At 52.0% G+C, this 57671-nt stretch carries 46 protein-coding genes, 1 tRNA gene, 1 rRNA gene and 1 pseudogene; 20 read left to right on the top strand and 29 right to left on the bottom strand.

What is annotated here, in order from left to right:
• Positions 1-105 precede the first annotated feature (105 nt).
• Genes FE845_RS13630 through FE845_RS13615 form a run of 4 tightly spaced genes read left to right on the top strand, consistent with a single transcriptional unit; the run spans position 106 to position 3871 of the window.
• On the top strand, positions 106-1017 hold the full coding sequence (locus FE845_RS13630) for an ABC transporter substrate-binding protein (RefSeq protein ID WP_200365909.1): 912 nt from the start codon (positions 106-108) through the stop codon (positions 1015-1017).
• Between the two features lie 3 nt (positions 1018-1020).
• Entirely contained in the window at positions 1021-2181 is a 1161-nt protein-coding gene (locus FE845_RS13625; RefSeq protein WP_320159696.1) for an ABC transporter permease, read from the top strand.
• Positions 2178-3125, top strand: coding sequence for an ABC transporter ATP-binding protein (locus FE845_RS13620; RefSeq protein ID WP_200365564.1), 948 nt, complete (start codon positions 2178-2180; stop codon positions 3123-3125). Before FE845_RS13625 ends, FE845_RS13620 begins: the two co-directional genes overlap by 4 nt.
• A complete protein-coding gene (locus FE845_RS13615) occupies positions 3125-3871 on the top strand; it encodes an ABC transporter permease (RefSeq protein WP_200365562.1) in 747 nt (248 codons plus the stop codon). Before FE845_RS13620 ends, FE845_RS13615 begins: the two co-directional genes overlap by 1 nt.
• 149 nt (positions 3872-4020) lie before the next feature.
• Here FE845_RS13615 and FE845_RS13610 read toward each other — a convergent pair whose 3' ends face one another.
• Both FE845_RS13610 and FE845_RS13605 read right to left on the bottom strand, forming a co-directional pair.
• Positions 4021-4650 carry a DUF642 domain-containing protein gene (locus tag FE845_RS13610; RefSeq protein WP_200365559.1) on the bottom strand — a complete coding sequence of 210 codons (630 nt, stop codon included), beginning with the start codon at positions 4648-4650 and terminating at the stop codon, positions 4021-4023.
• Between the two features lie 145 nt (positions 4651-4795).
• Positions 4796-5170 (bottom strand): MerR family transcriptional regulator, encoded by a 375-nt coding sequence (locus tag FE845_RS13605; RefSeq protein ID WP_200365557.1) that lies wholly within the window; start codon positions 5168-5170, stop codon positions 4796-4798.
• A gap of 81 nt (positions 5171-5251) precedes the next feature.
• On the opposite strand from FE845_RS13605, the gene FE845_RS13600 reads away from it, so the two are divergent.
• On the top strand, positions 5252-6307 hold the full coding sequence (locus tag FE845_RS13600) for an SDR family oxidoreductase (RefSeq protein WP_200365555.1): 1056 nt from the start codon (positions 5252-5254) through the stop codon (positions 6305-6307).
• A gap of 203 nt (positions 6308-6510) precedes the next feature.
• On the opposite strand, the gene FE845_RS13595 is transcribed toward FE845_RS13600, so the two are convergent.
• From FE845_RS13595 to FE845_RS13560, 7 genes and pseudogenes are all read right to left on the bottom strand, one after another.
• Positions 6511-7575: a macro domain-containing protein gene (locus FE845_RS13595; protein ID WP_200365553.1), complete on the bottom strand. Its 1065-nt coding sequence runs from the start codon at positions 7573-7575 to the stop codon at positions 6511-6513.
• Positions 7575-8221 (bottom strand): annotated as a pseudogene (locus FE845_RS13585) (DUF4433 domain-containing protein). The gene FE845_RS13595 and the pseudogene FE845_RS13585 overlap by 1 nt, the downstream one beginning before the upstream one ends.
• A gap of 524 nt (positions 8222-8745) precedes the next feature.
• Positions 8746-9267 carry a hypothetical protein gene (locus FE845_RS13580; RefSeq protein ID WP_200365549.1) on the bottom strand — a complete coding sequence of 174 codons (522 nt, stop codon included), beginning with the start codon at positions 9265-9267 and terminating at the stop codon, positions 8746-8748.
• A gap of 29 nt (positions 9268-9296) precedes the next feature.
• Positions 9297-9896 (bottom strand): DUF4236 domain-containing protein, encoded by a 600-nt coding sequence (locus tag FE845_RS19015; protein WP_200365905.1) that lies wholly within the window; start codon positions 9894-9896, stop codon positions 9297-9299.
• Between the two features lie 27 nt (positions 9897-9923).
• Positions 9924-10688, bottom strand: a complete 765-nt coding sequence (locus tag FE845_RS13570) for an ion transporter (protein ID WP_200365547.1) — start codon at positions 10686-10688, stop codon at positions 9924-9926.
• Positions 10689-10718: 30 nt separating this feature from the next.
• Positions 10719-15977 carry a DUF4011 domain-containing protein gene (locus FE845_RS13565; RefSeq protein WP_200365545.1) on the bottom strand — a complete coding sequence of 1753 codons (5259 nt, stop codon included), beginning with the start codon at positions 15975-15977 and terminating at the stop codon, positions 10719-10721.
• Positions 15978-16176: 199 nt separating this feature from the next.
• Positions 16177-16253, bottom strand: a tRNA-Arg gene (locus FE845_RS13560).
• An 86-nt stretch (positions 16254-16339) separates the two neighbouring features.
• Here FE845_RS13560 and FE845_RS13555 point away from each other — a divergent pair.
• The gene (locus tag FE845_RS13555) at positions 16340-17059 is read left to right on the top strand and encodes a TIGR04283 family arsenosugar biosynthesis glycosyltransferase (protein ID WP_200365543.1); all 720 of its coding nucleotides are present in this window, start codon (positions 16340-16342) and stop codon (positions 17057-17059) included.
• Positions 17046-17681 carry a TIGR04282 family arsenosugar biosynthesis glycosyltransferase gene (locus FE845_RS13550; RefSeq protein WP_200365540.1) on the top strand — a complete coding sequence of 212 codons (636 nt, stop codon included), beginning with the start codon at positions 17046-17048 and terminating at the stop codon, positions 17679-17681. Before FE845_RS13555 ends, FE845_RS13550 begins: the two co-directional genes overlap by 14 nt.
• Here the strand turns inward: FE845_RS13550 and FE845_RS13545 are convergent.
• Together FE845_RS13545 and FE845_RS13540 are read right to left on the bottom strand one after the other, a co-directional pair.
• Entirely contained in the window at positions 17668-20520 is a 2853-nt protein-coding gene (locus FE845_RS13545) for an insulinase family protein (protein WP_200365538.1), read from the bottom strand. The two genes, FE845_RS13550 and FE845_RS13545, sit on opposite strands and share 14 nt — an antisense overlap.
• A 58-nt stretch (positions 20521-20578) precedes the next feature.
• Positions 20579-20878 (bottom strand): hypothetical protein, encoded by a 300-nt coding sequence (locus FE845_RS13540; RefSeq protein ID WP_200365536.1) that lies wholly within the window; start codon positions 20876-20878, stop codon positions 20579-20581.
• Positions 20879-21258: 380 nt separating this feature from the next.
• Between FE845_RS13540 and FE845_RS13535 the strand changes: the two genes are divergently transcribed.
• Positions 21259-23244, top strand: a complete 1986-nt coding sequence (locus FE845_RS13535; RefSeq protein WP_200365534.1) for an SDR family oxidoreductase — start codon at positions 21259-21261, stop codon at positions 23242-23244.
• Between the two features lie 71 nt (positions 23245-23315).
• Here the strand turns inward: FE845_RS13535 and rnt are convergent, their stop codons facing one another.
• The gene (gene rnt / locus FE845_RS13530; RefSeq protein ID WP_200365532.1) at positions 23316-23975 is read right to left on the bottom strand and encodes a ribonuclease T; all 660 of its coding nucleotides are present in this window, start codon (positions 23973-23975) and stop codon (positions 23316-23318) included.
• Positions 23976-24016: 41 nt separating this feature from the next.
• The gene (pyrC, locus tag FE845_RS13525) at positions 24017-25048 is read right to left on the bottom strand and encodes a dihydroorotase (protein ID WP_200365530.1); all 1032 of its coding nucleotides are present in this window, start codon (positions 25046-25048) and stop codon (positions 24017-24019) included.
• 209 nt (positions 25049-25257) lie between these two features.
• Between pyrC and FE845_RS13520 the strand changes: the two genes are divergently transcribed.
• A complete protein-coding gene (locus FE845_RS13520; protein WP_200365903.1) occupies positions 25258-26175 on the top strand; it encodes a flagellar protein MotY in 918 nt (305 codons plus the stop codon).
• A gap of 35 nt (positions 26176-26210) precedes the next feature.
• Here the strand turns inward: FE845_RS13520 and FE845_RS13515 are convergent, their stop codons facing one another.
• Positions 26211-27137: a histone deacetylase family protein gene (locus FE845_RS13515; RefSeq protein ID WP_200365528.1), complete on the bottom strand. Its 927-nt coding sequence runs from the start codon at positions 27135-27137 to the stop codon at positions 26211-26213.
• 158 nt (positions 27138-27295) lie between these two features.
• On the opposite strand from FE845_RS13515, the gene FE845_RS13510 reads away from it, so the two are divergent.
• The gene (locus tag FE845_RS13510; RefSeq protein ID WP_200365526.1) at positions 27296-30040 is read left to right on the top strand and encodes a GNAT family N-acetyltransferase; all 2745 of its coding nucleotides are present in this window, start codon (positions 27296-27298) and stop codon (positions 30038-30040) included.
• 44 nt (positions 30041-30084) lie between these two features.
• Here the strand turns inward: FE845_RS13510 and rdgC are convergent, their stop codons facing one another.
• From rdgC to FE845_RS13470, 8 genes are all read right to left on the bottom strand, one after another.
• Positions 30085-31011, bottom strand: coding sequence for a recombination-associated protein RdgC (gene rdgC / locus FE845_RS13505; protein ID WP_200365524.1), 927 nt, complete (start codon positions 31009-31011; stop codon positions 30085-30087).
• A gap of 19 nt (positions 31012-31030) precedes the next feature.
• Entirely contained in the window at positions 31031-31231 is a 201-nt protein-coding gene (locus FE845_RS13500; RefSeq protein ID WP_200365522.1) for a DUF2788 domain-containing protein, read from the bottom strand.
• A gap of 41 nt (positions 31232-31272) precedes the next feature.
• A complete protein-coding gene (yaaA, locus tag FE845_RS13495) occupies positions 31273-32043 on the bottom strand; it encodes a peroxide stress protein YaaA (RefSeq protein WP_200365520.1) in 771 nt (256 codons plus the stop codon).
• A 13-nt stretch (positions 32044-32056) separates the two neighbouring features.
• Complete coding sequence (locus FE845_RS13490) at positions 32057-32290, bottom strand: glutaredoxin family protein (protein ID WP_200365518.1); 234 nt, start codon at positions 32288-32290, stop codon at positions 32057-32059.
• Positions 32290-33039 carry a YciK family oxidoreductase gene (locus tag FE845_RS13485; RefSeq protein WP_200365515.1) on the bottom strand — a complete coding sequence of 250 codons (750 nt, stop codon included), beginning with the start codon at positions 33037-33039 and terminating at the stop codon, positions 32290-32292. The genes FE845_RS13490 and FE845_RS13485 overlap by 1 nt, the downstream gene beginning before the upstream one ends.
• Before the next feature lie 65 nt (positions 33040-33104).
• Complete coding sequence (locus tag FE845_RS13480) at positions 33105-33767, bottom strand: HAD family hydrolase (protein WP_200365513.1); 663 nt, start codon at positions 33765-33767, stop codon at positions 33105-33107.
• Positions 33757-34473, bottom strand: a complete 717-nt coding sequence (gene ubiG / locus FE845_RS13475) for a bifunctional 2-polyprenyl-6-hydroxyphenol methylase/3-demethylubiquinol 3-O-methyltransferase UbiG (protein WP_200365511.1) — start codon at positions 34471-34473, stop codon at positions 33757-33759. The genes FE845_RS13480 and ubiG overlap by 11 nt, the downstream gene beginning before the upstream one ends.
• A gap of 35 nt (positions 34474-34508) precedes the next feature.
• Positions 34509-35849 (bottom strand): TRZ/ATZ family hydrolase, encoded by a 1341-nt coding sequence (locus FE845_RS13470; protein ID WP_200365509.1) that lies wholly within the window; start codon positions 35847-35849, stop codon positions 34509-34511.
• Between the two features lie 138 nt (positions 35850-35987).
• Here FE845_RS13470 and mtnA point away from each other — a divergent pair, with 138 nt between their 5' ends.
• Complete coding sequence (gene mtnA / locus FE845_RS13465; protein WP_200365507.1) at positions 35988-37091, top strand: S-methyl-5-thioribose-1-phosphate isomerase; 1104 nt, start codon at positions 35988-35990, stop codon at positions 37089-37091.
• Here the strand turns inward: mtnA and FE845_RS13460 are convergent.
• From FE845_RS13460 to FE845_RS13445, 4 genes are all read right to left on the bottom strand, one after another.
• Entirely contained in the window at positions 37080-37868 is a 789-nt protein-coding gene (locus FE845_RS13460) for a helix-turn-helix domain-containing protein (RefSeq protein WP_200365505.1), read from the bottom strand. The genes mtnA and FE845_RS13460 overlap by 12 nt on opposite strands.
• Positions 37868-40039, bottom strand: a complete 2172-nt coding sequence (locus FE845_RS13455) for a carboxy terminal-processing peptidase (RefSeq protein ID WP_200365503.1) — start codon at positions 40037-40039, stop codon at positions 37868-37870. The genes FE845_RS13460 and FE845_RS13455 overlap by 1 nt, the downstream gene beginning before the upstream one ends.
• Positions 40040-40313: 274 nt before the next feature.
• A complete protein-coding gene (locus FE845_RS13450; protein ID WP_200365501.1) occupies positions 40314-42464 on the bottom strand; it encodes a 3-hydroxyacyl-CoA dehydrogenase NAD-binding domain-containing protein in 2151 nt (716 codons plus the stop codon).
• A gap of 33 nt (positions 42465-42497) precedes the next feature.
• The gene (locus FE845_RS13445; protein ID WP_200365499.1) at positions 42498-43706 is read right to left on the bottom strand and encodes an acetyl-CoA C-acetyltransferase; all 1209 of its coding nucleotides are present in this window, start codon (positions 43704-43706) and stop codon (positions 42498-42500) included.
• A 212-nt stretch (positions 43707-43918) separates the two neighbouring features.
• Between FE845_RS13445 and FE845_RS13440 the strand changes: the two genes are divergently transcribed.
• On the top strand, positions 43919-44182 hold the full coding sequence (locus tag FE845_RS13440) for a late competence development ComFB family protein (protein WP_200365497.1): 264 nt from the start codon (positions 43919-43921) through the stop codon (positions 44180-44182).
• A 12-nt stretch (positions 44183-44194) separates the two neighbouring features.
• On the opposite strand, the gene FE845_RS13435 is transcribed toward FE845_RS13440, so the two are convergent.
• Complete coding sequence (locus tag FE845_RS13435; protein WP_200365495.1) at positions 44195-46654, bottom strand: DUF349 domain-containing protein; 2460 nt, start codon at positions 46652-46654, stop codon at positions 44195-44197.
• Positions 46655-46864: 210 nt separating this feature from the next.
• On the opposite strand from FE845_RS13435, the gene FE845_RS13430 reads away from it, so the two are divergent.
• Positions 46865-47362, top strand: a complete 498-nt coding sequence (locus FE845_RS13430; RefSeq protein ID WP_200365493.1) for a regulatory protein RecX — start codon at positions 46865-46867, stop codon at positions 47360-47362.
• On the opposite strand, the gene mltF is transcribed toward FE845_RS13430, so the two are convergent.
• On the bottom strand, positions 47359-48816 hold the full coding sequence (gene mltF / locus FE845_RS13425; RefSeq protein ID WP_200365901.1) for a membrane-bound lytic murein transglycosylase MltF: 1458 nt from the start codon (positions 48814-48816) through the stop codon (positions 47359-47361). The two genes, FE845_RS13430 and mltF, sit on opposite strands and share 4 nt — an antisense overlap.
• A gap of 346 nt (positions 48817-49162) precedes the next feature.
• Between mltF and purL the strand changes: the two genes are divergently transcribed.
• A complete protein-coding gene (gene purL / locus FE845_RS13420) occupies positions 49163-53068 on the top strand; it encodes a phosphoribosylformylglycinamidine synthase (RefSeq protein WP_200365491.1) in 3906 nt (1301 codons plus the stop codon).
• A gap of 417 nt (positions 53069-53485) precedes the next feature.
• On the top strand, positions 53486-53797 hold the full coding sequence (locus FE845_RS13415) for a YqfO family protein (RefSeq protein WP_200365488.1): 312 nt from the start codon (positions 53486-53488) through the stop codon (positions 53795-53797).
• Here the strand turns inward: FE845_RS13415 and FE845_RS13410 are convergent.
• Positions 53792-54355: an NUDIX hydrolase gene (locus FE845_RS13410; RefSeq protein WP_200365486.1), complete on the bottom strand. Its 564-nt coding sequence runs from the start codon at positions 54353-54355 to the stop codon at positions 53792-53794. The two genes, FE845_RS13415 and FE845_RS13410, sit on opposite strands and share 6 nt — an antisense overlap.
• Positions 54356-54451: 96 nt before the next feature.
• On the opposite strand from FE845_RS13410, the gene FE845_RS13405 reads away from it, so the two are divergent.
• From FE845_RS13405 to FE845_RS13385, 5 genes are all read left to right on the top strand, one after another.
• Positions 54452-55033 (top strand): NUDIX hydrolase, encoded by a 582-nt coding sequence (locus FE845_RS13405; RefSeq protein WP_200365484.1) that lies wholly within the window; start codon positions 54452-54454, stop codon positions 55031-55033.
• Between the two features lie 13 nt (positions 55034-55046).
• Positions 55047-55574, top strand: coding sequence for a gamma carbonic anhydrase family protein (locus tag FE845_RS13400; protein ID WP_200365482.1), 528 nt, complete (start codon positions 55047-55049; stop codon positions 55572-55574).
• Positions 55575-55585: 11 nt separating this feature from the next.
• Complete coding sequence (locus tag FE845_RS13395; protein WP_200365480.1) at positions 55586-55768, top strand: DUF1289 domain-containing protein; 183 nt, start codon at positions 55586-55588, stop codon at positions 55766-55768.
• Between the two features lie 12 nt (positions 55769-55780).
• The gene (gene purT / locus FE845_RS13390; RefSeq protein WP_200365478.1) at positions 55781-57016 is read left to right on the top strand and encodes a formate-dependent phosphoribosylglycinamide formyltransferase; all 1236 of its coding nucleotides are present in this window, start codon (positions 55781-55783) and stop codon (positions 57014-57016) included.
• Between the two features lie 542 nt (positions 57017-57558).
• Positions 57559-57671, top strand: a 16S ribosomal RNA gene (locus FE845_RS13385); the annotation flags it as partial.

Below are 57671 nucleotides of genomic sequence, written 5' to 3'. Positions count from 1 at the left end.
AGAGGAATACCTGTGACCCTCGCAGATATCAAAGCACGTCTAGCAAGTCTACCCCATGAAACCCTGCCCCATGGAACTCTGGCCTTAAACAAGGTGCATCGGCGCATGTCGAAATCGCTGTTTCGGTGTGTGGCATTTGCATTGATGTGTGTAACGGGCGCAGTTGCAGCGCAGGACTCGGTGGTCGTTTCTTCAAAGATCGACACGGAGGGTGGTGTGCTTGGTCAGATGATTCTGCAGCGTTTGGAGAGCGGCGGTATTCCCGTAGAAAACCGGTTACAGCTTGGCAGTACCAGCATAGTGCGTAGCGCTATTAAAGCAGGCGAAATTGACCTGTACCCTGAGTATACCGGCAATGCTGCGTTCTTTTACGATAAGGCAGATAGCCCGGTTTGGAAGGATGCTGCGAAGGCATACGACATGGCGGCGGAGCTTGACCGCACCGCTGAAGACATTATTTGGCTAACGCCTGCGAATGCCAATAATACGTGGGCCATGAGTGTGCGCGGTGATTTGGCGCAGAAGAACAACCTAAACACACTGGAGGATTTGGCAGACTATATCAACGCTGGCAAACCGTTTAAATTTGCCGCAAGCGCTGAGTTTGTTGAGTCTGCCAGTGCCTTACCTGCGTTCCAGAAGGCTTACGGATTCGAGCTGACCTCTGACCAGCTTCTGATCCTCTCCGGTGGTAATACCGCAGCGACTCTAAGGGCAGCGGCCATTAACTCCAATGACGTAAATGGCGCTATGGCATATGGTACCGACGGAGGCCTCAACGCTTTGGGTCTAAAAGTGATGCAAGACACCAAAGGCGTGCAGCCGGTTTATCAGCCAACACCCATAATCCGCGCCAGCGTATTAAAGGAATACCCCAACATACGCCCGCTATTAAAGCCGGTGTTTGAATCGCTTGATCTGGAAACACTGCAAGAACTGAATGCAAAAGTAGCCGTTGAAGGCGCCCCTGCTGCAGCGGTGGCGAAGGACTATCTGGAAAGCCTTAGCCTGGACTAACCAGTGTCTTCATCGACTGGGCTGCCGAACCGCGTCATACCCGTATTAGCACTTGCTGCGTTCGTTTCGGTGTGGCTGCTGAATCTTGGTGTGGTGCAGCCTAATCGCATTGTGGCTGGCACAGGCTATGGTCTGTTTGGTGCCACAGGTTGGCTCGGGGCTGGCATTGTTTCGTCACTGCTATGTGTTGTGGTTGTGCTCGCAGCAAAGCCTATTCGCAACCGTTTTTGGGTGCTGGCGCTGTTGCTGACGGCTGCACTCATGAGCCTGCCCCTGCTGCTTGAAGTATTCGCGCTGCGCAAGCTACCAGCGGATTCCGCTTACGCCCGAATCGGCATAGGTGCCGGATTTTGGTGTTTGGCTTTTTTTCTCGCTCTAATGCTCTTAGAAACCTTAAGTCAGCTCAAAGCTTCTCGTCGCCTTCAGTTATCAGTAGTGCTGTTGGTTGCTGCCGGTTGGTGGCTTTGCGCCGCCCGTGAAGGGCTTTCTAGCCTATCGCTGATCCGCGAATACGCCAACCGGGCAGACCAATTCTCACAAGCGCTAACCGTACATTTGTCTCTGTCAATAGGCGCAGTTGCTATTAGCGCGGTACTGGCTTTTGGCTTGGCGCTGGCCATGGTGAGGCGGGAGCGACTGCGTCGCCCCCTACTGGGGCTGGTGAGTTTCATGCAAACCATTCCCAGTCTGGCGCTTTTCGGGCTGTTGATTGCGCCTTTGGGGGCATTGTCGGCAGCCTTTCCCGCTCTGCAGGCCTTGGGAATACGAGGCATCGGTTGGGCGCCTGCTTTATTGGCGTTGATTGCCTATAGCTTGTTGCCAATGGTGCGCAACACCTACGTTGCCCTCATGGAAGTGCCCGAGCCTGTCGTAGACGCTGGCCGAGGTATGGGGATGAGCGAGCGACAGGTTTTTCTGCAAGTGAAGCTGCCCCTCGCTTTGCCGGTCATTATGGAAGGCGTGCGCATTACTACCATTCAAGCGATCGGCCTAACCGCCGTCGCGGCACTGATTGGCGCTGGGGGCTTTGGCACGTTTATTTTTCAGGGGCTGGGCCAAGCCGCTATGGATCTTGTGCTGTTGGGTGCCTTGCCCACCGTCTTTTTGGCATTGGCGGCGGATGCCATCTTGTCTGCATTGAAATTTCAGGAGACACCAAGTTGATTGAGCTGAAAGCCGTCACTCGACGGTTCGGTGAAGCCGTGGCTGTTGATAATATCGACCTGACCATCGAAACCGGCGAGGTCTGCGTGCTTGTGGGCAGTTCCGGATGCGGAAAATCCACCACGCTCCGGATGATCAACCGTCTTTTGCCTCGCACCAGCGGCGAAATTCTTGTGGATGGCGAGGATATCAACAAAGCGGATCCTGAGGCGCTGCGGTTGAATATGGGCTATGCCATACAAAGCACCGGCTTGTTCCCCCACTGGACGGTCGCTCGCAACATCGGCGTGGTGCCCACCCTGCTTAAATGGCCTGTTCAAAAACGTGATGAACGGGTAACCGAACTCTTGGCTCTTTTGGGGCTGGACCCGGAAACCGATGCTAGAAAATACCCCCATCAGCTTTCCGGTGGTCAGGCCCAGCGCGTGGGTGTGGCGCGGGCACTGGCGGGCGATCCGAATATTCTTTTGATGGACGAGCCATTTGGAGCACTGGATGCCATCACCCGAGAAAACCTGCAGCAGGAAATGCTGCGAATCCAACGGCAGCTGAATAAAACCACGGTGTTTGTCACCCACGATATCGATGAGGCGCTGAAACTGGCCTCACGTATTGCCGTGATGGATCAAGGGCGGATTATTCAACACGACACGCCCGAAGCAATTCTTCGGCGGCCGGCATCCGCCTTTGTGGAGAACCTGATCGGGAAGGGCGATCGTGGGTTGAAGCTTCTGGCTTTGCGCACCGTAAGCGACCTGATGGAGCGGCATCCTGAGCCCCGATATTCCGAACCAGGTTCCGATAGCCTGAATGAATCAGACAGCTTGCGCATTGCATTATCCATGATGCTCTGGACCAACACAGAAAGACTCGCGGTTCTAGATGCGACAGGGGCAGAGGTGGGCATAATAAACCGAGAGCAACTGCTGAAGGTGGGCGCCTGATGCGCTTGTGGCTCACACCGGTTATCTGGATTGCATTCTTGTGCGCTCTAGCAGCCTTGCTCCCCACAATGGCGCCACTATTTTCATGGGTGGAAAGCGGTACAGGTAACCTGATTTATACCAGAGACAGCTTTTACACCTTGCTACAAAGCCACATTTGGCTTGTGTTGGCGTCAGCCACCATGGGCACCTTGGTGGCAGTATCTGCAGGTATTTTCGTGACACGCCCTGCAGGCCGTGACTTTATGCCGTTGGTCAGCCAAATGGCCTCAATTGGTCAAACCGTGCCGCCGGTGGCGGTTTTGGCTCTGGCCGTACCCGCGATGGGTTTTGGTGAGAAGCCTACGCTGTTTGCATTGGTACTCTATGGCTTACTGCCGATACTTAGGAATACTCTGGCAGGGCTAGGTGGCATTAACCCAGCGGTGCTCGATTCCGCTAAAGGGATGGGCATGTCCTCCGTGCAAGTGCTGTTTAAGGTAGAGCTTCCTCTGGCTGGGCGAGTGATACTGGCGGGAATCCGCACGTCCGTCACCATCAACATTGCCACTGCAGCGATAGGATCCACCATCGGCGCTCGCACACTGGGCGACCCGGTGATTGCGGGATTGGTTAACGGCAATACTGCCTACGTACTGCAAGGCGCTATCTTGATCGGCTTGCTGGCACTGGCGACTGATAGTGTGTTTGAAGCCATAGAGCGGACATGGGCTAGCGCATTTTCTGCAAGGACGCACAAAGCATAAGGCAGGCTGGCGATGAGACCATTGTCCCCAAATGTTCCGGTCAGTGAGCTGTAGTGATGGGCACCCCAGCAGGTGCTTTCGATAGCGTTCTGATATGAAAAAAGGCAGCGAATGCTGCCTTTTTTCGAAGTGCACTTCAGGTATTGCGATTAAGCGCGACGGCGACGGGCAGCCATCAAGCCGAGTAGGCCAGCGCCAAGCAAGCCAAGAGTGCCCGGTTCAGGCACTGTTGCGGTCACTCTTACGTCATCCAGAAAGTTGCCAACTGTGCCCGTCAAAGGATTCACAGAGGTGAACATGATAGTGGTTGTTGTGTCTGCAGCTACGAAAGAGCTCGAAAATATGCTCCAACCATTTGTTGTGTGGTCGTCTAGCAGCCAGCCCAAGGTATTTGTGCCGGAAATGACATCAAAAGAGAACTTTTCTTGGTTGTTAGCCCGTGCTCGATAGGCAAAGCTAATGTCGTAGGACTGGTTGGTTACGGTCGCAAACTCCTGAAAAATGCTGAACGCCGTACCTGAGCCTGGATGGGCATTCAGCTCGGCAAATTGGTTGCCCTCGGCAGCGGTTACGCCATTATAGTTGTTCCATATTTCGAATCGTTCATTATTGGCATTGGCTTCCCATCCGGCTATGTCAGTGAACGATTGCCAGCTATTTGCAGAGATAGGATCATCTTCAAAACTGCCATTCTGAATAAGATTGGCGCTGGCAGGAGCGGCAATGGCTAGCGATAGGCTTAAAGCACTGAAAGCGGCGATGCGGTTGAGTAAAGCCATGAGATTTTCCTTCACTGTGTTGTGTACTAGATTAAACTAGATCTAAGCAACATAAATGCCAGTATATTTTTGTCTATTTATTTCAATGTGCTGAGGGGTTTTGGTCACGGCTTTATAGAGAGGTATGTAAATTTATTCGACACATCTATTGATGCTGTAAGTCTTGCTCCTTGGCACTGCGTTCCAGCTGTTGCTGCTCTTCGGTTAGCAGTACCCTGAGCGCTTCCAATTCAGCAATTTTTGCGTCTACAACGGCGCGTTTTTGTGCCATCAACACAGCGCCTTGGGCGCAATCCATAGTGTCTTTTCTAAGCGCGTCGAGCACATCAAAGATTTCCCTGAGAGAAAATCCCAGATCTTTCAGTTGTCGCACCATGTTGACCCGCTTAACTGCCTGCTCAGGGTAGTCTCTGTAGTTGTTACCTCGCCGACTTACCTCCAATAACAAGCCCTGTTTTTCGTAGTAACGCAACGTATGACGGCTAACGCCGGTGCGTTGCTCAAGCTCGGAAATTTTCATAATTAAGTCGTCCTGACTCTTGACCTTCGAGTTCACTCTATACCTTAGAGTTATCGCGAACTCAAGCAAATGGAGCTTACTATGAATCTGTTAATTACTGGCGCCACAGGCTTTATTGGCCGTCATCTATGTGCTCACCTGACCGCTCAAGACCACACCATTGTTGCACTGATGCGTCGGCCTCATGAACTCCCAAACCTACAGGCAAACGTAAGTAACCTAGGTGGGAGAGGGGCGTTAATAAAAGCGATCTCTGGAGATTTGGCGGAGCCCAACTTAGGCATTTCTGAATCGTTACCGGACGTGGATGCCGTCATTCATCTTGGTGCTCGCTTTGCCTGGCAACTTGAGTATAAAAGCGCCTACACAACTAACGTAGAAGGTAGTCTGGCCATTGCAAAACTGGCTAAGGACCTTGGCTGCCGACTAGTATTTATTAGCGGGTTTATGCTTGAAAATTTGCAGCATTTGAATCAATTAGGCATTGACCCCGCTCAACCAGAGAGGACGAACTGGCGGAAGGTGTACCGGCATGCTGGCGCCTATGAAGCTAGCAAGCTAGAAGCCGCGTTGAAGGTTCGATCATTTGCGGCAAACACGGCGCTTGATCTGGTGGAAGTTCAGCCCGCGACAGTTGCAGGCCACAGCCAAACCGGCGAGTTGGATGCTGCACAACCGCTCTTCCAACTAATCGACAACTTGTCCCGAGGGCGCCTTGCACTGGTTCCCGGTACGAGTGAACATTGGCTGCCACTTACCACTGTGGATCATCTGGTTGCTTTGATCACCGCAGCCGCGATCGCGAAGAATGTGCCGGAGCGATTGTTGTGCTTGGACTCAGATACACCGACACTTCAGCAAATGCTAGCGTTGGTTGGTGGTTCGATAGGTGTTAAGCCGCCTCGTCGGTATGTCCCAATACCGGTGCTGAGAGCGCTGTTGTCTATTCCCGGATTTCCTAAACTCATGAATACCTATCCCGAAGCGCTGAACTTCATCCAAACAAAGCGTTTCGATACCTCTATTACGGATCAATTTCTTGAACACCAGAGGTTACTCCGGCCCGAGATAGGGTTGGCTATTAAGGCGAGTGCTCGGTGGTATCAACAAGTTGCACTTGAACAGCACAGAGCTTAAGGCACTACGCAAGCAGTTGTTCGATACCGGACAGATCCGGCGTGTGAAGGTGTTGGACCGAATGGGGCGAGCTTCAACTGAAAACTAAAAGATAGGTTTGCCTTTCGTGATAACTGCTTGCAGCCTAATTTTGGCGGATGTTGGGTACCTCCGGCAAGGCTCGATCGTCCAGACACAGGAAAAATCCGGTAAACAATTTCAGATTAAAACTGCTGAAGCCTAATGATCGCATTCTGCAGCATTGCATCACTGAACAACCCAACTTTGCGAGCTGCAGCCTGCTTTCCTGCAGGCCAATTAGCCAAGCCTTTTTTTATTCCGGCTACGTTCGGCTCACATCCTTCCCGCTCAACGAGCCAATCCACAGTAGACAAGAGCTCCATGCCCAGAGGTGACTGAAAACCATCAATAAGTTCAGAGACTTTATCCAGAGCTGGTGCGTAAGTCTCAGCTTCACCGGATTTGAGGTAAGCACTCACCGTGTCTTTCCGTGTTTGGTCAAACCAGATTATATCCTCCGGTTTGGCGTCGCCTAGGCGCTTGTCACACTGCAAGTAACTGCCGTCCAGTGAGTCCAGCAGGTGGCGCAGTCTGTCAGCATAGGGGCCGTATCGGAGTGCTTTAAATCGCAGGTCCATTGGCTCCGGCAGTCCGGATTTGGTGATTGCCCGCTCCATAAACCACGCTAGCTTCTGGATTTCGAGCATGGAGCATTCAATGCCCAACATCCAATACCGTCGAACCAGCTCGGCAATCAATGCTCTTGGGGGGGTAAGTTTTTCAACGCCGGCTCTGCGAGTCACATTCTGATACTGTGCGGTGGGCTCATAAATCACAATGCGCACATCAGGCAAGTCGCCCAAAGCGTCTTCAATCAACGGTTTAACGGTTGCCCATTCGAGGCCGCCGTTGCCGCTGCCAAGAGGGGGGATGGCAATCGACTTGATGTCGTTATCCAGAATAACCTGCCGAAGATCCTGAAGGCCTTCCACAATCCACTCAAGCTTCGACGGGGCGCGCCAATGTTGTTTGGTCGGAAAGTTGATGAGCCTCTTGGCCCCGACAAGATCTGACCGTTCGGTGACAAACATCTTGCCAGTCTGAACCCTGTTTTCCTTGCAGGCCTGCGCATACGCTTTATAGTTTTCCGGGAACGCATCCTTGAACATCAGGGCAATGCCTTTACCCATAACGCCCACGGTGTTGACGGTGTTCACCAAGGCATCCACGTCAGCTGCTAGCAAATTGCCTTTTGTGTATTCAATCATCAGAAAAACCAACTTGGTCTGCTGTATACGCCCAAATCAAGCTGTCGCTCATCGACCAGAGCCTGAATCTCGTCTATCACAGTATCATTGTAGGCTACTACGCCCAGGAGAGCATCTACCGGCAGATGCTTATGGATCAGCGCTTCCGCCTGATAGCGCTCGGATTTTCAGGGTCTTCAGCATCCCTTTTGAAATCCCGAGTTTGCAGCAAATCCCACCGAATCATGGTGGCGAGGTCATCTCTATTGCTGCTGAAATTGGCGTTTATCAGGTAGGCGTGTCGATCCGTAAACAAGTAAGGAATGGCAGCTTCTTCAACTTTCGCCAGAGAGCTGACGAGAATCACAATATCCGTTTTCTGCCGTTGCTGTACGTTTCTTCCGGTCACGATGTTAAGCAGCATGGGCGAATACGGCGTGAAGTAAAATGGAATATAGTCAGACAGCACGCCACCTGGTCCGGTTGCAATCTGACGGGTTGTTCGCCCCTCAATGAGATCCTGGTTGCCAATGGTTATGAACTTGCCATCTTTCGCATTGCTGGAAGGGCAGTGCAGACCATGGTCAAGCAGCCACGGTAAATTTCTCCGATGGGTTATGCGGAAAATCAGCGCCTTTTCAGGCCTCAGGTCTTTTTCAAGTCCCATCAGTTTCTCTGAAAGACATAATACTTCCGTGGGCACTATGTGTGACCGTTGAAATAGTGCACTCAAGTCTGCGGTTGTTCAACTGTGTATCTGTAACGCATCGAAGCGGTAGCCGTGCGAAGGAACTGATTGGTATCCTCGAAAGCGCCGCAAACTATAGCGGGTAACGCGGGTTTGGAGCGAACTTTTGTTTGTAAGTCTTTGGCAGACAGAAGGTAGTATGCGTTTGGAATAAGCAGGGCAGGGGCGGCCGGTACCCTCGGCAGGACTTGGTTTACTCTCCGGTCCTGCTTAACCTTCAGATATAAACGCGTTCACGGTGACTGTTTGATGTGAATGTATCACACTGTGTATGACAGTTTGTAACGCAAGTGAGCCCTTTCAGTCCTCAGGCCAAGATGGCAACAATCTCGTATTAGTGAATAATTCAGGAATCATTTTTGCCCCCCCCCTCCGGCCCCGATCTGAGTGGAGGACGTTGCGCTCATAACCCCCGTACCCCTCCATGAAGTACTGGGATAATCTTAAGCCCCGCTACGTTCTTCAAGGTCGCTGGGTGAAAAAGGTGAGATCTCTTTGAAAACCCCCGTCTTAGTCATTGATCGCGTAAGGATATGGCTTGTGACGACTTCTGTGGGGTCGATCTGCCGGAGCCTCGCGAAGTCTATAGAGGCCCATTGGTCCCGATGCATTATGGCGCTGATGATGTACTGGTCTTCTGAGTGACCATTCGATGAATTGATGACCTCTCGGTATCCCGAAATCAGCACATGCTCCACCGAGGGGAGGTGTGCGAAGATCTCTCCGGCGACTCTCATCATGATCGAGTGAATATAGTCCCGGTAGATTTGCTTCATTTTGGTTGCACTCACTTTCTTCGGGGTGAGCTTGTATTGGGTGGCCGGGACAGACCACTCTTTATCAGATATCTCGTCTTCATTAGGGAATTTGATGTCGAGAGCGAGGGTTGTGTTGTTATCGCCAATATCAAAATCAATGGCGGGCTCCGTGGGCCACTCTATACCTCCAAGATATGTGTCAAGCACGTGCTCCATGGCATCTATATCAGAGAGGACTAAGGTCTCTTCGAGAGTCTTGCGTTCTTGTTAACGTTTATCATGTGCAGCTTTGACACAGAGCCACTCATCGTGCACACCATCAAGCTTTCGGCGAAAAGGAGTGGAAATAAGCGCCCAGAGTTTGGCAAGCAGGCCGGGCGTTGGTCGGGTATCCGGAAAAGTGACGGGGTGTATTCGGGGTCTTTCGTGGGCTTCGGGATGTGATGATGGAAAGTGGTGATTGACCGGAGCATCTCATTGCGACGTTCACAGACCTCCTCCATGAACGCTCTGATTGCCCCGCCAGCCTGTCTTCTAACTGCTGAGGTCTCCCTGGTGCTGAGAGGCTCCCCGGAAGGGTGTAACAGGATCACTCGGCCATCATCATCAACGCTGATTTGTAAATTGCCATGTCCGCCTTGAGACCCTTTCATTTTAGTAGTGTTACTTTTCTGGCCCTTGTTCAGCTTCTCTCGGACGCTCAGTCCCGTGCCTGAGACACCCACGTTCCCATATACACCACGGCGACCCACGCTTACTGATGCACCTCTCGGCCCTGCAGAAAGACCGACCCCTCCTTTGCTGACGTTCAGGCGAATACCGAGGGCAGTTTTAATACGACGCTGAAATCAAAGCGCCATGAGTTACTCCTTGTTTTGATCTACGCCCTGTCGTGCTTGGAAAGCATCACTAAAAGCAGCAGCAAGTATCCCGGTCGGCATAGCCACAATACCGATACCTGAAATGGCTGTTAGGCTGGCAAAAAACTTACCGGCAGCAGTGATTGGTGTAACGTCTCCATACCCTACCGTTGTTAATGTGGCCACGCTCCACCATAGAGCCCTGGGGATGCTTCCAAAATCCTTCGGCTGCAGGTCAGCTTCGAACAGATAAAGAAAGGCGCTGGAGATTAGCAGCAAAATGAAGGCGATGGTTGCGCTCATGAGCAGTTCGAACTTGCGTCTGGCTGTAGCTGCCCAAAGCAAGTTCCAAGCCTGTGTGAAGCGTCCGAGTCGAGATACTCGAAGTATTCTGATAATGCGAGTCAGTCTGATATAGAAAGCCAAGGAGTTGGAGACAAACGGTGCGATGAACGATATTAATGCCAGTAAATCGAAAATGGCCCACCCGGATTTTATGTAGCGGAGCCGCCCGAACGCACCAGAGAATTTTGGGTTTTCCGGAGCGACGTAAACCCGGAGGCAATACTCAACGAAAAACAGTACGAAAAACAATTTCTCTGATAGAACGAAGAGTGCAGGGTAGGCGTCTCTGATCGGGCGTTCGGTCTCAATGACTGCGAGAAAGACTGACACAACGATGAGAATACATATTGCAAGGTTAAAGGGGGAGAGCCCTTTTTGGCCCCAAGCTGTTGCATCTACATACTTGTACAGACGCTTGCGCATGCTGTCTCCCGTGATCGGTACTGATTGGTTTTATTGGGAATCGTGACTCAAAGATTGGTCGTCATCTTCTGGAATAGAGTTCCTTTCCCGGTCTGTTTGGAGAAATAACTCCAGATTTTCATGGAGCTTTTTCATGGCATATTCCGAGTCCTGGAAGTAGTCCGTTGACCATAGACGAAGGATGCGCCAGCCCAAGTTCTCAAGAATTAACTGGCGAACACGATCGCGATCCCTGGCTGAAGGAGAGCTATGGTAAGTCGCACCGTCACATTCGATACCGGCAAGATATTCGCCCGGTTTATCGGGATGTACGATTCCAAGATCAACGCGGAACTTTGATACGCCGACCTGAGTCTGGACTTTCCAGCCTTTCTCACGGAGATTCATAGCAACAGCGTGTTCAAAATCGGAGTCAAACTGGTCAATCCCATAATTTGCGGTACTAAACTCGGCCAGAGCGATGGGGCCACGTTCCGCGAATTCCAGGTAGTTCTTGAGATGTTCAACCGCTGTTGCTTTGGTTCTGGAAAGATCCACCATTGATGAATCGAAACTTGAGAAAACCAGCACTTCGGTGGTAGCCCGAGTCACGGCGACGTTTAAGCGACGCTCACCACCTTGTTTATTCAGTGGCCCGAAGTTCATGCTCATGGTGCGCCCACCGGGCTCCGTTGGGCCATAAGTCAACGAAAGCACGATTATATCCCGCTCGTCTCCTTGCACGGACTCGAGATTCTTCACGAAAACGGGGTCAAATGTATCAGTCGCAGTAAAGAACGGCTCTAGGGCGGGGTTTTCCCGCCGAGCTTCGTCGAGAAAGTCCTCGACCATACGCTGCTGCTGGGAGTTAATCGTGACGATACCTAAGGATTTCGTTTGCTCCACACCGATGAGCATGCGCTCCAGTCGACGAACAACCTCTCCCACAACGGCCTGAGCCTCAATTGAGTTGGTTTGTCCGCGCCCCTTTGCATAGACCCCATTTACACGATGCAGGGTTACAGCGCTCTGTTTCGTTTCGGCCGAGGGGAAGGTGGTTAATTGATTCTCGTAGTAGTGAGAATTCGAGAACGCAATTAGCGTTTCATGGCGGCTGCGGTAGTGTCCGGTTAACCGAAGATGCGGCAAACGTGCCGCGAGTGCTTGGTCAAGGATGGATTCAAGATCGCCTTCATCGGAATCCTCTTCTTCCTTGCGCCCAAAGGTGTTGCTGGGCGGCATCTGTTTGGGATCTCCTACTATAATTACGTTCTTTCCACGGGCAATCGCGCCCACAGCGTCCCATGTCGTAATTTGAGATGCCTCGTCGAATACAACAAGATCAAACAGCGCAAAATCTGCAGGTAGGAATTGGGCCACCGACAGTGGTGACATCATAAAACAGGGCACAAGATCTGTGAGGCTGCTGCCCATTTCGTTGACCAGCGCCCTGACTGGCTTGTGTCGTGATTTTTTCGTTAGCTCCCGCGCCAAAACGCCGTACTCTGGTGGTGCGTTTGGTGCATTGCGATCCGGCACGCTCCCGGCTGTTTTTGCAAAGATATACTCAGCGGTTGTTTCAGATACGTCGGCATCCAACTCCCTGAATCGCTCGATCATCGACTCATGAGAGGCACCCGCAAACTGTACAAGGGCTGGACTCTGGTCAATTAGCTTGGGGGCTAACCAGACGCACAACGCCGTCATCGCATTATTTTCACAATCGTTCGGGGAGATTGCTCGACTCTCGAGCGCAGCCGACAGAGGCTCGAGTTCGTAGCGTGCAGCTGCCTTTTTCATTGCCAGCCACCGGCTCCACCGATTTAACCGCTGGCCTTGCTCTCCAATGGCTCTGAAATCGGCGGCAACCTTGGCCAGCTCACAAGCTATATCGACGGTGACACTGAGTTTTTCTGCTTTACCTATCAAGGATGCAAATGTCTGGTAGTCTTCATGCAAGCTATTTGCTGCACGGACGATCTGAGAGCCCTCGGATAGGAAGTCTCGCCCATCAACGAGCTGTTTTCGGAGTGCGATGACAGCACCGGCCGGATCTGAAAAAGCGCCAACAAATCTTTTTAATAGTGCGATTGTCCTTTCGCCCTTTTCGAGTGTCAGGGCGAGCTTATCCGCATCTGCATCCACTCCTGGCCAAGCCGGCGTGCCGTCGATATCTGACACGGCCGATTTCAATTTTTTGAGCGTTTCTCGTGCTTCAAGCCCGAGATCAAGGGCTGAAAGATCAATGATTTTGTCCAGTCCAACTTTTCTGATGGTTTTGCGCAGGCTATACCGTTTAAAGAAGCCGAATAGTCCAGTCGCTTCATTTCGTCGCGCAATCCATATCTCCCAATCAAGTTCCTCCAGCATTGTCCACTTGAGATTATGTCCGAAAGCAGCAATCTGCTCATGGAGCTGCCGATGCAATACAACACCTTCTGTCAGGGCCTTGACCCGGCTTGGGCCGCCACTCTGTAATGCGAAATCCACCTCTCCCGTCATAGCTAAATCACAAAGTGCTTTTAGGCTCGCTAACTGGGAAACCGTGCGAGCTGAAATGTGATCCACTTGCGAGCCTGTTGTCGAGAGCAATACCTCGGCACTCGAACGCGCCCGTTTGGCCGCGATTTCCAATCGGTTGGCGAGTGAAACGACATTTGTTTGCCACTGATTTGAGAATTCGATTTGAGTGACAGGAGCGAAGCTATTCGGATCGAGGCTTTCGATATCTTCAAAGGCAATACCAAGATCACGGGCGGCTTCTAAATACCCGTCGAGATCCGCGCGTGATTTGACGGGGGCTTGCGATAGATCCGAACTCCATGAGAGCCGTAGCGGGTGCTCATGTTGAAAGCGAACAACGCGCGCCATTGCGTCACGAGCAGAAATGCCAAGCGAGTGCTGACGGTGGAGCTCAGCGACATACTTGTTCAAACCCTCGCGAACATCCTCAAGCTTTTGCGCTTTACTTATCCAATCGGTCTGGGTTTCTGATTCACGATGAGACCAAGCAGCTCCCAGTTGGTCCAGAACGGATTTTTTATTGGCTTTATTGGAGTGTAACTCCAAGCAAAGGTGTGCCAACCCGACCTTTTCCATCCTGCGATAGACGACCTGTAACGCAGCCATCTTCTCAGCCACGAACAGCACCTTTCGTCCCAGCGCGAGGTTGTGACAAATGATATTAGCAATCGTCTCCGATTTGCCGGTTCCGGGTGGTCCTTCAAGCACAAAATCTTGCGGGTGGCTTGAAGCTTCTACAGCAACCATCTGAGATGAATCACAATTGAGTGGCGCGTAGAAAGATACCGGTTTTATCTTCTCATCAACCTGATCGCGCTCGATGAAATGAGTTTCTTGTTGATAAGCTGCAGAAGGGCGGTCAACCAAGTGTTCGACAAATGGGCTCTGCTTGAGAAGTTCAGTGCGATCTCTGAGATCCTTCCACATCAAGTACTTTGCAAATGAGAAGGAGCCAAGAACAATCTCCTCCACCACAATGAACCCAGGCTGCTCTTTAATGGCAGCGCGAACAATATTCCAAATGCCTGCAACATCCACTCCAGATTCATCTTCAGGAAGACCGTGGCGCAAAGAATCCAAATTGATATCGTAGTCTGTCTGTAGCATCTCGATGAGCGTAAGGTTGAAAATGGGCTCTTCACCCTGTAGCTGGCGCATCTTGACGGGGGCTTGGGCGCTGCGGCGTTCCAGTTTTACCGGCAGCAGGATCAATGGAGCGCGGTATGATTTATCGCTTTCGGGCATTTCTTTCCAGCGCAACATGCCCAGTGCGAGAAATAGGGTATTACTGCCACCTTCTTCAAGATCGTTCTTGGCTTTGCGCAATAACTCGACCAATTTGGTGTCTTTTCGCTTAGCTGTATCGTTAATAATTAGCTTTTTATTGTTGAGTTGCTGCAGCGCGAACTCGCGGTGTAAGTCGGCACCTGTGCTCAAACGGAACGCTTCTGTGCTTCGTTCATTGTTAACTAAAGGGGTCTCTTCCGCTGATACAAAGCTAAATACCTCATCGCCCGCCAACATATCTTCAAGAGTTGGTAGATTCGGGCAGAATAGCTTTAATGCAGAGCTTTTTATGTTTAGTAGAGGGTTCCTTTTCGTGAGGTCCAGCAGTTTTCGCTGCCACATATCCACGCGGGTATCTGGCGTATCCTCTATCAACCGCTCATCGCCTCGAACTGGCGGAAGTGGCGGTGGTGCATCTATCCCGAGCGCAAATGATGTCTTTCCGCCTTCGCTCAACGCAGTGCTATATGTTGATTTATCTTCAACTATTCCAAGCGGCTTCACACGCCTTGCCCGTGCTTGCTTAATATCGATCAGCATGACGAATTCGGATTCGCGATCTTCTTCGAGCAATGTCTTGGCACGTTCAATTGCCTGCTTGAAAGTGACCGGAGTGTCATTTGTAACGAGCGTGGTCTCAAACATCACGATATCAGCCGTATCCATGCGCTTACGCAAATCGATCGGGTCATCGTTCGTGAGAATAGGGAAGCATTCATCGATCAACCAAAAGCCAGCGAAAGCGTGAGTCTTGGTTAGTGCGATCACTGGATTCAGTCCCATATTTTCGAGGCAACTGGCAAAGAGCGCTGAGGTATCGAGACATGCGGCTGTTTTATGCTCAAGAATGTCGCTAGCAGAGCGGATACGTTGCCCAATCTTTGCCCATCCATTCGGCGGTGTAAGGTACATCAGTCGTTCATTGAAGAGAGTCGACCAAAGGGCTGAGCCGAACAGGAAGGGGCGCTCTCGCGTGTTAGACTGATACCCATCAATCGCGCTGTTTTGCTCTGCATTTCTTAAGCCTTGCGCAACACGACTGGTGATTGCCTCTACGGTATGCACGTTTGGTTGAACAAAGGCAGCAAGCAGCTCTGCCTGTCTGGACTCTCCACCCCAGTAGTCAGCAGGCAGAAAACTCACCTGATGATTTTCAAATAGCTCTTGGCTTTGCCCATTGTTATCTACATACGACACCGAAAATAGCAGCTGAACCAACACCTCTTCAGTTAATCCACTCAACTTTTCATAGTTGGGTTTCAGTGGTCGATCTTGCAGTCTGACGGACTGACCGGACTCAAGGCGATCTATTAACCATTCCTCAGTCTCAACGTATTGAGGGGTGCAGGATAGCCGGACGCGTATGTCCTTAACCTTTTTAGTGCTGGACCCCACAGCCTCAGGGTGTGTGATTAACACTCGTTTTAGCAGAGGGTATGCATTTTGTTGAGCCGCCAAAGAAAATGTTGGAGCTACATCGGCATCGATAGATAGAGTCACGCGCCCGATCCTTGGTTTAGACTGAGTTGAACCAGCATAATGCCATAAATTGCGCTACGGTTTGCAAAGCAGATTCTGTTGGAAGCCCCGTGATGCGCGCTGGTGCGGAATATTATGGATCGATAGAGATGCTCGACTTTTGTAACGCTTTTGAAAATAGGGGATTTTGATGGGGCTTAGATTGGTATTGAAAGCTAACTGGTACCCCCGGCAGGACTCGAACCTGCTACCTTCCCCTTAGGAGGGGGACGCTCTATCCAGATGAGCTACGGAGGCGCTTCTTTTAGAAGGTCGGTATGATAACGGCCTGAAGCTTATGGCTCAAGGTGTTGCCGTGTTTTCTGTTTGTTTGGGAGTGCCGTTTGTCTGAACTCTTTTCGTTAAGCGTCATAGTGCCTGTCTGGATGGAGTCAGCTAGCATTGTGGCAACGCTTGAAGCGCTGCAGCCGTTACGTGCTGCTGGCCATGAGCTTATCGTTGTGGATGCTGGCAGCACCGATGGCACGGCCAAACTGGCGCAGCCTCTTGCGGACCGGGTGGTTCAATCGGAGAAGGGTAGGGCCGTTCAAATGAATGCTGGCGCGTCTGTGGCTCGGCCACCAGCGCAAGGCAACCTGCTGCTGTTTTTACACGCGGATACCCGGCTTCCTTCGAGTGCATTGAGCGAGCTGGGTAAGTTTGTTCTCAGCGATAAAGCTTGGGGGCGTTTTGATGTGCGCCTGAGCGGCCGAGGTGCGCTGTTCCGCGTGATTGCCTGGTTTATGAATCAGCGTTCGCGATTAACGGGTATTTGCACGGGAGATCAAGCGCTGTTTGTACGCAGAGAAGTGTTTGAGGCTTTGGGTGGGTTTGAGCCTTTGCCTATTATGGAAGACATTGAATTTACTCGCAGGCTCGGGTTGATATCCCGCCCCTTTTGTATTCGAGAGTCGGTAACAACGGATAGCCGCCGTTGGGAGCAGGGCGGCGTTTGGCGCACCATCTTTTTAATGTGGCGTTTGCGCTGGCGCTATTGGCGCGGTGAATCGCCAGAAAATCTCGCCCAGGCTTATCGTTCGGATGTTCGCAATGGCAAAGATTAAATCCGCTAATGCAGTGGTGATGCAATTCGCTAAATGGCCGGAAGCTGGCCGGGTAAAAACCCGCCTTATCCCGGCGCTGGGTGTTTCGGGCGCTCTGAGTGCGCACGTGGCGCTCACGCTTGCAGTGCTGGAAAACTTGAGTGAGTCCGGATTTGCTGTGCAATTCTGGTGGGACAGGGAATTAGAGCCCGTTCCGGAAGCTGCACAAGAGGTTGTGCAGGCCATTGAACAGCGGGACGTAGAGCAGCGGATTCAGGAGGGTGTGAATCTGGGTGATCGCATGTTCAGTGCCCTTGCAGCTGGGTTGGAGTCACACCGTTTGGCACTGATTGTAGGCAGTGATTGCCCCTCCGTTGATCCGGGCTATGTTCGGCAGGCCGTGGTTTGTCTGGAAGAGTGTGATGTGGTGTTGGGCCCGTCAGACGACGGTGGTTATGTGCTCATCGGTGCTCGTCGGGTGATTCCGTACATGCTCGATGGTGTTGCATGGGGTACCGATAGCGCTCTGGAACAAACCTGCGAGCAAATCAAAAAAAGGGGGCTCAGCGTTGGTTTGCTGGAGCCCCGTTGGGATGTGGATGAGCCGCAGGATTGGGCTCGTTTTCAGCTTACCTTGCAGTAACGGGGGGCTGCTGGAGGATTAGGGCGCGAGCTTCATCAGCACTCAACCCATCGCCTCCGGTTACTACGCGCAGTGCTCTATCTCTGTTTAGTACCGCAGTTTTAAAGGTTGCTTTTAGTTCTTCAAGGCTGACGGCTTTGACGGCTTTTGCGAGTTGCTCGCGGGAATCAAAGTTATCAGAGTCACGGTCAATCTCGCGCCAGTAGCGCCCTGATATCTCGCCCAACTGGCGGTCTTGCTCCAGAATTTTGCTGATTACGGCCTGTTTTTCACGATTTAACCGCTTTTCGTCTAGGGTACTGAGGGTTTTATCGAAACCCTCTGAGAACTCGCGAACTGCTTGGTCAATATCGCTCTGGCTTGCGGTCGGTGATTGCACCACAAAGCCCAGTGCCGGAGTCTCCAGCATTTCAAACGGTGTGGCGTAAACAATGTAGCCAAGCTGGCGGGTGGTTCTGATTTCTTCGTAAAACGGGCTACTTATTATCTGGGCCAGTAGGCGGAAGCGGGCGCGTTCGTCAAAGCCGGTGTCTTTACCCTGGGTGTAAAGCGTGTAACCGGTATCCGGGTGCTCTACATCCAGAGATACCAGCGTCTCGTTGGCTGGTAGCCTCCGCATGCGGCTGCGTTCAACCTCTACAAGCTCGCTCTTACCCAATACGATTGCGTCAACTTGTTGGGCAAGGTTGAGGGCGTAGGCTTCTGTAATATTGCCGTGGGCCAACAGTACCGGGTCTACTTCTGAAAGCAGCGCATCCGCAAAAGACATAAGCTCTTCGAAGGTCACTTCTTTGGCTGCTTGAAGCTTTTCTTCGGTACTCCAGGTGTCTTCCAACAAGGCCGACTGAATGAATTCCGAGGTCTGAGCCACTGGGCGATCTTTTGCTTTGTTTTGCAGGCTGTCTATAAGATTCTGCCGAGCAATATCAAACCGCTGCTCGGTAACCTCCGGCGTTGCTACCTGCATAAGAATACGGTTCATCAGCGTGTGGAGTTTGTCGCTGTATCCGCCTACACGCACGGTGATGCCTCGCAGGTGTGGATAAATGCTGTAATCCAGCCCCGCAAGGCGGGCAGAATAAGCCCATGCATTCAGGTTGTTGTTGATGTTATCCACCAGTAACCGTGTGAGCACGTGGCTGTGGGCAGAAACCTGGACGGCTGGGGTACGCAAGCTGAAGAACACGTTGGCCTTGGGTGTATTGAAGCGGGTATCCCGGGCGAACCAAATCGCAATGCCGTCCTGGTTGCCCAAACGCTCGGGTTTGTTCATGGTTTTGCCTGAAACCATAGCAAGGTTTTCAGGCACAAACGGGTTGGGTAGTGGAAGCCGTAACGCTTCACTCAATGCGCTGGGTGCATTGTTTTGGAGTAGCTCGGCGTTCAAGGGTTCAAGTTGCCACGGTGTTTCATACCATTGCGTATATTCTGGGTTTGTCAGTTCAGGCTGCGGCGCCAGCAAGTAGGCCATTAGATTATCCGGCGTTAACCGGGAAAGAATGGCCTTGTACTGTTCTGGCGCATAGCGCTCCATCACCCAAGGCGCGCTGAGAATGTCGTCAACGGGATAATCCTGAAGCTGGCTGGATAGCCGCATGGCCTCGTGCATGGGCTCACTTTGTTCACGAAAGCGAAAGTCAATTTGCGCCAACTGCTGCATTTCCTTAAAGCGCTGTTGGCTGATGCCCTGTTCACGGATAATGTCGATGTATTGGAACACCAAAGGCAGAATCTCCTCATGCCTGTCGAGGCCCTCTGGGGTGAGCGCAATGCTGATGTCCAATGTGGCGTTTTCACCGGTATCCATTCCAAGGCCTGCAGAGAGGCTGTCAGCCAAACCGTTTCTTTTGAGCACATCGAATAGGCTTCCCGGCCCTTCATGACCAAGCAGGTTGGCTAGGTAGCTTGCAGGTTTCGTGCGGTAGTTTTCCTTCTGGGATGGTATGGGAAACGACAGCGACAAACTGCGAACATCTTTGATGGCTTCAGTCGTTACCTTTGCGGGCAGTTTATGGTCTTCAAGTAGGCTCGCGCTGTGAACCCGGGGTTTGAGGTTGCGGTTCTCTATGGCCTCAAAGCGCGCGCGCACCATTGATTCAAGTGTGTTCAGCGGTTGGGGCCCATAAACGGCTAGTGTCATCAGGTTGGCGGAATAATGGCTTTTCCAGAACTCGATCAGGTCGGGCCGAAGTGGGTTTGCTTCGGTATTTTCCAGTGTCGTGAGGTTGCCTACAGCAAACTGGTGAAACGCATGTTCAGGGTTGCTGGTGGCTTTCTTGACTGAATAAAAACGACGGCCATCCTCTTTTTGTTTCGCACTGAACTCTGAATGAACAGCATTACGTTCCCGGTCTACCAGTTCGGCGGTAAACAGTGGTGCGGCAAACTGCTGGGCAAAGCGGTCCAGCGCTGCTTCGAGATAGTTAGCCTGAATATCAAAAAAGTAGTTAGTGTTTCGAAACGCTGTGAAGGCGTTGTGGCTGCCGCCGTGGCTTTTGATGAACTGTTGGTACTCGCCGGGCTCAGGATACTTTTCAGTGCCCAAAAACAGCATGTGTTCCAGAAAGTGCGAGATGCCTTCCCGCTCTTTCGGGTCATCACCACTGCCAACGGCCACATTCATGGAAGCCGCAGCTTTGTCTGCGCTTTCATCCGATACCAGAATAGCGCGCAAGCCATTATTCAGTTCTATAAACCTGTATTCGTTGTTGTCGTTCGGGCTCTTATCTGGAGTCTGTGCCGCCATGGAAAAAGTGCTGGCGAGGAACAATACCAGTAGCGCGAACGCTTTTGTGGCTAGCAACTGTGTAACAAGGTTCTTGGGCGAACTTATAGACATAAGGCCTCTTGTATCCGTTTGGGAGCCTGGGAGGTTACGGTGCGACACAGAATAATGCTCAGTGCACCTTTGAATTGCGCGTGCTTTTCGGCTGTTGATCGAGGGTTTTTCGGGCGAGATCTGCCGCTTTTTCAGCATCAAGTTCGCCAGAGGCAATGCGCTCAAGTACAGACGCCATAATAGCGACAGACTGCCGGTAATCCGCAAACTCAGATTGAAAGGCGCTGTCTATGGCTTGATAAACCGCTTGAATTTTCTGTTCCCTGCTTCCGGAATCTGATGCTGTGTCGTTGATAGCTTTCAGGCAGGCGCGGGCAATGGTGATATAGCGATCAGTGTTCGGGTTATCTTTTTGCATTCTAGGTTTTCCGGGTATTGGGTATTGTTTGGTCTTGAGGAAATGTTGACGCCTGAATAGGCTACAAGTTCCGGATTATCGCATTGCTGGCAGGTTGTTTCATTGCTTTGCCGTAATTCACGGTTGAGGTGAGGCACGGGAGAATTACTGTGCTAGTCTAAATTGCGTTGTGTCGGGTAAAAATACAGTCGTCCAACATGATTTTAGAGTAATAGCTCTAACAAAAACAACGGGTTGCAGAGCAAAAGCTCTAAATAATTCCGATACATGAAGGTTGCAATTAAGTACAATGCCGTCCTTTATGGGTTGCCGTAAGACTTTGGTCTAAGGTGGTCGGCATGGATAGACAACAATAGAGCAACAAGCAGGGTGGATTATCAATGAATTATTTCCTGACCGGTGGTACTGGTTTTATTGGTCGTTTTCTAGTGGAAAAACTGCTGGCGCGTGGCGGTACCGTGCATCTGCTTGTAAGAGAGCAGTCTCAAGGTAAGCTTGATGCTCTCAGAGAAGGTTGGGGTGTCGATGAGTCTCGTGTAAAGGCTGTTGTTGGCGACCTCACGAGCAAGAATCTGGGCATTGACGCCAAAACGCTTAAAGCCTTGGCAGGAAAAGTCGATCACTTTTTCCATCTCGCGGCTGTCTACGATATGGGCGCCGATGAAGAAGCCCAGCAGGCCACGAACATCGAAGGCACCCGGTCAGCAGTGAATGCCGCTGCAGCCATGAAGGCAAAGCATTTTCATCACGTTTCTTCTATCGCTGCCGCTGGCTTGTTTAAGGGTATTTTCCGCGAAGACATGTTTGAAGAAGCGGAGAAGCTAGATCATCCGTACCTGATGACCAAACATGAATCCGAGAAGGTCGTGCGTGAAGAGTGCAAGGTGCCCTTCCGTATCTATCGGCCGGGCATGGTGATTGGCCATTCAGAAACCGGAGAAATGGACAAGATTGACGGTCCCTACTACTTCTTCAAGTTGATTCAGAAGATTCGTCGCACTCTGCCTCAGTGGGTGCCGACAATTGGTGTTGAAGGCGGTCGGCTGAATGTTGTTCCCGTCGATTTTGTGGTGAATGCAATGGATCACATTGCCCACCTTGAAGGCGAAGACGGAAACTGCTTCCATCTTGTGGATACCGACCCCTATAAAGTGGGAGAGATTCTCAATATTTTCTGCGAGGCGGGTCATGCTCCCAAGATGGGTATGCGCATTGATTCCCGCATGTTCGGGTTTATCCCGCCATTCATTCGCCAGAGCCTGAAGAACCTCCCGCCGGTTAAGCAGATTACGAGTGCAGTGCTGGATGATTTGGGTATTCCTCGCTCTGTGCTGTCCTTCATTAATTACCCCACGCGCTTTGATGCCCGTGAAACCGAGAGAGCACTCAAGGGAACGGGGATTGAAGTGCCCCGTCTTGAAGACTATGCGCCGGTAATCTGGGATTTCTGGGAGCGCAACCTCGACCCCGACCTGTTCAAAGATCGCACGTTGAAGGGCACGGTTAGTGGCAAGGTGTGTGTGATAACCGGCGCTACGTCCGGTATTGGCTTGGCTACGGCTGAAAAACTTGCAGACGCTGGCGCTATTTTGGTGATTGGCGCCCGTACAAAAGAAACGTTGGATGAAGTGAGTGCATCTTTGGAAGCAAGAGGCGGTAATGTGCACGCCTATCAGTGTGACTTCTCCGATATGGAAGATTGTGACCGGTTTGTGAAAACCGTTCTGGATAATCACGGTCATGTAGACGTGTTGGTGAATAATGCAGGCCGCTCCATCCGCCGTTCACTGTCATTGTCTTTTGATCGCTTCCACGATTTCGAGCGCACCATGCAGCTCAACTACTTCGGTTCAGTACGTCTGATTATGGGCTTCGCGCCTTCCATGTTGGAGCGCCGCCGTGGGCATGTGGTGAATATTTCGTCCATTGGTGTACTCACCAACGCGCCCCGGTTCTCGGCCTATGTGGCGTCTAAATCGGCGTTGGATGCGTTTAGCCGGTGTGCTGCGTCTGAATGGTCGGATCGTAACGTAACCTTTACCACCATCAACATGCCGTTGGTGAAAACTCCGATGATTGCCCCTACCAAGATCTACGACTCCGTGCCGACGCTTTCGCCGGAAGAGGCCGCCGACTTGGTGACTAACTCAATCATTGATCGCCCCAAGCGAGTCGCTACACGCCTTGGTATTACTGCTCAGGTGCTGCACGCACTGGCACCGAAGGTGGGCGAGATCGTTATGAACACGGGCTACCGCATGTTCCCGGACTCGGCTCAGGCTGCTGGTGGCAAGCCTACTGATAAGCCCAAGGTGTCTACAGAGCAGGTGGCATTCGCCGCAGTAATGCGAGGCATCCACTGGTAAGCGAAGTACTTACTAAAGCAATGAAGCAAAAAAACCCGCACAGCGGGTTTTTTTGTGGGTGTTAGGCGAGGTTATTGCTCACTTTCGTCCATCATAAACGGTGGCGGAAACCCACCCAAATCCAACCAGCGGTTAACGATTCCGCAAAACAAATCGGCTGTTTTTTCCGCATCATAAGCGGCTGAATGGGCTTCTTTGTTGCTGAATGGAATGCCAGCCAACTTGCAGGCTTGTGCGAGCACTGTATGGCCATAGGCCAGGCCCGCAAGGGTAGCTGTATCGAAGGTAGAGAAGGGATGAAACGGGTTGCGGTTAATCTCTGCTCGCTGTGCCGCTGCAAATACAAAGTTGTGGTCGAAAGTTGCGTTGTGTCCCACCAGCACGGCACGTTTGCAATCGTGTGCTTTGACCGCTTTGCGGATTGGTCGAAAGATCTCGCTAAGGCCTTCTCGCTCGGGAACGGCCTCCCGGTCCGGGTTCCACGGGTCAATGCCAGTGAAGTCCAATGCGGATTGCTCAAGATTGGCGCCTTCGAACGGGTCAATCTGTTGCAAATGCGTTTCGGCACGGTGTAAGCGACCGTCCTCGTCCATGGTGAGCATCACCGCAGCTATTTCCAGCAGAGCATCACGTTCCGGATTAAACCCGCCTGTTTCTACATCAACAACGACGGGTAAAAAGCCGCGAAATCTGCGGGACATGGGGTGCGATTGTCGGTTTTCTTCAGTCACTAAAGCTCCGGTCTTGGCCGTTTTCAGTAAGTCGGGGTGAGTTACGCTTGGCGCCAGTTAATGGTTTCGCCAGCTTTTAGCGGAACAATGGTACCACCGGCCAGTGGTAATTCGTCTGGCATGGTCCAGGGTTCTCTCACCAAAGTAATGGTATCGGTATTTCGCGGAAGACCATAGAAGTCTGCACCGTTAAAGCTGGCAAAGGCTTCCAGTTGGTCAAGAATGCCCAACTCTTCAAATAGATCCGCGTACAAGCCAATCGCGCCGTATGCGGAATAGCATCCTGCACAGCCGCACGCTGCTTCTTTTTTGTCTTTCGAGTGCGGTGCGGAATCTGTCCCTAGAAAGAATCTCTTATCTCCACTGGCAATCGCATCCCTTAGCGCTTGTTGATGTCGATTGCGTTTGAGGATCGGGAGGCAATACAGGTGCGGGCGTATGCCACCGACTAACATGTGGTTGCGGTTATACATCAGGTGCTGGGGCGTAAGCGTTGCAGCAAGGTTGTTGCCTTGATAATGCCGCACAAACTCCGCGGAATCCGCGGTTGTTATATGTTCAAGAACAACCTTGAGGCTAGGGAAGGCTTCCAGCGTGGGGGAAAGCACCCGCTCGAGGAAAACCTTCTCCCGGTCAAAAATATCAATATCCGCATCGGTAACCTCGCCATGAACAAGCAGCAGCATGCCGCACTCCGCCATGGCTTCAAGTACAGGATAGATATTCCGGATGTCTTGCACACCCGATGCAGAGTTAGTGGTCGCTCCTGCCGGGTAAAGCTTAGCCGCCACAACACCGTCGGCGCTTGCCTCAAGAATGTCCTGACGGGTTGTAGATTCTGTTAGGTAAAGTGTCATCAAGGGCCGGAAGCTTGTGCCTTTGGCCGCTGCCAGTATTCGATCCCGGTACGCTAAGGCTTCAGCGGCATTAGTTACGGGCGGGACCAGATTAGGCATGATGATCGCGCGCCCAAAACAGGCCGCCGTTGCGGGCACGACGTCTTTCAACACATCGCCGTCACGAACGTGAAGATGCCAGTCGTCGGGGCGTACAAGGGTAAGTTGTTCGGTCATGGGCTGGATTCCGCAATGCATTCTAATAGCTGGGATAAGAGGCGTTGAAGGCGCCTTCACTTTGGAAGGTACTTTGGCCCTTAAAAATTTGGCAGATTATAGCAGAAGGCGCCGGTGATTGTTTTTCCTGTGTTTGATTAAAGAACACCGGGGCTGTGCCGTTAAACATGGAAACCACGAAACATCCGTGAAGCAACGGTATGACTGTTATGGCACAGTTTTTCACTAAGCAAAGGCGGTACCGGCTCGGGACGCTGGCACTAGGCCTATTTCTGCCCAGTGCAATCTGGGCAGGAAGCTATGGCGCCGGGATTACAAATAGCCAGTGGTATCTTGCTGAATCTGTTTTCGAGTGCTCATTGGTGCATGAGGTTCCGGGCTTCGGGCGAGCTGTGTTCCGGCACAGGGCAGGTGAGGATTTGTCATTTTTTCTGGAGTCCGAATTTCACCTTATGCGTCCTGGGCAGGGTTCTCTGGTTGTTGAGGCACCGGCATGGCGGCCAGGCGTGGCTCCACGGCCTGTGGGGGTGGTTGATGTATCGGATGGGCGCCGGCAGGTATCTCTGGAAGCCCGGCAGTCGGTGATTCTTGCTCAAAGCCTTTTGGAGGGCATGCGCCCTACAGTTACCCGCGCCTCTTGGTACGACGGCAGCCCCGTTCGTGTGCAGGTATCTAACGTTAATTTCAACGGCCAGTACCAGCGCTACCGCGCGTGCGCTGCGAATTTATTGCCGGTGAATATTGATCAGATAGGCCGTTCGAGAGTGGCGTTTGCCAGTGGCAGCAAGAGCTTGTCTGCAGCCGATATGGAGTTGCTCGACAACATTGTGGCCTACCTGATGGCGGACTCCACGGTGGAACGGGTGTTTGTTGATGGGCATAGCGACAGAATTGGAAGTCGCATCGATAACCGGGCCTTGTCTGAAGAACGCGCCAATGTGGTTGCCGACTATTTGAAAAACCGTGGTATAGATCCAGATCTAATCACCGTCAGAGCCCATGGCGACCAGTACCCTGTATCCAGACGTCCTGCCGACAACCGGCGCACTACTATCCGTTTGCAACGGGAGGGTGATCGTCCCGGAATGCAGCAGGCCAACGGCTATGGTGGCTCTACTTCGGGTTAAGTTTTCGGGCGTGAGGGCTTTAAACCCAAAAACTTTCAGTAAACCGCACTCAGCACGTCCAGATGGGCATTCACGCTTTCAGCGAGCGCTTTTAAGTGATACCCGCCTTCCAGTGTTGAAATGATTCGGTCGTTACTGTGCTCATTCGCCACGCCTGCCAACATTTCCGTTAGCCAGCGGTAATCCTCTGTTTCCAGATTCAGTTCGGCCATCGGATCCAATCGATGGGCGTCAAATCCGGCGGATATCAAAATTACCTGAGGCTTAAAAGCGTTTAGCCGTTTTATCCATCCGGCTTCTACCTGCTTGCGGTACTCCGCGGAAGAGCACCCCGCTTCAATGGGGATGTTCACGATATTTTCGGCTTGCCGGTGCACGTGGGAATATGGAAATAAAGGGTGTTGGAAGCTTGAGCACATCAAGATGCGCTCGTCTCCACTGACAATATCCACAGTGCCATTCCCTTGATGCACATCAAAATCAATTATGGCCACTCGGTCAAGATGATGAAAATTGAGTGCGCGCATGGCTGCCAGAGCTATGTTGTTATAAAAACAAAAGCCCATCGACTTGGTGCGTTCGGCATGGTGGCCTGGAGGCCGTGCGCAGATGAACGCATTGGTAACCTGACTGCTCATGACCATATCCACCGCTTGGATGTTTGCACCGGCAGCCAATTTTGCCGCGCGCAGGGTGTCGGGCATCATGGCCGTATCCGGATCGGTGAATACCCGCCCTCTGGTGGGCTGCATCATGTCTAGCTGTTGCAGGTAGTTTTCGGGATGCACGCTTAACAGTTGGTCGCGTGTAATTTCTTCTGGCCGCACCCAGTCGAGTTTTTCTGCAATACCGGTATCGGCTATATAGCTGATGATGGCCGCCAGACGACCGGGACTTTCGGGGTGTTCTGGCCCCATGTCGTGTTTCATGCAGTCATCGTGGGAAAAAAATGCTGTGGTCATAAATTTCGAAACGTCCCGACTATACTTGTATTTTCTTCAATCTTATCAGGGATAATCTGATGGCGCCGAGTTTCTTTGGTCGTATAGTGGTAATCGGCATTTCACATCGGTTGATCAATGCATAAGATAGCTAAAACAACGTACCAAGGAGAGTCAGCGTGAGCACCCGATATCTGGAAAGTCTGTTTAATCCTGAGTCCGTTGCGTTGGTCGGGGCATCGGAGCGGGCGGGCAACCTTGGTGGTATGGTGTTGCGAAACCTGATGAGTGGCGGCTATCCGGGCAAGCTTTTGGTGGTTAACCAGAGGGATTACGAAAATGTTCATGGCGTACCTTGTGTCAAAAATATTTCCAAAATGGAGTTTACGCCAGATCTAGCCATTGTCTGTACGCCACCGGATACAGTTGCTAAAACCATCCGGCGCTTGGGTGAGGCGGGCGTGCGTACAGCAATTGTGATGACCGGCGGTATGTCCCGTACCCACAGTAAAACCGGCCAGCCTTTGATGTACTCGGTGCGGGATGCGGCGAGGGAAACCGGCATTAGAGTCTTGGGTCCCAATACCATCGGTTTGATGGTCCCGGCCAGAAGTTTGAATGCCACCTATGCGCACATGGGGGTGCTTCCCGGCCGCGTGGCGTTCGTGGGCCAGTCTGGCACTATTGCCAGTTCAGTTATCGATTGGGCCTTTGCACGGGGGGTTGGTTTTTCCTATTTTCTCACCCTCGGCGACGGCATGGACATAGATCATGACGACCTAATTGACTACCTCGCCCAAGACTCCCAAACCCGAGCTATTCTCCTGCACATTGAACACATTCCAAATGCACGACGCTTTATGTCCGCCGTGCGAGTGGCCTCGAGAACTAAGCCGGTCATTGCCGTTAAATCTGGCCGGGTGCCAGAGTCCGAGTGGCTAACTCACGAGCTACCGGATGGCATAAGGCGAAGCGATCCCATATATGACGCCATGCTCCAGCGCGCCGGTGTGCTGCGTGTTGATGGTCTGGGGCAAATGTTCGACGCTCTGGAAACGCTTACCCGCATGCGGCCTTTGCGCAGGGAAACCCTTGCTATTTTAGCTAATGGTGTGGGGCCGGGTGTTCTTGCAGTGGATCGGCTGGCGGATCTCGGAGGCGAGCTTGCAGACTTGTCCGAGTCCAGCATTAGGTCTCTTGCTGAGCTTCTACCGCCCTATTGGACACGCAAAAATCCCATCGACCTTAACTATGATGCGTCACCGGAGCTATATGGCAATGCCATCAAGATTCTGGCTAAGGATCCCGAAGTAGCCAACGTGCTGGTAATGTACGCGCCTAGTTTGACCGAAGACAGCTTGCAGATTGCTGATGCTGTAGTGCAGGCGGCAAAGGGCACGCGGCTTAATATTTTCACCTGTTGGCTGGGGCAGAGCACGGTCATGGAAGCCCGTGATGAATTTTATCGCGCCGGGCTGCCTTCGTTTTTTAATCCGGAAAAAGCGGTTGTTGCTTTTATGCAGCATGTTCGGCACCAGCGTATCCAGCGCTTGCTGACGGAAACCCCCGAGTCGTTTACGGATCATTTCTCGGATTACGCAAAACCACGTCGATTGGTAATGAATGCGTTGCGCTCAGGCCGCAAGCACTTGTCGAGCCGTGAAGCCCGTGAAGTGATCTGCGATTATGGTATCAATACCATCGAGACGATTTACTGCGAAGACGTAGAAGAAGTACTCGAGGCCTTTTCCATAGAGCGCCGCCCCGTGGACGTAACCCTTGTGCACGAGCAAGCCTGTCACCCGTTTGTGACCTTGACGGTTGCCCAGCGCCGCTACAAGGGTAAGGTTCAGAAGCTGAGTAGTGAGGCTGCGATTATTGATGCCTGCCAGTTCCTGATGGAGGAGTACCAGAAGCATTTCCCGAACAGTGGTTTTCTCGGTTTTGCCATGCAGCGTTCCTATCAGCACATTGGTGGTATTGAATTCAGTGTAGGGATTACCAGAGATGCCCAGTTTGGGCCTTTGGTGGTTTGCGGTGCGTCTGGTGCCCATATCAATGTGATGACAGACCGCCAGATAGCCTTGCCACCGTTGAACATGGTCCTCGCAAGAGAGCTGCTGCGCCGGACCTATATGTTTAAGTTGCTTCGTGAGCATAGCTTGAAGCCGGAGGCAGATATCCGAGCAGTAGCAGAAACCTTGGTTACCCTGTCCCAGATTGTTATTGATATACCTGAAATCCGGGGTCTGGAGATTTCACCCTTGTTGTTCAATGAGCAGGGTGCTGTAGCGGTTAACGTGGCCATTAATCTATCGGAAACGCGTGGCCAGCCAATTATCCAGCCTTACCCGAGAGAACTTGAGGAGTGGCTGGTATTACCCAAATCCGGTCGAAGGGTGATTATCCGCCCGGTTCTGGCAGAGGATGAGCCCTCCCACCGGGTTTTCCATGAGCTTCAATCGCCCGAATCCATTCGCTATCGTTTTTTTCAGTATCGTAAACACTTCACTCGGGAGGACGTCGCTCAGATGGTACAGATCGACTACGACCGGGAAATGGTTTTTATCGCCAACGCGCCAAGAGAAGACGGGGAAGGGGATGAAACTCTGGGCACTGTGCGCACCTGGACAGATGCGGACAACCTTCAGTGCGAGTTTGCCGTAATGGTTCACGATAAAATGAAGGGCGAGGGGCTTGGTGTCGCCCTAATGCAGAAGATGATTGATTACTGCCGCGCTCGTGGCACGGTTGAAATGGTGGGGAATGTGCTAGCGGACAATCGGCCGATGCTGCAGTTGGCTGAGCACATGGGGTTTGAAGTGAAATATAACGTTGAAGAAGAGGTTATGGATTTGCGGCTGGTGCTGAACGAGCCGGAAAATGACTGGCAGAAAGAGCGGTTAGGGAAAAGTGCCCACTGAGGCCTTCTTAGAAAGGCCCCAGCGTTGCCCATAAGCTAAAGTTATTACTCTTCAACAATGGCCGAACGGTCTTCGCCGCCCATGGCTTCTAGCAAGCCCGGAATCAGTTTGGACAGTTCCAGCGTCATGAGTGTGAAGGCTGCGTCAAACTTTGCAACAGCGTCGTCCACATCCACATCGTCGAGCTGTTCTTGAAGTGTTTCACCAAATTTCAGTCGGCGAATGCCCATTTCCTCGTCAAGAACGAAGGACACGTTGTCATCCCAGGTTAAAGCAAGTTTGGTAACTTCCATCCCGGCTTCCAAGTGATTGCGAATTTCATCCGCTTTCAAATCCAGCCCTTTACAGCGGACCACGCCGCCATCTTCCGATGGGTCTTTTAGCTCACACTCATCCCCAAGTACTACACTACTTGGCAGGTCAATGGACTCGTTCAACCAGCCCGTAAAGGTAAATATGGGCGATTGCTCCAGTACAGGTGGGCGCACCGGTAGGGACCCCAGACTTTTGCGCAGCGTTGAAGCCATATCTTCCGCTTGCTTTGCGGAGCCTGCATCAACCACGAGAACGCCGTCTTTCGGCGCCAGATATGCAAAGCTGCGTCGGTTGCGAGAAAACGCCTGGGGCAGCATTTCAAGCATCACCTGCTCTTTAATTTCTTCCTTTTCTTTGCGGCGAACTTTGCGGCCTTGTTCATGCTCTATGGCTTCGGCTTTTTCTTCAACCGCATCTTTAATTACGGGGCCGGGCAGAATTTTCTCTTCTTTGCGCAAGGCAATCAGATGATAACCGTTGGCACTGTGAACCAGTAGTTCACCGTGTTTGCCCAGTGGCGGAACCCATCCTTGACGAGCGGTTTCTTGTGGGCCACAGGGTTTGAACGCATCGGCGCTGAGTTTTTCTTCCAGCTCTTCAGAAGAAATATCAAATGGCTTGGTAAAACGGAAAACGCGGGCGTTGCGAAACCACATCAGGCTTGATCCTTGTCTTTCATATTTGGATAACTTCTACGAGCACTGTTTTAACGATAAAGCCGAAAACACCCGCCCCCAGCACTGTAAACAGGGCGATGGTACCAAACTTTCCGGCCTGTGATTTCTTAGCCAAATCCCAAACGATAAAACCCATCCAACCAATAAGGCCGGTCAGAAGCACCATCATGGCGATCTGGGAAAATACTGCTTCATTCATGATTTACTCCGATTTAACTCTGGGTTGGGTGTCTCTTCTGTTTAATGCTCATCCCTTAGGAAAACCCAGTTATTTTTATCGGATTGGTCTTCGCTGAAATAGTAACCATCAAGGTCAAAACCCTTGAGGTCGTTTGCATTGGTAATACGATTCAGGATGGCGTAGCGGCACATGAGGCCACGGGCTTTCTTAGCGTAAAAGCTGATTATCTTGTACTGGCCATTCTTCCAATCCTTGAAGTGGGGAGTAATTATCTGTCCTTCAAGGTCTTTCTTTTTAATACTTTTAAAGTATTCGTTCGAAGCCAAATTAACTAACACTTCGTCGTCGCTTTCTAGCAAACGGTTTATCTCTTGCGTAAGGCGGTCACCCCAAAATGCATAGAGATCCTTGCCCCGTTTATTCTCAAACTTGGTGCCCATTTCCAAACGGTATGGCTGCATCAGGTCGAGGGGCTTGAGAATGCCATAAAGCCCGGACAGCATGCGTAGGTGCTTTTGGGCAAAGTTGAAGTCTTGTTCGCTGAAACTTTCCGCGTCTAGCCCAGTGTAAACGTCGCCTTTAAATGCCAGAACAGCCTGACGGGCGTTTTCGGGCGAGAATGGTGTGTGCCAGTTTTGGAATCGTTCGGCATTCAACTGGCCCAGCTTATCGCTGACGCTCATCAGATTGCTGACCTGATGCGGCTCCAGCTCTTTGAGTTGGTCAATCAGTTCGCAGGCGTCATCCAGAAAGTCTGGCTGGGTATAGGTTTCCGTTGCCAATGGGCTCTCGTAATCGAGAGTTTTAGCAGGTGAGATAACCATCAACATGTCAGATAATTCCTCATTGCAGAAACGTAAGTAGCTGTTCCCGGGTAAATGGCCAGTTGAGTTCTTCCCCGGTGTCGTTGCGGCGAAGAACGGGAATTCGTGTACCGTAGCGCTCTACCAACTCTTCAGATTGTGCGATGTCCACTACGTCCACTGGTATCGGTACTGGCATAGGTGTGCTCACTAGCAGGGCTTCTGCCAGTTCACACAGGTGGCATTGGGATGTCGTGTAAAAAAGTAGTTCCATTACTTTGGCTGGGCATCCAATTTCTGGCCGTTCACACCTTCACTGTCTTTACCCATCAGGTACAGATAAATGGGCATCAACTCTTCCGGCGCCGGGTTTTGCTGCGGGTTTTCTGCCGGGTAGGCGTGGGCTCGCATGTTGGTTCTGGTGGCACCCGGGTTCAGGCTGTTTACCCGAATGTTATGGCGCTCGTCGTCCAGTTCATCAGCCAGAAGTTGGCTCAGGCCTTCAACCGCAAACTTGGAAACCGCATAGGCGCCCCAATAGGCTCTTGCCTGTCTGCCAACACCCGAAGATGTGAAGATAACAGAAGCCGCGTCAGACATGCGCAGCAGCGGGATCATCGCTCGGCTCAGCAAGAATGGCGCCGTGGCGTTTACTTGCATAACCTTGTTCCAGGTTTCTGGATCGTACATTTCCACCGGGCTACGGTCGCCAAGAATACCGGCGTTGTGCAGAAGGCCGTCGAGTTTCCCGAAGTTGTCTTCCAGAGTCATGGCCAGTTCTTCGTAATCTTTTACCGCTGCGCCTTCGAAATTCATTGGCACTATGGCCGGTTTCGGGTGCCCGGCAGCTTCGATTTCGTCATAAACCGTTTCCAGTTTGCCCACAGTTCTGCCTACAAGAATCACTGTGGCACCATGGGCGGCATAGGTTTTTGCGGCGGTACGGCCAATGCCGCTGCCCGCACCGGTCACCATGATGATGCGGTCTTTCAGCAGATCAGCGGGTGCCTTGTAATCTTGCATAACCTGTCTCCGTAGCAGACTGGGGTTTATCAAAGTCTGTCAAAATGGCCCGTTTTAGAAGCGCGCTATTGTAACAGCTTTGCGAGATGGTTCACGGTGTCGGCAATAAAGTCTGCTTGCCATAGGTCAACGGTTTCTGGCTCTTCTATGTAGCCGTAACGTACGGCAATGGTTTTCATACGCGCATTACGACCAGCCTGGATGTCACGTTCGTGGTCGCCTACATACATCGCATGCTCCGGATCTGCGCCGATTTGTTTGCAGGCGAGAAATAGGGCTTCCGGGTGCGGTTTGCGGTCAGTGACATGGTCTGGGCACACCAGCGCTGCGCAACGCTCTGCCAAGCCAAGAGCTTGAACCAGCGGCTCGGCAAAGCGCACCGGTTTGTTGGTAACGATTCCCCAGGGAATTCCCCGCTGCTCTAGCGATTGGAGCAGTGCGTCCATGCCCTCGAAAAGCCGGGTCTCAACGGCAACGCCCGCTTCATACAAATCTAGAAAGGCTGTGTGCTTGTTAAGATAATCCGGATGGTCTGGCTCTAGCCCAAACCCCACACGCACCATCGCCCGGGCGCCATTGGAAACAGACCTGCGTATGTGGTCTGCCGGAAGCGCCGGAAGCCCGTGCTGCTGGCGCATCTCGTTTAGGCAGCGGATAAAGTCCGGCGCTGTATCAATCAGGGTGCCATCCAGATCGAACAGAACAGTTGAAGGTTGGTCAGTCTTCACGGGTATCCCGGGCGTGCATCAGGTAGTTAACGTCTACATCACGGCCAAGCTTGTAGGTGCGGGTAATGGGGTTATAGGTCATGCCTGTGAGTTCGCGCACCTCCAGTCCTGCATGGCGCAGGTGATCTGACATCTCCGATGGCCGGATGAATTTCTTCCATTCGTGAGTGCCTTTGGGGAGCATGTTTAGGACGTACTCGGCACCCACAATCGCAAACAAAAAAGATTTTGGATTGCGATTGATGGTTGATACAAACATGTGTCCGCCCGGTTTGAGTAGGGTTGAGCAGGCTTTGATAACCGAGGCAGGGTCGGGCACATGTTCTAGCATTTCCAGACAGGTAACGGCATCGTACTGGCCAGCGTGCTCGGGGTCCCGTGCCAGCTCTTCAACGGTGATTTGCCGGTAGTCTACCTTGATTCCGCTTTCCAGACCGTGCAACCGCGCCACCGCCAAAGGTGCCTCCCCCATATCTATACCGGTTACATGGGCGCCGCGCAGAGCCATGCCTTCGGAGAGCAGCCCGCCACCACAGCCAATGTCTGCTACTCGTTTGCCAGCAAGCGATACGCGCTCATCAATATAGTTGAGGCGCAAGGGGTTAATATCGTGCAGCGGTTTAAACTCGCTGGTGGGGTCCCACCAGCGGCTGGCAAGGGCTTCAAACTTCGCAATTTCGTTACGGTCAACGTTCTGATTTGTCATCTTGTCTTCTGCCTGGTCAATCTGTCGAAACTCGGTTAGTCAGCCTGTTGCTTGCGAATTTTTTCCGCCCAGCCTGCAACACGAAGCATTAGATCCGGTACATCTATACGCGTTAACTTGCCATCCTGTACTTGAGGTACGCCGTTAATCCAGCTATGGGTTACTGCGCGCCCATGGTTGCTATAAACAAGATGGGAGGCTGGGTCATAAACCGGCTGAATAAATGGATCACTTAGGTCGATGGCGATAATGTCGGCGAGTTTCCCCGCTACTAGCGACCCCAACTCATGTTCCCGCCCCAGAGCTCTGGCTCCATTAAGGGTGGCCATATGCAAAGCTTTGTGGGCTGAAAGTGCCGCGGCATCACTGGCAACCACCTTCGCGACCATGGCGGCCGTACGGGTTTCAGCAAACAGATCCAGATCATTGTTGCTGGCGGCACCGTCTGTTCCAATGGTGAGGTTAACACCGCTTTCCATTAACTTGTGGGCAGGGCATAAGCCGCTAGCGAGCTTTAGGTTGGACTCCGGGCAGTGAACGATGTGTGCGCCTGTGCCTGCAACAAGTGCAATGTCAGAATCGATAAGTTGAGTCATGTGAACGCATTGGGTTCGGTCACTAAGGGCGCCAAGTTCCGCAAGCCTTTCGATAGGGCGTTTCCCTTCCTTCTCTATAGCTTCTGCTACTTCGAATGCGGTTTCATGCAAATGGATCTGGATACGTGCGCCGGTTTTCCCGGAAAGCTCTATAGCCTTGCTCAGCGGTCCATCCGACACAGTGTAGGGCGCATGCGGGCCAATCGCGGGCATAATGTAATCATCGCCTCGCCACTCATCGATCAGCGCCTCGCCCTTGCTCAAGTATTCGTCAGGCCCTGAACCCCACACAGTCGGGAAGTCCAGCAAAGGAAAGCAAACTTGCGCACGCATGCCCGTGTCATGTGCCATTTGGGCGACAATTTCCGGGAAGAAATACATGTCTGAGAAAGTAGTCGTGCCGGTTCTCAGCATTTCCGCCATGGCGAGTTGCGTACCGTCTGCAATGAATTGTTCGCTAACAAAACGGCCTTCAGCAGGCCAGATATGATCGTTTAACCAAGTCATTAGCGGTAAATCGTCTGCCATGCCGCGAAACAGTGACATAGCTGCATGGCCATGCATGTTGATCAACCCTGGCATAACCACATGGTGGGGCAGGTTAATAGTCTCTCGGGTGCGAAACTCGCGATCTGCTTGCGCCACAGGTATAACGGCAGCAATCTTGGTGCCCTGTATGATCACGGCTTGATGCTCAAGCACCACTCCGTATGGTTCAATCGGAATCAGCCAGCGAGCGTTGATGCGAATATCGGCTGCAGTGATAGTATCTGCCGTCATTAACCCTGCCTTGCAGTGCCGGCGACGAATGCCATAGAGCATATAAACAGAGCACGAGGCCGCCGGACGATAAAATGTAGCCCGGAAGTATAACCGTTATACTGGCCGTTTTCAGCGTTATGAAAGCGGAGCCAGACGATGAATAGTTCCAAAGAATCCCAGTTTTCACCCACGCCTTCTTCTGGCACCCAATCTAGTGGCACCGTAGCACTGCGGTGGCTTGGTGCCAGCTTAGAGTTACTGGATCAACGCTTGCTTCCCGTTCAGGAACAGTGGCTAACTCTGACGACCGCATCCGGCGTTTCGCAGTGCATTCGAGATATGGTTGTTCGCGGTGCCCCTGCGATTGGTATCAGCTCGGCTTATGGTGTCGCTCTGGCTGCGCGGCAGGCAACAGCAAGCGATTGGCGCGCTCAAATACAAGAGGCTATCCGTGATTTAGCAGCGTCGAGGCCGACAGCCGTTAACTTGTTCTGGGCCTTGCAGCGCATGGAGCGGGTGTTTGTCGGTTGCAGCACACTCAGTGAAGCGCTGGCGCGATTGGAGGATGAAGCGGTTGCCATTCATCAGGAGGATCTTGCGGCAAATCTAACCATGGCGGATTACGCGCTTGAAGCGATGGGGTTTTCTGCCAGCGCGGAGGGTACCGCTCAAGTGTCGGTTCTGACTCACTGCAATACAGGCGCGCTCGCAACCGGTGGCTATGGTACTGCGCTGGGTGTTATTCGTCGGCTGCATGAGAAAAACCTGCTGAAGCAAGTGTATGCAGACGAGACCCGGCCCTGGCTTCAGGGTAGCCGCCTTACCGCTTGGGAGCTGATGCGAGATGGTATTCCGGTAACCCTGAATGCCGATGGCGCCGCAGCCGCCATTCTTGCCGCGGGCGAGGTTCGATGGGTTATTGTGGGTGCCGACCGGATTACCGCCAACGGCGATGTGGCCAACAAAATTGGCACGTATAGCCTCGCTGTGCTGGCAAGACACCACAAAGTCGGGTTTATGGTTGTTGCACCTTCCACTACCGTGGATATGGATTTGCAGTCTGGTGCAGATATTCCTATTGAAGAGCGAGATGGCACTGAGGTTCGTGAGATAAGGGGCATACCGCTGGCGCCGGAGGGAGTGTCGGTGTTCAATCCAGTATTTGATGTGACGCCAGCGAGCTTGATTGACCTGATCGTTACCGAAAAAGGTGTAGTGCGGAACCCGGATATAACCGCGATGCGAAACCTATTTGGTTGATGGCTTTTTGCCAGCAGCGGTGCTTTTCTCTGGCGACGTTCCCTGCTGGTTTGCGAAGGCTTCGCGGAGCTCGGCAACCTGCTTTTCTTGATCCTCTGCAAAGTGCAGAGACATCTCGAAGCTTTGCCGCGTAAAATCCAGAACCTTACGAAAGCCTTCATCCGATAGGGTTCTTGCGGAGTCGTGGCGGCGGAAAATGTTGATAAACTCCCGCTCTCGCTCAAACTGTAACGGAACTCTAGCCACACCCCAATCGTTGAGAATCTGCCAAACCTCCGGGTTATAGTTCCGGGTGGTGCGCATAATAAACGGGATAGGGTCATTTCGTGCTATCAGGGCGGTTAGGCGAAGGATCAACTCAAACGACAGTGTAGCTGTGCCGTTTTCGATGGCCTCAAGTACAGACTTATCGCGGAGATCGAGGGCTTCGCTCATTTCTGACAGCGTAAGCCCGGCCACTTCTCGGATATCCTTCAGCGACTGGCCAGCTGCCAGCATGGCACGGAGCTGATCTTGAGAGTTGATCAGAGCCCGACCTACGCGCAAAGACTTATCGGTGGCGCGTGCTCCAAAGCGGAAGGCCGAACCTGTAATGCTGGCAAGACGGTCGAGAATGCCGTCTGGCGCTTTTTCCGATGCCGTCGGTTTGCGCAGTACCTCCACTTCTTCTTGCGAGCGCATGGCGTGCAAGGCATCCAGCAGCATGTCCTGTAAAGCTCGGGCTTTGTTCTGATGCTCCTGCTCGTTGGTTACAGGCTTGCCTGACTTTTGGCTCATTACAGCGCGTCTGCCTGAGCCGCGAATTGTTGCGGGGTAAGGATAGAAGCCATGCGTTTATCCAACTCGAGCATGTCCGCCATAATGTCGCCGCCTTCGCGAATAACAAAATCTAACTCATCATTTCCAGACCCGAGATCGGCAGCTTGCTGATCTTGCCAGTCTTCGAGTTCATCGAGAGACTCGAAAGGCTCTTCACCCCGCAGTTCCCTGCGAGCATTTGCAATGGTCAGTCGGGTGCGTTCGATCTGTTCCTGCTGGATAGTGCGCTCGTCCAAATTAAGACTTACGGTATCCCGTTGGCGTTGCTCTTTCAGGAAATCGATTTCCTTTTGAAGGAGCCTGAAATCCGGGCTCTTGGCAAAACGATCATCATGGCGTTTGCGGAGTTCCTCAATAATGCCACTGAAATCAAAATACCGGGTATGGGGAACCGCATCAATTTGATCCCAGGGTAGAGCGTGATCCAGAGCGTCTTCGCCGATACGGGTTTTATCAATACGAGTGGGGATCTCGATATCCGGAATCACACCTTTATGTTGGGTTGAGCCACCAGATACCCGGTAGAACTTGGACTGGGTAATCTTGAGTTGGCCATGATTGAGGGGACGAACGGCCTGTACGGTACCTTTGCCAAAGGTTTGCGAGCCGACGACCAAGCCGCGACCGTAATCCTGAATGGCACCTGCAAATATCTCGGACGCCGATGCGCTCATACGGTTGGTGAGCACCACCAAAGGCCCGTCGTAGGCAACGGAAGCATCGTCGTCGCTGAGCACCTGAACTTCGTTGTTCGAGTTGCGAATTTGTACGGTGGGGCCGGTGTCGATAAATAAGCCGACTAGATCATTGGCCTCGTGCAGAGCACCACCGCCATTATTGCGCAAATCCATAACTAGCCCGTCTACGCCGTCTTGTTGCAGCTCTTCAATCAATTTTCGCACGTCACGGGTTGTGCTCTTGTAGTTGGGGTCGCCAGCCTGCATAGCCCGGAAGTCAGCGTAGAAGGTTGGAATGGTGATTACTCCAACGGTGTACTTTTCGCCATTGCGGTCAAACTCAATCGTATCTTTGCTAGCGCTTTGTTCTTCCAGCTTAACTTCGTCGCGGTTGATGGAAATGGACTTGGTCAGGGTTTCGTCGGTTGCACTAGCGGGCACAACTTCAAGTGTAACTACGGAGTTGCGGGGGCCGCGGATAAGGTCCACTACTTCATCCAAGCGCCAGCCAATCACGTTAACCGGCTTTTCGCCTTCCTGTGCAACGGAGACAATTCTGTCTGCGGGTTTAAGTTGGCCTTGCTTGGATGCAGGCCCCCCGGGAACCAGACGGACAACTTTTGTATATTCGTTGTCCGCTTGCAGAACCGCGCCTATGCCCTCAAGAGAGAGGCTCATATTAATGTTGAAGTTTTCAGAGGTTCGCGGTGAAAAATATGAAGTATGCGGATCCCACATGCCAGCAAATGCATTCATGTAGGCCTGAAACGCGTCTTCGCTGCGGGCTTGATAAGCGCGCTTTAGCTGGCCCTCGTACCGTCGTTTAAGCGTATCTTTAATCGCTTCGTCGTCACTGCCGTTGAGGCGTTGAGCCAGTACAGCATTTTTGATGCGTTTCACCCACAAGGCATCCAGTGCTTTTTTGTCTGGCTCCCATTCAGCTTCAGAGCGGTCAAGCAAAATGCTCTCATTAGCAGTGAAGTCCAGATTTTCGATGCCCTCATCAAGAGTGCTCAGCGCGAACTGTAGGCGCTCTATAATGCGCTGCTGAACCAGATTGTAGATATCAAACCCAGGCTGCAGTTGGCCGGTTTTAAGGGCCGATCCGAGGCGGTTTCTGACTTTGGACAGCACCTCAACATCGCTTCCGGTAAGATAGACCCGCTGCCCGTCGAGATAATCCAGATAAGCGTCAAACACGTCACCAGAAAGCTTGTCACTGATACCCAAGTCGCGAAAGTGGGTGAACTGCAGTTGCCGTGCAATAAGAATGTTGGCGCGTGCCTGATCAATTGTTGGCGCAACCGGCGTATAGACCTCCGGTTCCACGGCTTTTGCTTGGGCTGCGAAAGGTGCTGACAGAAGCAGGGCGATGGTGAGCGCTTTACATACACCTATCCTGCCAGTCTTGTACGGCATGTGACGAACAGATGATTTTTTCGCGATGGTCATAAAAACATACCTGACGATGCTGGGTACCCGCCAGACAGAACTGGAGCCGGTTAACCCGTGGGCTGATAGATTTATTGTAGGCAAGGGCTACACCCGTTGCTATAGGCATGACGTATCGGTTCGTGACAATCTGTCCATAACTTGCCGTTTTCTCGTTAAAAAGAAAACGGGTCGCAGGGGAATAACATACGAAATAGGCTAATCGTTTAAGGGGAGCTTTGCGGGAGGGGGGAGAATGTACGGCGGGGATTTTGGCCCCCGCCGTTCAGGCACTTCAGGTAAAGGGCTTTTCTTGTTCCGCATACTCAAGCAGGAGCGCGGGCGGGGTAAAGCGTTCGCCGTAAATGTTTGCCAGCTCCTGAGCTCTTTCAGTAAAGGCTCTCACTCCATACTGGTTAACAAACTGTATGGCTCCGCCCGTCCAGGGCGCGTATCCAATACCAAAGATGCTGCCTATGTTGGCGTCTTCAACAGTGCGCAACACGCCTTCCTCTAAGCAACGAACTGTCTCAATGGCTTGAATGAACAAAATCCGATCTTTCAGATCCTGTAGTTTCACATCGCGAGCTTTCTCATTGTCCACAAAGAGAGTTTCAAGCTCAGGCCACAGGTACTTCTTTCCTTTGGCGGGGTATTCATAGAAGCCAGCACCTGCAGCTTTGCCTTTGCGCCCGTGCTCATTAACCATTTGGTCGATAATTGCCTCGGCCGGGTGCGGGTTCCATGTTCCTCCCGCTGCTTCCACATCTTTTTTACTCTGGCTACGAACGAGCTGCATCAGGGTCATGCTGACTTCATCGGAGATGGTCAGAGGGCCGACGGGCATGCCTGCCAGCAAGCCTGCGTTCTCGATGCTGGCTGGATGAATACCCTCGCCCAGCATACAAATGCCTTCGTTCACAAAGGTGCCGAAAACGCGGGAGGTGAAGAAGCCGCGGCTATCGTTCACAACCACCGGGGTCTTGCCGATTTGCTGAACGTAGTCAAACGCGCGCGCCAAAGTTTCATCAGACGTTTTTTCGCCGACAATGATTTCTACAAGCTGCATCTTGTCCACAGGTGAGAAAAAGTGCAGGCCGATAAAGTTTTCCGGCTTGGCAGATGCGTTTGCCAGCTGTGTAATAGGAATAGTCGAGGTGTTGGACGCGAAGATACCGTTGTCCACCAGCTTGGGCTCGGCTTCTGCGGTTACCTTGGCTTTCAGATCACTGTCTTCGAATACCGCTTCGATGACCAGATCGCAACCTTCTAGATCTGCGGCGGAGTCAGTGGCTTTGATACGGCCCAGAATTTCCGCCTTTTTCTCCTCGGTCATATGGCCCCGGCTGACCTTTGTCGCCAGCAGGTTTTCCGAATAGCTTTTGCCTTTTTCGGCGCTTTCAGCAGAAACGTCTTTCAGCACCACCTCCATGCCGCGGGTAGCTGTGGAGTAAGCTATACCCGCGCCCATCATGCCTGCACCGAGTACACCTACCTTCTTGAAGGTCTCTTTTTCCACTCCGGAAGGACGGCTGCCGCCTGCATTGATGTCATTCAACTGGAACCAGAAGGTGCCTGTCATGTTCTTGGAGACCTGACCAGTCACTAGTTCGGCAAAGTAGCGGGTTTCAATCAGGCTGCCGTTATCGAAGTCTACCTGAGCACCTTCAACTGCCGCCGCCATAATGCGCTCGGGCGCCGGGTAGCAGCCTTTGGTCTTCTGCTTCAGCATTGCAGGTGCAATTGCCAATTTTTGTGCCATCGCAGGATGGTGGGGCGCGCCACCGGGTAGCTTAAAGCCTTTTTTGTCCCATGGCTGTTGGCAATTGGGGTTGGCATCGATAAACGCCCGTGCCTTGGCCATCATGTCTTCAGGGGAGTCTGCAATTTCGTCAATGATGCCAGCCTTCAGTGCCGCAGCAGGGCGCAACTTTTTGCCCTCCATCAGCAACGGGAACGCCGCTTCCAAACCAATCATTCTAGGCAAGCGCTGAGTGCCACCGCCACCGGGAAGCAGTCCAAGAGTGACTTCCGGAAGCCCCAACTGAATGCTGTTGTTGTTCAGAACGATGCGATGGTGGCAGGCTAGGGCGATTTCAAACCCGCCCCCCAGCGCTGCGCCGTTGATGGCGGCGACCACGGGCTTGCCGCAGGTCTCCAGCGCCCGCATCTGGGCTTTCATGGCGTTGACCATGTCTTCAAAGGCCTGAGCATCATCACGGGTGACTTTGAAAATTTCGTTCAGATCACCACCGGCAAAAAAGGTTTTCTTAGCAGAGGTAACAATAATACCGCGAATGTTTTCCAGATCGCCCAGAACTTTGGGGACTGTTTCATCGAGGGCTTCCCGGAACGCCTTGTTCATGGTGTTCGCGGACTGGCCCGGCATGTCGATGGTGAGGGTCAGAACCTTGTCTGAACCCAGTTCATAACGTATAGCACTCATAATCGGTTCTCCTTACAGAAAAAGTGTGGGGGGTCAGACCCGCTCAATGATGGTGGCAATGCCCATGCCGCCGCCGACGCAAAGCGTCGCCAGACCAAAGCGCAGTTCCCGGCGCTCCAGTTCATCCAGCAGTGTGCCTAGAATCATTGCACCGGTGGCGCCGAGGGGGTGACCCATGGCGATGGCGCCACCGTTCACGTTCACTTTTTCATCCGGAACCGAGAGTTCCTTCTGGAAGCGCATTACCACAGAGGCAAAGGCTTCGTTTACTTCAAATAGGTCAATCTGATCTACCGTCATGCCTGCTTTTTCCAATGCCTTTAGCGAGGCGGGCGCAGGGCCGGTGAGCATAATGGTTGGATCCGTGCTCGTAACCGCAGTGGCAACGATGCGAGCGCGGGGCTTAAGGCCCATTGCTTTGCCCTTGGCTTCACTGCCAATCAAAATGCCTGTAGCGCCGTCCACCATGCCGGAGGAGTTGCCGGCGTGGTGGACGTGGTTAATCGTTTCAACGTAGTGATACTTTTCCCGAGCCACACTGTTAAAGCCCATTTCTCCCATCATCTGGAAAGAAGGCTTGAGGCCCGCAAGGGAGTCAATCGTAGTGTCGCCGCGCACATGCTCGTCACGGTCGAGAATGACAACGCCACTCTGGTCGATAACAGGAACAATAGATTTGGCGAAGTACCCGTTCTTCCAGGCGTTAGCGGCTTTTTGCTGGGACTTTACAGCGAATCCGTCAACATCTTCTCGGCTGAAACCTTCAAGCGTGGCAATAAGGTCAGCGCCAATACCCTGGGGCATGAAGCCGGTATGCATGTTGGTATGCGGGTCCATAGCCCAGGCGCCACCATCCGAGCCCATAGGCACGCGGGACATAGACTCTACGCCACCGGCAACAACCAAATCCTCCCAGCCAGAGCGAACTTTCATGGCTGCCAAGTTAACGGCCTCAAGGCCGGAAGCGCAGAATCGGTTTAGGGTAACGCCGGCTACTTTTTCATCCCAATCTGCAGCAAGTGCGGCTGTTTTAGCAATGTCGGCGCCTTGGTCGCCAACGGCGGAGACGCAACCAAGCACTATATCGTCTACCTGAGAAGTGTCCAGGTTATTTCTCTGCTGCAGCGCATTGAGCACAGTCGTTAGTAATGTAATGGGTTTGACACTGTGAAGTGAGCCGTCTTTTTTACCCCGCCCTCTGGGAGTGCGGACCGCGTCGAAGATATACGCCTCGGTGGTCATTGCTTTTCCTTTGGTGATTGTTGCTTTGTGTTTTACTTATCAGGCTTATCACCATAGCCCCTTAGCCGCATGGTGTGTAATGACGCCGCCTGCCAATCGGATTGGCAAAATTGCTCAGCGGGCATGACAGGCAGGGATTCTGCTTCTATTGTTTACAGACAAAGGCGCCGACTTTTGAAGTGCGCCCACACGGATTCCGGAGGCACAATGACATGTCTTTTAGAGATGCGGTCGAGAATTTTTACGAACGTCTAGTGATAGACGCAATAGAGGCAACAAGAAAGCCGGAGGATACGTCAGACTATCTGGCCGACGTTATGTGCGTGGCCCTTAACAGGCTGCCGCCCCGATACTACAGGCACACAGTTGACATGATGTTTTATCTAGCAGATAAGGAACTCAAGAGCATGAGAGACAAATCCCTGAGCGCCGTAAAAAACGCCAGGGATTTTGTCAGAGAGCATCAGCGCGAGTAGAGCGTTGAATGTTTAGCTTATAATTAGCGCATCCAGCGCCTTATTCAAGCGCTCTGCCAGCGCAGGGTCTGCAGCCTTGTCGGGCGCTTTGAGACACCAGCTAGCGACTAGGCTTTCCACACTCCTTAAAGCGCTGTCGGCTTTTTCGGATGAGCCCATGCCTTCGGCTAGGCGCTGAACCTGTATTTCCATACGCCTTTTCTGGTCAACCTCTGGCGATGGTATGCCTGAAAGAATCTCTGCACGGATGACGATTTCATGATCATCCAGTTCGGGCAAACTTTCGGCGAGCTGAGGCCATTTGTCTGGTAGGGCGCCTGAATCTAAATCACCCTCGGCGCGCGCCAGTATAAGCGCTTGCCACTCTGCAATACCCGCTTTAAGTCTTTGTGCTGCAATCGCCTGATTCAAACGTTGCTTTTCTTTTTGGATTTTCTCAGTCACTGCCGCAGACGTTTGCGTGGCATCAAGGCTGCGTAATAAGGTTAGTGCTTGCTCCAGCGCATATATATCCTGACCGGAATCCACGCTCAAGGCCTGCTCAAGCATTGCCTCGGCAGCGGTATCGGCTTCCTGTGTTGCGCGTTGTTGTTCAGAGCGCTCGCTATCTCGGCGCGCAAAAATATCATCACACGCTTTGCGGAATGCCTGCCATAGTTTTCGGTCTTCCCTGTGGCGTGTGATGCCAATTGCCTTCCAGTCTGTTTGCAGGGCTTTTGCTTTGCTCATGGCCTCCTGAAGCGGTTCGTGAGAGATCAGCGCTTGCGCCTGTTCAACGATTGCCACCTTCAGTGCTTCGTTTTTGCGGCGCTCATCATCAATAGGGGCTTCCAGCTTTTTAAGCAGCTCGTCAAACTGCTTCTGTACCTGTCGATTATCCCTAAACTCCACAGGCCAGGCAGATTTCCACTCCTGACGGGCGGCTTGCAGTATGTGCTCAACGGCTTTCCAATCGATGGTGCTCCAGTCTGCTCCGTTGACAAAATGCTCCAGTTCGGCACAAATTGTTTTGCGCTTTTCCAAGTTTGCCTGCTTTAAGCCCGACTTGGCCTTAAAGTAGGTTTTGCAGGGCTCATAGGCCTTATCCGACGCCTGCTTGAAGCGTGTCCACATAGTGCGGTCTGACGAGCCACCAAGTTCTCGCCATTCTTTTTGGAGCTCCTTTATGCGCTCGGATTTTGCTTCCGGCTCCATGGACTGTTCTGCCAGATATTCCATCTGCTCACAAAGGGCGATCTGCTTGGGTTCAGTCGCAAATCCTTGCCAATCCGTCAGTTCTCTTAGTTGGCCCGTGAGAAGCTGAATTCGCGCCTGAAAAGTCTTGCTGTTGCGGTGGTCAAGCGTTTTTAGATATTGCTGGGCGGTTTTCAGTAGGTGACGGGATTCTTTGAGCTGTTTGGCTTCCAGAGCCTCTTCAAGCTGGTTTAGCGTTGCCTTTAAGCTCTCTGTCGCAGCTTGTTGCTGCTTTTGATCATCATTCTTCTTGACCGGTGCTTTCGGTTTTTTGGCCAGTTTGTATAGGGGCGCAAGTAGATCCGGAGCAGGGAAACCCTCCGGCCAATTGATTTCTTTGATCAGCGTGGAAGCTTGCTCGCGGTCCTCCGGGTTTGCGTCTTCATCAGCAAGAGCCGAGAGTGCGTGAAGTGTCTCTTTTGCCTGACTGATGTGGCGCACTGCACTCATATAGTTACGCAGCGCCATCATCGACGTTTCATAGGCTTTTTGCTGTTGTTTTTCTACCTGAGTGTCCCGAGTTGCTTCTAACCATCTGTTTTCTTGGGTTTTCTGAAGCGCATCCAGAGATGCTAAAGATGCTAGAGCTTCTGTTGGTTGGCTTCGCAAGTCATCCAGTGTTCGGGCAATCAACTCTAAGGTTTCTTCTCGTTGAAGTTGCTGTTCTCGTTGCAGCTCCTCTGCTGCCTGAGCTGCTTTCAAGTCGGATAAGCGCTCGCGGCAAAGGTGAACTGACTCAAGGAACTCGCTTAGTTGGTCTGGTGTTGCCTCAGGCTCCACTTTTGCCCATTGGTTTAGAAGTGTCTCCAGACGCGCCTCATACAGCTTGGTGTCGTCACTCTTAGCTTGATCCTTGGCATTGCGGGTCAGTGCGGATATGGTGGCTGAAACGGCTTCCTTATGAGCCTGCTCATCTCGGATGACCTGTAATTTCTGCCGAACTACTTGATATACGCTCTTGTCGCGGTTTTTCGCCTGTTTTTGTACCTGCTGCAACAGCTCTGCGTCTTGCAGCAAACCCGCGGCCCTGAGTCGTGTATCTGCCGTTAAACCTTCAATGGCGAGGCTCGCCGCAACCTTTTGGGTTGGGCCGGCTTGTAACACCTGCAACTGCTCTTCCCTTAATTGGGCGCGCGTATCTTCCACCGGCTCTGCTGGCGGCTGAATACGAGCCTGTGCCTTGCGATCTGGGGCGGAGGGCTTACGGGATTTGAACAGTTTCTGGAGAAATGCAGCCATGAAGATATCCTTAGGGATTGAAACCAGTCTGCGGTGTCGGGCAAAGTAAGCCAGCACCGGCCATCAGCTCTCTGCAATGCAAGCTCAGAGCGCCGGACACTATTGTTGTCACTACTGTTAAAAATTTGTGTATCGGCGTTCCGAATCAGCGCCGACAGAATTAAATCGGGGCTAGTCTAGCGTTTTGTGAGCGTTTGCGGGAAGGGCTGAATGGCAAAACAGGAAAATAGCGAGGATCAAGAATACAAAGCACGCTCGGTTGCCCTGAGACTGCTTGCTCGCCGCGAACATAGCCGCCAAGAACTCACACTGAAGTTGCGACAGCGACAGCTTGATCACTCGGTTATTTCCAAAGTACTGGATGATTACGAAAATGAAGACTGGTTGAACGACAATCGCTTTGCCGAAGTTTACTCACGCCAACGAATTGATCTGGGCTACGGTCCGCTAAAAGTGATGGCTGAGTTACAACAGCGCGGTATCCATTCTTTGCCGGACTGTGTTGAGGAGTTGGCTGATGCCGATTGGGTTCGGAATGCACTTTTGTTAAGGGAAAAGCGTTTCGGCTTAACAGATTTGAGCAATGAGTGGGACGAAAAGGCGCGCCAGGCTCGTTTTTTTTCTCGTAGGGGATTCACCGGCAATCAGGTGGAACGGGTGCTTGAAGTGAGTAAGCCGGACGATCCTGCCGTCTACCCTGGGCTCTAAAGCGTCGGAGGGACCATTCCGAGTTCCGGTGGCAGGCTCGCACGGTGTTCCGCATCTTCCTCTGGGCTTTCCATGTTGGAGAGTCCCTCAGTGCTCTGCTCCAGCCCAACGAACGGAGAGGGAGTAGCAGCTACGCGCTCCGCGGGGTTCATTATTCTTGCGAGCACATCATAGTAGCGGCGGATATTCTGAACGTAGAGAACCGGCTCGTGGCCACGGGCATAGCCGTAGCGTGTTTTTTTATACCATTCTTTTTGCGCGAGCAAAGGTAAAAACTCTTTCACATCCATCCACCGGTCCGGGTTTTTTCCGGCACCCGCGGTAAGCCTGCGTGCATCCTCCAGATGCCCGAAGCCTACGTTATAAGACGCCAAGGCAAACCATGTGCGATCAGGCTCTGCTATGCGATCGGGAATTCTTTCGTGCACCATGCGGAAGTATTTTGCGCCACCTTGAATGCTTTCTTCAGCGTCCAGTCGGTTGTTGATACCAATGTAGTTTGCCGTGTTCCGTGTCAACATCATTAGCCCGCGGACCCCTGTAGGAGAAACCGCGTTGGGTCGCCAGTGCGACTCTTGGTAGCCAATGGCGGCAAGCAAGCGCCAGTCCATATTGAAAATGGAAGCATTTTCTCTGAACAGCGCTTCGTATTTGGGCAGGCGGTTTTCCACGTGGTGCATGAATGTGCGCGCACCCACGTAGTTCAGGTGGTCCAGATGCCCGTAAAAGCGTTCAGCAAGCTGGGCGATGGTGCCGTTTTCCTGCATTTTTTCCATAAACGCTTTTGCTGCGTTCACCAGCGAGTCGTCCTGTTTTATGGGAAACAACCATGCCAGTTGCGTTGCATCGCCGAGCGCGAAGGCCTGTTTAACCTGAGGGAAAAAAACGTGGTTAAGCTCAAGTTCATTGGAAGAAACGACAGCGTAGGGGAGTTCGCCAGTTTCTACGCGCGCCAGAATGCCTGCAGCATCTAGTCCCGGGTGTACTTGCCATGAAACACCGGAGGCAGTGTTCGCAACCGTTTGCAGTTGATACTCATGATTGCTATCGGATACTAAGTGGAGCCGCTCGCCCTTTAGGTCTGCCAAAGACTCGGGGCGTTCGACATCCCTGTTGTATACAACGATTGACTGGGCTTCAATGCCGGTAGGAAGCGATTTGTATTGGTTGTCGAACAAGGGTTGTGCAGACAAGCCCGCCATACCGATGTGTGCGAAGTCTCTGGATATTACGGAAAGCACTTCGGTGTTGTCTTCGGCAACTCTGAGACGAAGTTCAACACCAAGCTCTTCAGCAAAGAGTTTGGCCAACTCGTAATCGTAGCCTGTTGGCCCTCCGCGCCCTTCATAATAAATAGAAGGTGCAACCCGGGTAATGACGTGCAGCACGCCCTCGTTGCGAATTTCCTGCAGCGTGCTGGGCTGGCTGCACCCGTTGAGGCTGAGCAGGATCATCGTTAGCGTGCAGGCGAGGAGTAGTTTATATACCGCCGCATTACGTGCAGTTAGGATTCTTGCCAAGTCCCTGTTCTCCGTTACCGCTGGGTCATCGGGATGTGCGCAAACGTTTTGGCAGCATCCGGTGTCTTTTAGCGTGTGGTCTCCATGTCCACAACCTAATGATCCCTGCTGCGGGAAGAGCGGTCAATGAAGTTGATCAAAAACCGTGCAAAATAATGTGAAATACACATTAGAGGAATAACTTTTCAGGCGCTGTATCCTGGCAAAGCTTTCAAGTATCATATGCGCCTTCTCAGAATGCACCCGGACTTCCCCGTTTCGCGCGATACAGGTTGATATCATGCTTGAACTTCGCGGCGCTCCCGCGCTTTCGCCATTCCGCTCCCATAAACTGTACGCCAGAATTCAGGCCATCGTGCCCGAGGTTAAGCATGTTTATGCTGAATTCATGCACTTCGTAGATCTGGAGGGCACGCTTTCTGATTCCGAGCAGGCCATCCTTGATAGGTTGCTTACATACGGCCCCAGTGTACCGGTTGAAGAACCAGACGGCGTGCTGTTTCTCGTTGTGCCTCGCCCGGGAACATTGTCCCCCTGGTCCAGTAAAGCAACCGATATTGCCCGCAACTGCGGTTTGCGCCAGATTCAGCGTATCGAACGCGGCACGGCTTTTTATATTAAATCGAGCAAAAAGTTGGGCTTAGACCAACGCGAGAAGGTTGCAGCCCTGTTGCACGATCGCATGACTCAAAAGGTCTTCCATGAAATGGGTGGCGCTCAATTATTGTTCAGCCATGAAGAGCCGCGCCCGCTGGAACGTATATCAGTATTGGCCGGAGGTCGATCGGCACTGGTGGAGGCAAATAAGCGTCTCGGGCTTGCGCTGGCAGATGACGAAATTGATTATTTGGTGAAGTCATTTATTGGTCTTGAACGAGACCCAACCGACGTTGAGCTTATGATGTTTGCGCAGGCAAACTCCGAGCATTGTCGCCATAAAATATTCAATGCTTCTTGGGATATTGACGGAGAGGGGCAGGAAAAATCGCTCTTTGCCATGATCCGTAACACCTTCGAAATGAACAGCGAAGGCGTACTGTCTGCTTATAAAGATAATGCTTCGGTTATTCAGGGCAGTAGAGGTGGCCGTTTCTACCCCGATCCGGTTACCGGTGTTTACAGCTATAACCAAGAAGGCATCCACATTCTTATGAAAGTGGAAACCCATAACCACCCGACAGCTATTGCCCCGGCAGCAGGCTCGGCAACCGGCTCCGGTGGTGAAATTCGTGATGAAGGCGCAACGGGCCGTGGCTCTAAACCGAAAGCCGGGCTTACAGGGTTTACCGTCTCCAATCTTAATTTGCCAGACGACCCTCAACCATGGGAAATCAATTACGGCAAGCCAGACCGGATCGCATCGGCTCTGGATATCATGATTGAAGGCCCTATTGGCGGGGCTGCATTCAATAACGAGTTTGGCCGTCCTAACATTGCGGGCTATTTCCGGACATTTGAAGAGAAAGTTGCAGGTCCGGCTGGCGATGAAGTGCGCGGCTACCACAAACCCATCATGATCGCTGGCGGGCTAGGTAATATCCGCGCAGAGCATGTGGAAAAAGGCGAGATACCAGTAGGGGCCAAGCTAATAGTGTTGGGTGGCCCGTCCATGCTTATCGGTCTTGGTGGCAGCGCTGCATCCTCCATGGATTCCGGCTCCAGTAATGAAAATCTCGACTTTGCCTCAGTGCAGCGTGATAACCCTGAAATGGAGCGCCGCTGTCAGGAAGTGATTGACCGTTGCTGGCAGATGGGCGAGAAAAACCCCTTGTGCTTTATCCATGATGTTGGCGCTGGCGGCTTATCTAACGCTATGCCGGAATTGGTCAAGGATGGCGGTCGCGGTGGAAAGTTCGAACTGCGGGATATTCCCAGCGATGAGCCAGGTATGTCTCCGTTGGAAATTTGGTGCAACGAGTCGCAGGAGCGCTATGTTATGGCAGTCGCTCCTGAGAATTTGGAGCTTTTCGACGCGCTGTGCCGTCGGGAGCGCTGCCCATACGCAGTGATTGGTGAAGCAACTGAAGCTCACCACCTAGAACTCAGCGACTCCTATTTTAACGACAAGCCGGTTGATCTGCCGATGGATGTGCTGTTCGGCAAGCCGCCTCGTATGCATCGCAGCATTAAGCGAACATCTTTCAGTAAACCGATATTTGACTCTACACAAGTCGATCTGAACGATGCGATACGCAGAGTGTTGAGGTTGCCCTCAGTCGGCTCAAAAAATTTCCTGATCACCATTGGCGACCGCACGATTACCGGGCTGGTTGCTCGAGATCAAATGGTTGGCCCCTGGCAGGTGCCCGTTAGCGATGTTGCGGTTACTGCAAGCTCCTTCGATGTGTCGACTGGCGAAGCTATGGCGATGGGTGAGCGCACGCCGGTAGCAACCATTGATGCCCCTGCGTCTGGCCGCATGGCTGTAGGTGAGACCATTACTAATATGGCGGCTGCTGCTATTGGTAAGCTTTCGGATATTCGTTTGTCGGCGAACTGGATGTCAGCCGCCGGCCACCCCGGAGAGGACGAAAACCTTTACGAGACAGTTCGTGCCGTTGGTATGGAATTATGTCCGGAGCTGGGAATCACCATTCCCGTTGGTAAAGACTCCATGTCCATGAAGACGGTTTGGGAAGAGGATAACGGCGAACATAAAAGCGTGACTGCGCCACTATCTTTGATTGTTAGTGGTTTTGCGCCTGTCACCGATGTTTCACGCACTTTGACGCCCCAATTGATAAAAGATGGGGGTGAGACCGATCTAATTCTTATTGATCTGGCCGCTGGGCAAAACCGTCTCGGTGGGTCGGCATTGGCTCAAGTCTATCGACATGTCGGGGCGGTGGCGCCCGATCTCGATGATCCAGAAGACATCAAGGCCTTTTTTGCTGTCATTCAGGGGTTGAACTCAGACAGCAAGCTTCTCGCCTATCACGACCGTTCTGACGGCGGTTTGTTTGTGACACTTGCTGAGATGTGTTTTGCTGGCCGCACCGGTGTAGATATAAAACTGGATGGATTAGCAGATGACCCCAGCCAGTTTGCCCGAGAGTTGTTCAATGAGGAGCTGGGTGCCGTTATTCAGGTGCGCAGGGAAGACACTGACTTCGTTTTACAGCAGTTTTCTGCAGCTGGTCTGGGCGATCATATCAATGTCATTGGTACATTGAATGATGAAGACCGTTTGCGCCTGACGTTTGAAGGCACAGCGGTTGTTGATAACTCACGAACACAACTGCAGCGTCTGTGGTCTGAGACAAGCTACCGAATTCAGTCCATGCGGGATAATGCGGACTGCGCTCTGGAGGAGTTTGATAATCTCTTGGATGCGGATGACCCGGGGCTGCATGTAGAGCTCACATACAATGTGAACGAAGATATAGCTGCGCCTTACATCAACAAAGGCGCTCGCCCCAAAGTAGCCGTTTTGCGAGAGCAGGGCGTGAACGGGCAGGTCGAGATGGCGGCAGCATTTGATCGGGCTGGCTTCGAGTCTGTCGATGTGCATATGAGCGACCTTCTTTCCGGGCGTTCGAATTTGGAGGCGTTTAACAGTCTCGTCGCTTGTGGTGGGTTCTCGTATGGAGACGTATTGGGTGCTGGCGAAGGCTGGGCAAAGTCCATCCTGTTCAATGATCGCGTTCGGGATCAGTTTGCTGCATTCTTTAATCGGCAGGACACCCTCGCGCTTGGTGTATGCAATGGCTGCCAGATGCTTTCCAATTTGCATGAGCTGATTCCGGGCAGTGAAGCCTGGCCTCGATTTGTTCGTAACCAGTCCGAGCAGTTTGAGGCGCGGCTGGCGATGGTTGAAGTGATGCCGTCACCTTCTGCCTTTTTAGAAGGGATGGCTGGTTCACGCATGCCAATTGCGGTTGCACATGGCGAGGGTAGAGTAGAGTTTTCAGGAAGTGCATCTGCTGCAGATCTTGCGGAAAGTGAACGAGTAGCACTGCGCTTCGTGGATAACCGGGGTCAGGCCACAATGCGCTACCCTTACAATCCCAATGGATCACAAGATGGCATTGCAGGTGCTACCACCCGGGACGGCCGTATCACCATTATGATGCCTCACCCTGAGCGTGTATTCCGTGCGGTTCAACACTCGTGGAGGCCCAAGGACTGGCAGGAAGATGGCTCCTGGATTCGCATGTTCCGGAATGCGAGGCGCTGGTTTGGTTAAATAGAGAGTGAAACTTCAAAAAGCCGACTTTAGTGAGCCCCGTTAGGGTAACTTTCTGGAGTCGGTTTTTTTGTGTCTGGAATTCGGTAGTTTTATCGTTTTTCAAGCTTAAAAAGTCACTATATTGGAAAAATACCCCTTGACTCAGTATCTTTATGCACATCGCGGGCGGCGCTCTGTACATTCTGTGCGCAATGCGGTGGATAGAGCGTCATTTTTAATTGAAATCTTGTAACTAATTGAAATATATGACTTAAATTAATCGGGTGAAATTGTCACCAATTTAACCTAAGTGCAGTAAATACGGGGTTTATAGCGGTGTTCCCCATATCTTTCCCCAGAGTTATCCACAGAATCTGTGGGTAAGTGGCTAAGCTATTAATCTGTACAAAAAATATCCTCAGGCGGGCCGGTATCATGTATAAAATTTGCTATTTCGTACCCGAAACACATCTGGAGAAAACCAAGCAGGCGCTCTTTGAAGCGGGAGCTGGGCGTATTGGGTATTACGATTCTTGTGCGTGGCAATGCTACGGGCAGGGCCAGTTTCGTCCCCTTCAGGGAAGCAATCCGTTTTTAGGGTCAAGTGGGGCGCTGGAGACTGTGGGGGAGTTCAAGGTTGAGCTTGTTTGCCGCGATGACTTGATCAAAGAAGCGCTTGCCGCCCTCAAGCAGGCTCATCCTTATGAAGAGCCTGCTTATGAGGTCTATCGTCTGGAGACGTTATAAATCGTCTTTGATGCGAGTGGCGGTCATCGGATGCCGAATGTCACGTATGTGAACGCCAAAAGAATCTTTTTTTAGGTCCTCCAGAAACAGTTCCAGCGTTTTGCGAACGGTCGGGAATGAAATGTCTTCCCATGGGATTTCATCAACAGCAAACAGCTGACTTTCCAAAGACTCTTCGCCGGCGCCGAAACTCCCGTTTTTGAGGGTCGCACGATAAAACATGTGAACCTGATTTATATGGGGAACATCAATAATGGAATAGAGCCCATCAATATGAACCTCGGCAAGGGCTTCTTCTAATGTTTCACGCTCCGCTGCTTCTACTGTAGTTTCGGCATTCTCCATATATCCAGCGGGCAGCGTCCAGTAACCGTAGCGAGGCTCGATTGCCCGGCGGCAAAGTAGAATTTTCCCTTCCCAAACGGCCACGGTGCCGGCGACAATTTTGGGATTCTGATAGTGAATGGTGCTGCAGCTAACGCACACGTAGCGGTAACGGTTGTCGCCCTCAGGGATACTTTGTTTAACCAGGTGGCCGCATGTGCTGCAGTACTTCATGTTTTTCCCCGTATACTTAAATTGGTAGAGCGTTCAGTTTAATGATCTTGATCGCCGCTGTCTCACCCAACACCAGATTTGCGCAGGAGTTCCGATTTGCGTGATTTACTTGTTCAGCGTTTAACAGATTATGCACCCCGGAAACTCGATCTGGACTACCCGGAGGCGGGCATACTCGTTCCGGTTACAGATGACCCCGATAACCCCGAAATGATATTTACGTTACGCTCTGAAAACTTGAGCACTCATCGAGGGCAAGTTGCCTATCCGGGCGGTAAACGTGATCCGGAGGACGCATCCCTCGCTGCCACAGCGTTACGCGAGACCCATGAAGAGATTGGGCTGCCGCCTGACCAAGTAGAAATTATTGCACCCTTGAGCCAGGTGATGTCACGTTATGGAATTCTCGTTTCTCCTTATGTTGGTGTTGTTCCCAAGAGCCACCCTTTGGATCCAAACCCGGACGAGATTGAAAGTGTTTTTCGTGTGCCGCTTTCCTTTTTTCTCGAAGACCGGCGCGAGCGCACGGATGCGCTGCACTTTCAAAACCACACCATTCACGTGCCTTGTTACCGTTGGGAGCGTTATCAGATATGGGGGTTGTCCGCCGTGGTTCTGGTCGACTTTTTGAATGCTGTGTACGATACAGGCATAGATTTACTTGAACCCCGAACCTAATGAGGAAAACCTAATGCTATATGAGCTCGAAGGACGTGCGCCGGAGCTGCACGGCGATGGCCAATATATTGCTAGTAACGCAACTGTAATCGGCAACGTTGCCCTTCACGAAAAGAGCAGTATTTGGTTCAACGTAGTGATTCGGGGAGACAATGAGCTCATTACGATTGGTCCGGAGACGAATGTTCAGGATGCCTCTGTTTTGCACACCGATCCTGGCATCCCGTTGACGTTAGGCAAAGGTGTGACGGTTGGGCATAAGGCCATGCTCCATGGGTGTGAAGTTGGGGACTATTCATTGATCGGTATTAACGCCGTTGTTTTGAATGGTGCAAAAATTGGCAAACACTGCCTCATTGGCGCAAACACGCTGATTCCCGAAGGCATGGTTGTTCCTGACGGTTCACTAGTAATTGGTGCGCCGGGCAAGGTTAAGCGGGAGCTCACAGAGCAGCAAAAGAAAATGCTTGAACTAAGCGCCGCCCATTACGTACACAATGCAAGCCGCTATGTGAGTGGCCTAAAGCCCAAGAGCGATTGAGTTAAATTTTTATGGAACGGAAAGAAAAGGTCCGCTCGCCTTGCGTGAGCATATGCGCTTTAGATGAGCGCGATATATGTATAGGGTGCCAGCGCACTGGTGACGAAATTTTGCGCTGGTCCTCAATGACTAATTGTGAGCGTAAAGCAGTGCTTTTGAAAGTCGCTGAACGGGAGCAGGAAATAAGTCTTTAACTGAACACGAAGATGGCTAAACGGATTGAGGTGTTCTCTGGAGGATTGGCTTTGAACCATGTTAGTAAGGTAACGCTGGGTACGCCGCTAAAACCAAACGCTTATAGAGTGTTGTTGTGTGGCTCTGGGGAGCTAGGCAAAGAGGTTGCAATCGAGTTGCAAAGATTTGGGGTCGAAGTCATAGCAATAGACCGTTATCCGAATGCACCTGCGATGCAGGTAGCTCACCGAAGCCATGTAATCGATATGTTAGATGGCGAAGCGCTACGTAATGTTGTCGATGTTGAAAAGCCTGACCTCATCGTTCCGGAAATCGAAGCGATTGCGACAGGCGAACTACTTAAACTTGAGAGTGAGGGCTATAACGTAATCCCATCGGCAAGGGCTGCCAATCTCACAATGAATAGAGAAGGTATCCGTCGTCTTGCGGCAGAAGAGTTGGGGTTGAGTACATCCCCATATCGATTCGTTGATACAAAGGAAGATTTTATAAAAGCAGTAGCTGCCATAGGTCTTCCGGTTGTTGTTAAGCCTGTTATGAGTTCATCTGGCAAGGGACAAAGCACAGTCACTAAAAATAGCCAAATTGATGCCGCCTGGAATTATGCACAAACAGGGGGGCGTGCAGGTAAGGGGCGCATTATCGTTGAAGGCTTTGTGACATTCGATTATGAAATAACCCTACTCACCGTAAGACATTCGGGCGGGGTGAGCTTTTGCGACCCCATAGGGCACCGACAGGAGGACGGCGACTATAGGGAATCTTGGCAACCGCAACCCATGAGCGCCAAAGCACTGGAGCGATCTCAAGAAGTGGCTTTGAAAGTCACCGAAAATCTTGGCGGTTATGGAGTTTATGGGGTGGAACTATTTGTTCATGGGGATGATGTCTACTTTTCTGAGGTCTCACCTAGACCTCACGACACAGGGCTCGTGACATTAGTGTCACAGGACTTATCCGAATTTGCTCTCCATGCGCGAGCGATACTTGGCTTGCCAGTTCCGGTGATTCGCCAGCAAGGGCCTTCTGCTTCAGCCGTTATTCTACCGGAAGGGGATTCCAAAGAGGTCGCCTACTCGGGATTAGATGTAGCCCTTTCCGAAAAAGATGTGCAACTAAGGTTGTTTGGTAAGCCTGAGCTTTCAGGTCGCCGTAGAATGGGAGTTGCGCTAGCCAAGGGAGATTCTATCGGCGACGCGAAAGCTAAGGCGCTGGCAGCTGCAAAAGCGATAGAGGTTATGTTGTAAAAGGCTTGCTTCAGCCGGTGATTACTGCTGTTATGAGAAGGTAGCGCATTAGCTATGGAGAGGTGTACGAAAAGTATTTGAAAATATTTTCGTGACACAGTTGACACCTTCGGCCAGCTCTGTAGAATGCGCATCTCGCTTGAGGGACACACCGGAACAACGGGTGTCTTTGAGAGAGTTAACTGCTTGAAAGTGTTGAAGAAAAAGCTTTTAAGATTCTTCAAAATAGCAGTTGACAGGGTTGAGATTCGATGTAGAATGCGCCCCTCGAAATCAAGTATGAAGCAGCCGGTGAGTATCGGTAGTTTTGGAAGGGAAGCTTCTGAAACGACTTGAAAAAAACGGTTGACAAGGCGGCGAGACGATGTAGAATACGCCACCTTGATTGAGCAACGGCTCAAACGCTCTTTAACAAATTAACCAAGTAATTCGTGTGGGCGCTGACTGGAGTATTTCGACAAGAAATACCAAGACAGCGACTCGTCGAAAATTGAGTTTTGTCTTGAGCAAGAATTAAGAATCTTCGGATTCTTGTATGATTTAAACTGAAGAGTTTGATCATGGCTCAGATTGAACGCTGGCGGCAGGCTTAACACATGCAAGTCGAGCGGAAACGAAGATAGCTTGCTATCAGGCGTCGAGCGGCGGACGGGTG

This window comes from Marinobacter sp. 1-4A (assembly GCF_016597725.1).
GTDB lineage: Bacteria > Pseudomonadota > Gammaproteobacteria > Pseudomonadales > Oleiphilaceae > Marinobacter.
The sequence above is the reverse complement of the archived record's forward strand: the minus strand, read 5'-3'. Positions and strand labels throughout refer to the sequence as shown.

Excerpts from the sequence above, each read along its gene's own strand:
- FE845_RS13630 (WP_200365909.1), top strand. The coding sequence starts at position 106 with ATGTCGAAATCGCTGTTTCGGTGTGTGGCATTTGCATTGATGTGTGTA.
- FE845_RS13615 (WP_200365562.1), top strand. The coding sequence starts at position 3,125 with ATGCGCTTGTGGCTCACACCGGTTATCTGGATTGCATTCTTGTGCGCT.
- FE845_RS13610 (WP_200365559.1), bottom strand. The coding sequence starts at position 4,650 with ATGGCTTTACTCAACCGCATCGCCGCTTTCAGTGCTTTAAGCCTATCG.
- FE845_RS13605 (WP_200365557.1), bottom strand. The coding sequence starts at position 5,170 with ATGAAAATTTCCGAGCTTGAGCAACGCACCGGCGTTAGCCGTCATACG.
- FE845_RS13600 (WP_200365555.1), top strand. The coding sequence starts at position 5,252 with ATGAATCTGTTAATTACTGGCGCCACAGGCTTTATTGGCCGTCATCTA.
- FE845_RS13595 (WP_200365553.1), bottom strand. The coding sequence starts at position 7,575 with ATGATTGAATACACAAAAGGCAATTTGCTAGCAGCTGACGTGGATGCC.
- FE845_RS13570 (WP_200365547.1), bottom strand. The coding sequence starts at position 10,688 with ATGCGCAAGCGTCTGTACAAGTATGTAGATGCAACAGCTTGGGGCCAA.
- FE845_RS13550 (WP_200365540.1), top strand. The coding sequence starts at position 17,046 with ATGGCAAAGATTAAATCCGCTAATGCAGTGGTGATGCAATTCGCTAAA.
- FE845_RS13545 (WP_200365538.1), bottom strand. The coding sequence starts at position 20,520 with ATGTCTATAAGTTCGCCCAAGAACCTTGTTACACAGTTGCTAGCCACA.
- FE845_RS13540 (WP_200365536.1), bottom strand. The coding sequence starts at position 20,878 with ATGCAAAAAGATAACCCGAACACTGATCGCTATATCACCATTGCCCGC.
- FE845_RS13535 (WP_200365534.1), top strand. The coding sequence starts at position 21,259 with ATGAATTATTTCCTGACCGGTGGTACTGGTTTTATTGGTCGTTTTCTA.
- pyrC (WP_200365530.1), bottom strand. The coding sequence starts at position 25,048 with ATGACCGAACAACTTACCCTTGTACGCCCCGACGACTGGCATCTTCAC.
- FE845_RS13520 (WP_200365903.1), top strand. The coding sequence starts at position 25,258 with ATGGCACAGTTTTTCACTAAGCAAAGGCGGTACCGGCTCGGGACGCTG.
- FE845_RS13515 (WP_200365528.1), bottom strand. The coding sequence starts at position 27,137 with ATGACCACAGCATTTTTTTCCCACGATGACTGCATGAAACACGACATG.
- rdgC (WP_200365524.1), bottom strand. The coding sequence starts at position 31,011 with ATGTGGTTTCGCAACGCCCGCGTTTTCCGTTTTACCAAGCCATTTGAT.
- FE845_RS13500 (WP_200365522.1), bottom strand. The coding sequence starts at position 31,231 with ATGAATGAAGCAGTATTTTCCCAGATCGCCATGATGGTGCTTCTGACC.
- yaaA (WP_200365520.1), bottom strand. The coding sequence starts at position 32,043 with ATGTTGATGGTTATCTCACCTGCTAAAACTCTCGATTACGAGAGCCCA.
- FE845_RS13490 (WP_200365518.1), bottom strand. The coding sequence starts at position 32,290 with ATGGAACTACTTTTTTACACGACATCCCAATGCCACCTGTGTGAACTG.
- FE845_RS13485 (WP_200365515.1), bottom strand. The coding sequence starts at position 33,039 with ATGCAAGATTACAAGGCACCCGCTGATCTGCTGAAAGACCGCATCATC.
- ubiG (WP_200365511.1), bottom strand. The coding sequence starts at position 34,473 with ATGACAAATCAGAACGTTGACCGTAACGAAATTGCGAAGTTTGAAGCC.
- FE845_RS13470 (WP_200365509.1), bottom strand. The coding sequence starts at position 35,849 with ATGACGGCAGATACTATCACTGCAGCCGATATTCGCATCAACGCTCGC.
- mtnA (WP_200365507.1), top strand. The coding sequence starts at position 35,988 with ATGAATAGTTCCAAAGAATCCCAGTTTTCACCCACGCCTTCTTCTGGC.
- FE845_RS13460 (WP_200365505.1), bottom strand. The coding sequence starts at position 37,868 with ATGAGCCAAAAGTCAGGCAAGCCTGTAACCAACGAGCAGGAGCATCAG.
- FE845_RS13455 (WP_200365503.1), bottom strand. The coding sequence starts at position 40,039 with ATGACCATCGCGAAAAAATCATCTGTTCGTCACATGCCGTACAAGACT.
- FE845_RS13450 (WP_200365501.1), bottom strand. The coding sequence starts at position 42,464 with ATGAGTGCTATACGTTATGAACTGGGTTCAGACAAGGTTCTGACCCTC.
- FE845_RS13445 (WP_200365499.1), bottom strand. The coding sequence starts at position 43,706 with ATGACCACCGAGGCGTATATCTTCGACGCGGTCCGCACTCCCAGAGGG.
- FE845_RS13440 (WP_200365497.1), top strand. The coding sequence starts at position 43,919 with ATGTCTTTTAGAGATGCGGTCGAGAATTTTTACGAACGTCTAGTGATA.
- FE845_RS13435 (WP_200365495.1), bottom strand. The coding sequence starts at position 46,654 with ATGGCTGCATTTCTCCAGAAACTGTTCAAATCCCGTAAGCCCTCCGCC.
- FE845_RS13430 (WP_200365493.1), top strand. The coding sequence starts at position 46,865 with ATGGCAAAACAGGAAAATAGCGAGGATCAAGAATACAAAGCACGCTCG.
- mltF (WP_200365901.1), bottom strand. The coding sequence starts at position 48,816 with ATGATCCTGCTCAGCCTCAACGGGTGCAGCCAGCCCAGCACGCTGCAG.
- purL (WP_200365491.1), top strand. The coding sequence starts at position 49,163 with ATGCTTGAACTTCGCGGCGCTCCCGCGCTTTCGCCATTCCGCTCCCAT.
- FE845_RS13415 (WP_200365488.1), top strand. The coding sequence starts at position 53,486 with ATGTATAAAATTTGCTATTTCGTACCCGAAACACATCTGGAGAAAACC.
- FE845_RS13410 (WP_200365486.1), bottom strand. The coding sequence starts at position 54,355 with ATGAAGTACTGCAGCACATGCGGCCACCTGGTTAAACAAAGTATCCCT.
- FE845_RS13400 (WP_200365482.1), top strand. The coding sequence starts at position 55,047 with ATGCTATATGAGCTCGAAGGACGTGCGCCGGAGCTGCACGGCGATGGC.
- FE845_RS13395 (WP_200365480.1), top strand. The coding sequence starts at position 55,586 with ATGGAACGGAAAGAAAAGGTCCGCTCGCCTTGCGTGAGCATATGCGCT.
- purT (WP_200365478.1), top strand. The coding sequence starts at position 55,781 with ATGGCTAAACGGATTGAGGTGTTCTCTGGAGGATTGGCTTTGAACCAT.